The sequence below is a fragment of the Amycolatopsis sp. NPDC026612 genome, assembly GCF_040638285.1.
Lineage (GTDB): Bacteria > Actinomycetota > Actinomycetes > Mycobacteriales > Pseudonocardiaceae > Amycolatopsis.
The window spans coordinates 1-49,005 of the sequence record NZ_JBEZYB010000063.1 but is presented as its reverse complement, the minus strand read 5'-3'; the positions used below and the strand labels follow the sequence as shown (position 1 = coordinate 49,005).

Below are 49,005 nucleotides of genomic sequence, written 5' to 3'. Positions count from 1 at the left end.
GCCGCCCCCCGGCCGCCGCCGCGGGGGCCCCACCGGCCACCCCCCCCGGAACAGGTGGGCCGGCCCCCCGCGCCCGCCGGGGGCCCCCGGGGCCCGGGTCACTTCGCGGGAGGCGAAGCCAGTGCGGCCGTCTGGCGGCGTGGGGTGCGGCGCCGCTGCTGGGCCGGGATCTGCACCGTGCCCAGCGCGGAATGGACCGCCGCCTCGGCGAGGACGGCCAGTTCGCGACGGGTTTCCGCGCGGCCCGGGGCGATCTCCGGGCAGACGTGGATCTCGAGCACCAGCCCGCGCAGGGCCGCGACCCGGCGCAGGGACGCGATCAGCGACTCCGGGCCGATGAACGCCGGGCGGCTGGTCTCGCGGCCGTCGGCGAGGCGGTACCTCAACGCGATCGGGCGCACCGGGACACCGCCGTCGATGGCCGCCTGGAACGTCGCCGTCGTGAAGCGTCCCGAGGCCAGGCCGCACCACGTCGTGCCCTCCGGGGTGACACTCACCAGCGACCCCGCCCTGAGCGCGTCGGCCAACGATGTCATCGTCGCGGGCAGCGACTTCAGCCGCTCGCGGTCGAGGAAGATGCTGCCGCCGCGGCGGACCAGTCCACCGAGCACCGGCCAGCCCGCGATCTCCTTCTTGGCCAGCGCGCGCATCGGCCGCAGTGCGTTGATCGCGACGATGTCCAGCCACGAGATGTGGTTGTTGACCACCAGCGCACCACGGCCGGCGGGTGCGGTCAGGAAGTCGGCGCCGCCGTGGATGTCCAGCCGGACACCGAACGCCCGCAGCACGCCGCGGAAGATCAGCCGGAGCAGGCACTCGCGGCCCGGCGCCACCAGCAGCAGGGGCGCGGACAGCAGTGCGGCGAGGACGGCGGAGATCGCCGCCGCGAAGCGCAGGACCCTGCGCGGCAGGCCCACCACCGGGTCGTCGGCGGTGAGGCACCCGCCGCCGCACGGCGAAGACGGCATCCAGGCGTGGCTCATGCCCGGCCCCCGAGGAAGAACTTCAGGTAGCGCGCGTCGACGTTCTGCAGGTCGAGGAGGACGAAGAAGTCCGCGACGCCGAAGTCGACGTCCAGCGCGGGCGGCCCGCAGACCTTCGCCCCGAGCCGGACGTAGCCCTTGATCAGCGGCGGCAACGTGGGCCGCGCCGGGCGCCCGATGCCCGAGACGTCCCAGGGGATCAACGGCGTGACGCGCGTGGCTTCGCCGGAGTAGTGCTTGGTGCGCAGGACGTCCCACACCCCGGCGGCGAAGGAGCCGTCGTCCACCAGCGGGACGGACGCGCAGCCGGCGAGGTAGCGGTGACCGGAAAGCAGCATGTAGCGGGCGATCCCGGCCCAGACCAGGCTGACGACGGCGCCGCTGCGGTGGTCCGGGTGCACGCACGACCGGCCGGTTTCGACCAGCGACGGTCGCAGGCCCTCGATCGCGGTCAGGTCGAACTCGCTGTCGGCGTAGAGCTTCCCGGCCTGGGCGGCGCGCTCCGGCGGCAGCATGCGGTAGCAGCCGACGATCTCGCCGGTGTTGTCGTCGCGGACGACCAGGTGGTCGCAGAACTCGTCGAACTCGTCGACGTCCAGACCGGGCCGCGGGGAGTGGAGGCGCGCACCCATTTCCTCGGCGAAAACCAGGTGGCGCAGTTTCTGCGCCGCGATCACTTCGTCGTTCGCGTGCGCGACGAGAAGCGAGTACCGGGGGGCGTCGGCGGGGAGCTCGGCAGCCGCCTGATCAGTGCTGACGAGGAGCTGTGACGTCGTCATGGTCAAGGTTTACCTGCGCGGAGGCAGCCGCGGAGAGTGCCATCCGATGACCGGTCAATGCACGTTCAGTTAATGGCGGGTTCTCAGGTCCCCGGAATGCGCGAAGGGCCTTCCGGGATGTCCCGGAAGGCCCTTCGACGAGGCCGGAATTCAGCCCTTGCGCTTCTCGACCGCCTCGGTCAGCTGCGGGGCGACGTTGAACAGGTCGCCGACGATGCCGAAGTCGGCGATCTCGAAGATCGGCGCCTCCGCGTCCTTGTTGACGGCGATGATCGTCTTCGACGTCTGCATGCCGGCGCGGTGCTGGATCGCGCCGGAGATGCCGAGCGCGATGTACAGCTGCGGCGAGACCGTCTTGCCGGTCTGGCCCACCTGGAACTGCGCCGGGTAGTAGCCGGAGTCGACAGCGGCACGCGACGCGCCGACGGCGGCGCCGAGTGAGTCGGCCAGCTTCTCGACGACGTCGAACTTTTCCGCGGAGCCGACGCCGCGGCCGCCGGAGACCACGATCGAGGCCTCGGTCAGCTCCGGCCGGTCACCGCCGGTCACCGGCTCCACGCCGGTGATCTTGGTCGCCTTCGCCGCGTCGACGGCGGGGAGCTCGACGGTCTCTTCGGCTGCCGCGCCCTCGGCGGGCTCGGCCTCGACCGCACCCGGGCGGATGGAGACGACCGGCGCGCCCTTCGCGGACTTGGACTTGACCGAAAACGCGCCACCGAAGATCGACTGGTCGATGACACCGTCGCCGTTGACGCCCACGGCGTCGTAGATGAGGCCGGAGCCCAGGCGCACGGCCAGGCGGGCGGCCACCTCCTTGCCCTCACCGCTGGCGGTGACGAGCACGGCAGCCGGGGACGCCTGCTGCGCGAGCGCGGCGAGCACGTCCACCTTCGGCGTGACCAGGTAGTTCGCGGCGTCGTCGCCTTCTGCGACATACACCTTGGCGGCGCCGTGCGAAGCCAGCGCCTGCTTCGCCTTGGCGGCGGTGCCGGTCGGGCCGACGACGACGGCCGACGGCTCACCGAGCGCGCGGGCTGCGGTCAGCAGCTCGAGCGTGACCTTCTTGACCTCACCGTCGACGTGGTCGACGAGGACGAGTACTTCAGCCATGGTTCTAGTTCCTCCTCGAAGAGCCGTTGTCAGATGAGCTTCTGGCCGACCAGGTACTCGGCGACCTTGGTGCCACCGTCGCCCTCGTCTTCGACCTTCTCGCCGGCGGTGCGCGGCGGCTTCGGCGAGGACTCGGTCACCGTGGACCACGCGTTGGCCAGACCGACCTCGCCCGCGTCGACACCCAGGTCGGCGATGGTGAACGTCTCGACCGGCTTCTTCTTCGCGGCCATGATGCCCTTGAACGACGGGTAGCGCGGCTCGTTGATCTTCTCGCCGACGCTCACGATCGCGGGCAGGGTCGCCTCGAGGTGGGTGAGACCGTCCTCGGTCTCGCGGGTGGCCTTGATCGTCGAGCCTTCGACGGTCAGCTCGCGGACGTAGGTGACCTGCGGCAGGCCGAGTAGCTCGGCGAGGATCGCCGGGACGGCGCCACCGCGGCCGTCGGACGACTCGTTGCCCGCGATGACGAGGTCGAAGCCCTCGACCTTGGAGATCGCGGCGGCGATCACCTTCGCGGTGGCGATCGCGTCGGAGCCGTGCAGCGCCTCGTCGGAGACGTGGATCGCCTTGTCGGCGCCCATGGACAGCGCCTTGCGGATGGCGTCGGTCGCGCGGGCCGGGCCCACCGAGACCACGGTGACCTCGCCCTCGCCGGCTTCCTTGATCTTCAGCGCTTCTTCGACAGCCTTCTCGTTGATCTCGTCGAGCACGGCGTCGGCGGATTCGCGGTCAAGGGTGTGGTCGGACCCGTTGAGCTTCCGCTCCGAGTAGGTGTCCGGTACCTGCTTGACCAGGACGACGATGTTGGTCATGGGTCTGCTTCGACCTCCCGGTTCGTGGCCCGCGGAAGACCACGGGACAGTGCTCTACTGGCCGGTAGATTAGGGCCATTCCGCCGCCAGGACCCGTCGAGGTGACGCCATTCACCTGGATGAGCAATCTAGTGGGACCATCGTCCCGATAGTCGACCGGTTACCTCACCCGAACTGCCGTTCGTCCGATTGGACCAACCGCGGCCTACTACCAGTAGGTCGACAACGATTAACCTCCTTCACCATGCCCGCGCGCATCGCCGTCGTCACCGACTCGAGCTCCTGCCTGCCCGACCCCGTCGCCGCCCGCTGGGCCATCGGGGTCGTGCAGATCCAGCTGAGCCTGGGAAGCCACTTCGACGACGAAAACCGCTTCGACCGCGACGAAGTGATCGGCGCCATGAGAGCCGGGCAGGTGATCACCACGGCGCCCCCGGACCCGGGGGCGTTCTTCTGGACCTACCAGGAAGCGGCCGCCGCCGGCGCGACCGCCATCGTCAGCATCCACCTCTCCGGCCGCATGTCCGACACCATCCGCGCGGCCCGGGAAGCCGCCCAGCAGGTGCGCATCCCGGTGCACGTCCTCGACAGCCGGACCACCGGCATGAGCCTCGGCTTCGCCGCCGTGTCCGCCGCCAGGGCGGCCGCGGCCGGCGCGGACGCCGGCCGGGTCATCGAGGCCGCCGAACGCCGGTGCACCACCAGCACCGAGTTCATCTACGTCGACACGCTCGAATACCTCCGCCGCGGTGGCCGGATCGGCACCGCGCAGGCCATGCTCGGCAGCGCCTTCTCGATCAAGCCGCTGCTCACGGTCAAGGACGGCGAGGTCGCGCCGCTGGCCCGCGTCCCCGGCACGCGGCGCGCCCTGGCCAAGATGGTGGACCTCGCGGTGAAGAAGTCCGGCGGTTTCCGCGCCGACATCGCCGTGACCCGGTTCGGGGCCAGCGACCACGAGCTGGAGATCGGACGGCAGATCGAACGCCGGGTGCCGGCGATGGTCGAAAGCATGGTCGTCGAAGCGAGCACGGTCATCGGGGCGCACTTGGGCCCCGGCGCGCTCGGCATCACGGTGTCGCCGGTGGGCTGACCCGGCGCGCCGGGACCAGCAGGAGCGCGAGCGGCAGCAGCACGCCCAGCCCGGTCGTCGCGACGATGAGCACCTGGTCGATCCGCGGGAAGTGCCCGACGTGGCCGAGGTGGTAGACGAAGTGCGGGACGCCGAAGAGCAGCGCCGAGACGGCCGCGAGCCGCGCCACGGTTGTGGTGCCGATCACGGCGGCCCCGATCAGCAGCGCCGCGAGCCCCAGGTTGAGGCCGCCGAAGTCGCGCAGGAGGTGCTCGTTGAACGGTCCGTCCATCGCCACCCAGCCGGCGCGGAAGCCGGGAAACTGCTGGTAGAAGCCGGACGGGGAGATCAGCGGCCAGAGGCCGACGGGCACTTCGGCGAGTCCGAAGACGACGAGCAGTACGCGGGTGATGGTCCGTTGCATGACCACGGAACGAGACGGCAGTGCCCGACGTGACACCCGCTAGGGTCGCGGAGGTGACCACCCCAGCCACCCGGGCCGAGGCGCTGCACCTGACCGGCGAACGGACCGTCCCCGGCATCGCCGAGGAAAATTATTGGTTCCGTCGCCACGAAGCTGCGTACGTCGCCCTGCTCCCCCACTGCGCGGACGCGACGGTGCTCGAAGCCGGCTGCGGCGAGGGCTACGGCGCCGGGCTCGTCGCCACCACGGCTCGCCGGGTGGTCGCGCTGGACTACGACGTCCCGACCACCGAGCACGTCGCTCGCCGCTACCCCGAAGTCGCCGTTGCGCGGGCGAACCTGGCGTATCTGCCGCTACGGGACGGCGCCGTCGACGTCGTGGCCAATTTCCAGGTCATCGAGCACCTGTGGGACCAAGCCGGCTTCCTCGCCGAGTGCCGGCGGGTGTTGTCGCCGAACGGCAAACTGCTGGTCACGACGCCGAACCGGCTGACCTTCACGCCGGACAGCGACACGCCGCTGAACCCGTTCCACACCCGCGAGCTGGCGCCGTCCGAACTGGCCGGGCTGCTCACCGACGCCGGGTTCGAGATCGAATCGCTGCACGGGCTGCACCACGGCGAGGCCGTGCGCGCGCTCGACGAGCGCTACGGCGGTTCGATCATCGACGCCCAGCTCGAGGTGGTCATGGGCAAGCTGCCGGGCCAGGCTGTGTGGCCGGAGGCCCTGCTCGCCGACGTTGCCGCAATCGGCGCAGGCGGGTTCGACATCCACGGCGACGACCTCGACGCAAGCCTCGACCTCATCGCCGTGGCGGTGCGCCGATGAGCGAAGGGACCTTCTGCCTCGTCGTGCACAGCCACCTGCCCTGGCTGCCGCACCACGGGAGCTGGCCGGTCGGCGAGGAATGGCTCTACCAGGCGTGGGCGCACTCCTACCTGCCGATGGTCGAGCTCTTGGAGCGCTTCGCCGACGAGGGCCGCCGCGACGTGCTGACGCTGGGCGTGACGCCGGTGCTCGCCGCCCAGCTCGACGATCCGTACAGCATCCGCGCGTTCCACGACTGGCTCGGCCACTGGCAGCTGCGCGCCCAGCACGCGGCGACGCTGTGGCGCGGCGATCCGCTGTTGCGCGAGCTCGCCGCGGCCGAGTACCGGACCGCCGTCCGCGCGGCCGAAGAACTCGGCACGCGCTGGCGGCACGGGTTCTCCCCGGTCCTGCGGTCCCTGGTCGACAATTCGACCATCGAACTGCTCGGCGGCCCGCTGGCCCACCCATTCCAGCCGTTGCTGGACCCGCGGGTGCGGGAGTTCGCGCTGAACGCCGGGCTCGCCGATACGGCGCTGCGGCTCGGGACGCGGCCCGAGGGGATTTGGGCACCCGAGTGCGGCTACGCGCCTGGTATGGAAAAGGACTACACGGCCGCGGGCGTGCGGCGGTTCATGGTCGACGGCCCGTCGCTGCGGGGCGAGACGTGGGCCGCGCGGCCGGTCGGCGACACCGACGTCCTCGCCTTCGCCCGGGACCTCGAAGTCACCTACCGCGTCTGGTCGCCGAAAGCCGGCTACCCCGGCCACGCCGCTTATCGCGACTTCCACACGTGGCAGCACGAGGTCGGCCTCAAGGCGGCGCGGGTCACCGGCAAGACGGTCGAGCCGCAGGACAAGGCGCCGTACGACCCGGCGCTCGCCGCGGATGTGCTGGGGACGCACGTCAAGGACTTCGTCGAGACCGTCGTGACGCGGCTGCGGTCGCTGAAACGGCAACACGGGCGTGAGGCGCTCGTGGTCGCCGCTTACGACACGGAGCTGTTCGGGCACTGGTGGCACGAAGGACCGGCGTGGCTGGAGGGGGTGCTGCGCGCGCTGCCCGACGCCGGCGTGCGGGTGACGACGCTGAAGGGCGCGATGGACGCCGGGCACGTCGGCGCGCCGATCGACCTGCCTTCGTCGTCGTGGGGCTCGGGCAAGGACTGGCGTGTCTGGGACGGCGAGCAGGTCAAGGACATGGTCGCCGCGAACACGGCGCTGCAGGAGCGACTGCTCGAGCTGGTCCGGGGGCAGGACCGGACGGCGCGGGACACCGTCGCCGATCAGGCCGTGGCCGAGGCGATGCTCGCGCTGGAAAGCGACTGGGCGTTCATGGTCACGAAGGACTCCGCCGCGGACTACGCGCGGCGCCGCGCCCAGGTGCACACCGAGCGCTTCGACGCGCTGACCCGGCTGCTGCGCCGCGGCGATCGCGCCCGTGCCGAGGAGCTCGCCGCCACCTACCGCGCCGACGACGGACCGTTCGGGCACCTCGACGCCCGGGCGCTGAAGCACGACTGAAAGGGACTCACCCGATGGGAATCCACGAAATTCGGCTCAAGACCCTCGATGGGCGGGACAGCTCGCTGGGCGAGTTCGCCGGCAAGGCCCTGCTCGTGGTCAACGTCGCGTCGAAGTGCGGCCTGACCCCGCAGTACTCCGGTCTCGAGCGGCTGCAGGAACGCTTCGGCGGGCAGGGGTTCTCCGTCGTCGGATTCCCGTGCAACCAGTTCGCCGGCCAGGAACCGGGCAGCGCGGACGAGATCCAGACGTTCTGCTCGACGACCTACGGCGTCACGTTCCCGCTCTTCGAGAAGATCGACGTCAACGGCGAGGGGCGGCACCCGCTCTACGCCGAACTGACCGAGACCGCCGACGCCGAGGGCGCGGCAGGCGACGTCCAGTGGAACTTCGAGAAGTTCCTGGTCGGCGCCGACGGCGAGGTCCTTGCGCGGTTCCGGCCGCGCACCGAGCCCGAGGACGAGGCGGTCGTCAAGGCCATCGAGGCAGCGCTTCCGGCTTGATGCCACGGCGGGGGAAGCGACTCCCCCGCCGTCGCCGGGATTCACCGGATCGACTGAAACCGCAGGCGTTCGGGCATCACGCACCGCGGCCGGAATCAGCGCACCGCGGCCGCATTTCCCGGCATCGGCCGTGGTCGTGGTCGTGGTCGAAATCAGGACGAGCCCGCCTCGATCACCGCTCGCACGCACTTCGCGACCACCGCCGGGTCCGCTTTGACCACGCGACGGTCGTAGGTCAGCAGCCCGTTGACCTCATTTTCGACATCGGTCGTCTGGGTGTAGACGGCCGCGGACAAGCCGCGCTCCGCGACCACCCGCTCGAGAGCGACGCTCACCTCGGTGTAGCGCTCGGTGAGCCGCTCGGGCGTCGGCGTCATCTCGTACGCGTTCGGTGGACCGGGCCAGCGGTGGTCGTCCAGAACCAGCCCGAGGCCGCCGTACTCGCCGTCGACGATCGCCCGGCCGTCGCGGACCGACGGTTCCCCGGGGCCCACATAAGTGTGGTCGTCGCAGACGTCGCCCGCGCCGCTGTCCGGCCGCGAAAAACAGCAGTTGACGCCGCTGTTCGCGATCACCAGCCGCGTCGGGTCGAGGGCTTTGACCAATTCCGCGACACGGGCCGTGTCGAACTCGCCCCACCCCTCGTTGAACGGCACCAGCCGACGATCGACGTGACCGCGCTCAGCTGGGTCACCATTTCGGTCAGTTCCGCCTCGAACCGCTCGCGCGCCCGCGGGACCGGGTCCGGTGCGACCCGGGCGGACCGACGAACGAGACGGTCAGCGACGGCATGTCCTGCCAGACGACCAGGCCCAGCGTGTCGGCCCAGAAGTACCAGCGGGCCGGCTCGACCTTGACGTGCTTGCGGACGAAGGTGAAGCCGAGCTCTTTCGTCTTCTCGAGGTCGAACCGCAGGGCGTCGTCGGTGGGCGCGGTCGAGATGCCGTCCGGCCAGTAGCCCTGGTCGAGCGGGCCGTGCAGGAAGGTGATCCGGTCGTTGAGCGCGATCCGCGGACGTCCCTGCCGGTCCGGGAGAAGGCCGATCGTCCGGAGGCCGGTGTAGCTGCCGACCTCGTCCGAAACCGCGCCGTGCCGGTCGAGCAGCCGGACGCGCAGCGAGTAGAGGTGCGGGTCGTCGGGGGTCCAGAGGCGTGGTTCGGGAACGTCCACGCGCACCGGCGTCCCCGCCGCGCCCGACGCCCGCGCCACCTCGCCGTCTTTTGCCGAAACCACGACCACGACCTCGGCACCGCCGGTGACCTGCGGGAACACCGTCACCCCGGTCAAGTCCGGGGTCAGTTCCAGCCGCTCGACGCGGGTCTCGGGGACCGGCTCCAGCCACACCGTTTGCCAGATTCCCGACGACGCCGTGTAGCAGATCCCGCCGGGACTGTTCCGCTGCTTGCCGACCGGGAAGGGCTCGATGTCGGTGCGGTCCTCGGCCCGGACGGTCAGCTCCTGCGGTCCCGAGGCGCGCAACACGTCGGTGATCTCCGCGCTGAACGCCGTGTAGCCGCCTTCGTGCGTGGCGACGAGCTGGTTGTTGACCCAGACCTTCGCCGTCTGGTCGACCGCGCCGAAGTGCAGGAGCACCCGTGAGCCGCGCCAATCGCCGGGGATCCCGAAGAGCCGCCGGTACCAGAGCACCTCGTCCCGTCGTCCGATTCCCGACAACGCCGACTCGGGCGGGAACGGGACCAGGATGCGCTCGGCGTAGCCGGACGGCCGTGGTTCATCCGGCGACGAAGGCCAGCCGGCGTACTCCCAGACGCCGTTGAGGTTGAGCCAGCGGGGCCGGGTCAGCTGGGGTCGCGGGTACTCGGGCAGTGCGTTGCCCGGACCCACCTCGGCGGTCCACGGGGTGGACAGGGGCGGTGCGAGCCGGCGCCAGCCGGTGTCCTCAGGTGCAGTCATCCCGGCCGATGGTGGCAGAGATCGCCGGGTTCACCAGTGAGCCGGCTCACATTCGGCGGCCGCGCCGGCCGGTCGGCCAACCCGGGCGCCGCCGGGCCCTTCCGACTCGCGAGTAACCTCTGCGCATGCGTGTGCTGATGCTGTCCTGGGAGTACCCGCCCGTGGCCATCGGGGGCCTGGCCCGGCACGTCCACGCACTCGCCTGCCACCTCGCCCGCCAAGGTCACGAGGTCGTGGTGCTCTGCCGGCACGCCGCGGGTACCGACGCCGGGACGCACCCGCGCACCGACCGGGTCGTCGAGGGCGTGCGGATCATCCGGGTCGCCGAGGACCCGATGCACGTGACGTTCGAACGCGACCTCGTCGCCTGGACGCTGGCCATGGGGCACGCCATGATCCGCGCCGCGCAGGACCTGCTGCGCACCTGGCAACCCGACGTCGTCCACGCGCACGACTGGCTGGTCGCGCACCCGGCCATCGCGATCGCCGAGGCCGCGCGGGTACCGCTGGTCGGCACGATCCACGCGACCGAGGCGGGGCGGCACTCCGGCTGGCTGTCGCACCCGCTGAACCAGCAGGTTCACTCGGTCGAGTGGTGGCTGGCGAACCGCGCCGACGCGCTGATCACCTGCTCGCAGGCGATGCGCCGCGAGGTCGCGCAGCTCTTCGAGGTCGAGGCGGCCGATGTCACGGTGATCCACAACGGCATCGAGGAACGCGGCTGGCAGGTGCCCGCGGACGAGATCGCGCGCGCCCGCGAGGTCTACAGCCCGGCCGGTGCGCCGCTGTTGCTCTATTTCGGACGACTCGAATGGGAGAAGGGCGTGCAGGATCTGCTGGCTGCCCTTCCCCGCATTCGGCGCCGCCACCCGGGCACGCGCGTGGTCGTTGCCGGAAAAGGACGACACCTCGACGAGCTGGTCGAGCAGTCGCGGAAGCTGCGGGTGCGGCGCGCGGTCGACTTCGTCGGGCACCTGTCCGATCGCGACCTGCGCGCCGCACTGGCCGCGGCCGACGCCGTGGTGCTGCCCAGCCGGTACGAGCCGTTCGGCATCGTCGCGCTGGAGGCGGCGGCGGCCAAGGCGCCGTTGGTCGCGTCGACGGCCGGCGGGCTCGGCGAGGTCGTCGTGCACGGGGAGACGGGCCTGGCGTTCAGCCCCGGGGACGTCCCCGCGCTGGCCGAGGCGGTGACGACGGTCCTCTCGGACGCCGAAGCCGCGGCCGAGCGGGCGCGGGCCGCGCAGTCCCGGCTCGCCGCGGACTTCGACTGGGGCCGCATCGCCGAAGCGACCGCCGAGGTCTACCGGCGGGCGAAACCCGGCGAACCGGTCGAGCTTCCCCGGCCCAAGATCGCCACCGGCAACGCCTTCGAACCGGTGCCGGCCGAGATCCCCGAACTCTAGGCTCAGAAATGGCACGGCCGGATGCAGTCCGGCCGTGGGGCGGCAGGGGTGGTCGTGGTCGCGTCGAAGGCGAAGGCGAAGGCGAAGGCGAAGGCGAGCGAGAACACGACGAACAGGGTCGCGAAGGCGGCTCTCAACCGGCTAATCATGGGGACTCCTCGGGAAACGGCGGCGCGATCGGCGCCTCGCAGCGAGCATCCGCGCCGCTTCCCCGGGAAACAATAAGCGGAACTGCACGGGCCGGTACGTATTCGCCTTCCGTGACGGTTCGTCCGGTTCACCGGGTTCCGGTCAGCACCTGAGCCCGGACGCGTTCCCGCAGCGGGCCGTGCGGGGCGACCGCCGCTCCGGGCTCATCGCCGAAAAAGGCCACCGGCCAATTCCTCGACGCTCAGCGGCGCGGAGTACTCGACGACCGTCGAGCCGACGGCGTATCCGGCGGCCGCGAGCGCCCTCGCGTACCGCTCCTGGCTCGCGTCGTCGGTGCAGCACGCCGATGTCGTCGTGTCCCGAGCACGCCCAACAGCGAGGGCCGGCCGGGAGCCGGCTCAGAAGATCGGCAGCAGGACGCCGTGCTCCGACTGCGGCCGCGGGCCGAAGATGCGGCGGTCGGCTTCGGCGATCGGGACGTCGTTGATGCTGGCTTCGCGCCGGCGCATCAGGCCTTCGTCGCTGAACTCCCAGAGCTCGTTGCCGTAGCTGCGGAACCACTGCCCTTCGGCGGTCCGGGACTCGTACTGGAACCGGACGCCGATGCGGTTGCCGCGGAAGCCCCACAGTTCCTTGCGCAGTGCGTAGTCCAGTTCGCGCGCCCATTTCTCGGTGAGGAACTCGACGATCCGCGCGCGTCCGACGACGTGCCGGTCGCGGTTGCGCCACACCGAATCCTCCGTGTAGGCGAGCGAGACGCGTTCCGGGTCGCGGGTGTTCCACGCGTCTTCGGCGGCCTGGACCTTCTGGCGGGCGGTGTCTTCGTCGAACGGCGGGAACGGTGGGCGCGGGGTCATGACGGCTCCTTCCGAACGTAGAGAACATACGTTCTCCACGGCTTCCGCTAGAGTAGAGAACGATCATTCTCAGCGCCAGGGGCAGGTGTCATGGATTCCACGGAGGCGGCCGTCCGGCTACTGGAGGCCGCCGAAGACCTCTTCTACGCCCATGGCGTGCAAGCCGTCGGAATGGACGCCGTCCGCGACCGCTCCGGTGTCTCGCTCAAGCGGCTCTACCAGTGCTTCCCGGCGAAGAACGACCTGGTCGAGGCGTACCTGCTCCGCCGCGACGAACGTTGGCGAGGATCGTTGCGCGATTTCGTCCACGCCCGCGGCGACGACCCGTTGGCCGTGTTCGCCTGGCTGAAGAACTGGTTCGCCGAGCCGGGCTTCCGCGGTTGCGCGTTCATCAACTCCTTCGGCGAGTTCGGCGAGCCCGCGCCGGGCATCGCCGTCGCGATCCGCCGGCACAAGGACGAGGTCCGCGCCTACCTGCGCGGCCTCGTCCCCGGCCGGGGCCTCGCCGATCAGCTGTTCGCCCTGGTCGAGGGTGCGACCGTGCTGGCCGCGATCACCGGTGATCCGGGCGAGGCGGACACGGCCCGCGAAGCCGCGAAAGTCCTGCTGGCCGCTCAGGGGTAGAGCGTCAGCCCGGGATCGAGCGCGACCTCCCCCAGCTGGGCGAGACCCAGCGGCGGCGACGGCATGTCCGGCTCGCCACCGTGCTTCGCGTCGCCGGCGACGTTCTGGGCCTCGACGATGACGCCCGTGCCGTCGGGCTTGGTCACGTCCACCTGGTTGACCGTCGGGCCGTGCGGGAGGGTGAACGTCAGCTCGACGACCGTCTCGCCGTGTGGTCCGGTGCGGCGGTGGCACGAACCTTCGGTCCGCTCGGGCGGCGGGCCGCACTCGGTCTGCGGGGTGGCGTTGCCGCCCAGCCGGGTGACGATGGCCCAGATGTTGCCCTTGTCCGTCTTTTCCGACGTCGAGGCCGCGGCCATGAAGTAGTCCTCACCGCCGCTGCACGCGCCGTCGTGCGGCACCATGGCGGAAAAGACGTGGTAGAAGCCCAGCGGCCCGTGCTGCGTCCCTTTCGGGTACTCCCCCTCCGGATGCGGGCCCAGCGTCGTACCCGCGGCGACCCGCTGCCGGACCGCGTCGGTGAGCACCGTCGTCAGCCGGGACGCGACAACGGCCGCCTTCTCCCGGAGCGGAGCCCCGGTCGGCTGGGGGCCCGTCCCGCACGTGTCGGCGGACGAGGGCGGCGCCCCGGCCGCTCCCGGCGCCACCACACTCCGCCCGGGGTCGCCCGGGGCGAGGACGAGCACCGCGCCGGTGGCCACCGCCGCCACGCCCGCGCCCGCGGCGGTCCACGGGTTCGCCACGCGGCGTACCCGTGCCCGGCGGCGTTCGCGGTCCAGCACCGCCTCGAAGTCCACAGTGGACGGCGGGACGGGGCCGATCGCCGCGTCGAACTGGTCCCTGCTCATTTTTCCTCCATCAGCTCTGGCTCGCGGCGACGAGCGCACGCAGGGAGTCGAGCCCGCGCGCGGTCTGGCTCTTCACGGTTCCGGGCGAGCACTCGAGGATCCCGGCGGTCTCCTCGATCGAAAGGTCGCAGTAGTAGCGCAGCACCACCGCGGCCCGGCGCCGCGGCGGCAGCGCGTCGAGCAGCTCCAGCAGACCGAGCCGTTCGACGACGTCGTCGGGGGGCAGCACCGCCGGCTCGGGCAGCGTCTCCGCCGGCTCCTCCCGCCGCCACGCCCTGGCCTTCTCGTCCAGCCACGTCCGCACGAGGATCCGGCGGACGTAGGCGTCGAGGTGCTCCATCCGCCGGGCCCGCGGCCAGTGCCGGTACAGCTTGCCGATGGTGATCGACACCAGGTCGTCGGCGAGGTGCCAGTCCCGGCACAGCAGGTACGCCGTGCGGCGCAGGACTTCCATCCGGGTCGTGACGTAGTCGCGGTACCCCGCTTCTTCCGACCGTTTCACCAGTTCCTCCTCGTCGCCCTCACACCCTGTCGAACGGGGGCCGCGGGCGCGGGGGTTGCCCGGAGATCGAAATCCGGGCAACCCGCCGCCGCGCGGAACCCGTTCTACGAACCGGGGGACCCGACAGTGAGGAACCATTCCATGAGAAAACCGATCACCGCGGTCATCGCGGTGACCTTGGCCGCGGGCGTGCTCACCGCACCCGCCGCGACGGCTGCTCCGGCGGACGGACCGGCGGTGACGCCGAGCCGGATCACCCTGATCACCGGCGACCAGGTACTGGTCGGCGGCGCGGACGTGCGGGTGCTGCCCGCCCGCCGGGACCGTCCCGTGCCGTTCCGGCAGTACACCCGGCACGGCGACAGCTACGTCTTGCCCGGCGACGCCGCCGGGCTGGTCCGGGCCGGGCGGCTCGACGAGCAGCTGTTCAACGTCACCGGCCTGCTGCGCCAGGGCTACGACGACGCCCGCACGCCCCACGTGCCGCTGCTGGTCCGGCAGGCGGGCCCGGCGGTCGCCGCGCGGACCGGCGTGGCCGCCCGGCCGTCCGCGCTCGGCTACACGGCACTCGACGAACCCAAGTCCGGCGCCGCGGCGTTCTGGAACCGGCTCGCCACGGAACCGGCCACACTCGCGGCGGGCACCGCGAAGGTGTGGCTGAACGCGAAGGTGCACGCGAGCCTCGACCAGAGCGTGCCGCAGATCGGCGCACCCGCGGCGTGGCAGGCGGGCCTCACCGGCCGCGGCGTGACCGTCGCGGTGCTCGACACCGGCATCGCCGCCGCCCACCCGGACTTCGCCGGCCGCGTGGGCCCCGGCAAGGACTTCACTGGCAAGGGCAGCGTCGAGGACGGCTACGGGCACGGCACGCACGTGGCCTCGACGATCGCCGGCTCCGGCGCGGCGTCGGGCGGGAAGTACCGCGGGGTGGCGCCCGACGCGACCCTGGCCGTCGGCAAGGTCCTCGACGACTCCGGCCACGGCACCTTCGACACCGTCCTGGCCGGCATGCAGTGGGCGGTGACCGAGGCGCACGCCCGGGTGGTGAACATGAGCCTCGGCAGCAGCCCGTCGGACGGGACCGATCCGGTGTCCGAAGCCGTGAACAGCCTGACCCACGACTACGGCGCGCTGTTCGTCGTCGCCGCGGGCAACTCGGGCCAGGATGAGACCGTCGAGAGCCCGGCGGCGGCCGACGCGGCGCTCGCCGTGGCCAGTGTGTCCAAAAAGGACGTCCTGAGCGCGTTCTCCAGCCGCGGCCCCCGGCCCGGCGACGGCGCGGCCAAGCCGGACGTCGCGGCCCCCGGCGAATCGATCACCGCGGCGCGCCCGGCCGGGGTCCCGCCGTTGGGCGACCCCGTCGGCGACGGCTACCAGACGCTGAACGGCACGTCGATGGCGACGCCGCACGTCGCGGGCTCGGCGGCGATCCTGGCCCAGCAGCACGCCGATTGGCCGGCGGAGCGGCTCAAAGCGGCGCTGACCAGCAGCGCCACTCCCATCGACGCCGGACCCGCCGCGGTCGGCACCGGCCGCGTCGACGTCGCCCGCGCGACGACCACGGCGGTCACCGCGACCGGCGCCGCTTCGGCGTACCTCCCCTGGCCCAACCACGGGACGACCAAGAAAGCGACGGTCACCTGGTACAACTCCGGCGCCACGCCGGTGACGCTGACGCTCGCCAGTGACCTCGGGAGCCTGGTCACCTTCCCGGCGGCCGTGACGGTGCCCGCAGGCGGCAGCACCCCGGTGGAACTCACCTTCACCGCCCAGGACGGCGCGCCGGGCACCCACGGCGGCATCCTCACCGCGCGCGGTGACGGCGTCAGCACCCGGACCGCGCTGTCGGTCCGGCAGGAGGGGGAGATGTACGACCTGACCATCGGCCTGGTCGACCGCGACGGCAAGCCGTGGACGCCGACCGGCTACCCGCCGGTGGCGATCATCGATCTCGACACCGGCTCGTTCACCGACGCCGGACCGGGCACCTACCGGCTGCCGCGCGGGCGGTACGCCGTGCACAGCGTCATCGAGACGCCGCGGCCCGGTCAGGAGCCGTCGTTCAGCTTCGTCAGCCTGCCGGAACTGGTGCTCGACCACGACGTCACGCAGAATTTCGACGCGCGCGACGGCAAGCCGATGTCACTGGAGCCGGACAACCCAGCGGCGCGCGGCGGCACTCACCACGTTGAGCTGCTCAGCCGGATCACGGCCTGCACCTGCGTCTTCGCGGACCTCACCGACCTCGACCCCCGCTTCCACGAGGCCTTCGCCGCGACGGTGCCGGGGACCTCGTCAGCCGCCTTCGCCTTCAGCCAGCAGCGCCGGGCCACCGAGCCGGACCTGGAGCTGACCGCGGACGACGGGAAGCCGTTCGCGGTCCGGGGCATGTGGCTGGAGTCCGCCGCGCCGGCCGGCCGCAGCACGCTGCCGATCGTGTCCGGTGGGGCCGGCACCCCGGAGGACCTGGCCGGGATCGACGCCCACGGCAAGCTCGTGGTCATCGAGTTACCCATGGGCACGCAGATCACCGAGGCGTACCAGCGGCTCGCGAACGTCGAGCACGCGGGGGCGAAGCTCGGCCTGGTCTCCATGGCCGGCGACGTGGCCGCGGCCACGGTGTTCGGCGGCAGCATCCCGGCACTGACCATGCCGACGATCTGGAGCGGGAGGGCGGTGACCGGACAGCGTCTGGCGGAACTGGCGAAGAAGGGCGGCGCGTCGGCGACGGTGGTCAGCCGTCCGTCGCCGAATTTCCGCTACGAACTCACCGACGGCGTCGAGCGGGCCGTGACGGCCGCCCGCGTGCAGCGGCCGAAGACGCGTGACCTCGCCGAGGTGCGTACCGCCTACTACGACAACGTCCCCTCGACCATCCGTTACGTCGCCGGGTACGAGTTCTTCGGCCGGATGGCCGGCTACGGCTACACCGAACCCGTGGCCGACCAGCAGGAACGTACCGAGTACTACTCCCCCGGCCGGTGGGAAACGGTGTGGACCGCCAGTTACTTCAGGGAGCTGACGGAAAAGCTCGACCTCGCCGCGGGCAGCAAGCACCAGCTCGCGTGGAACAAGGCCGTGGCCGGCCCGACGTTGCGCGGGCTGACCGTGACCCACTCCGGCGAGCAGCCGCGGCCGTGGGCGTGGCGCAAGGACGGCGTCTTCGACATGCGGCTGCCGCTCTTCGGCGACGCCGCCGGACGGCCGCGCACGCCCGAGCCGGCCGCCGGGGACACCGGTTCGGTGAGCCTCTCGAAGGACGGCGTCGCGATTCCCGTGCCCCCGGAAGGGCCGGGCTGGGCCACGATCCCGGTGCCGGCCGCCGACGGCGCCTACCGGCTCACCGCGGACGTCCACCGGCACACCGACTGGTGGCCACTGTCGACGGACGTGTCGGCGGAGTGGGGCTTCCGCTCGTCGGCCGCCGCGGACGGCCAGGCCCTGCCGCTGCTCACCGTGCGGTTCGACCCGGCGGTCGACCTCCGCAACCGCGCACCGGGCGGCCGGGTCTTCACGTTCCCGGCGTTCGTCGAGCGGCAAGGCGGCGGGGCCGGGACGAAGCCGGCCGTCGAGACGTCCACGGACGACGGACGCACCTGGCAGCCCGCGGTCACCCTGCGGACCGGGGACCACTGGACCGTCGCGGTGCGGAATCCGAAGAGCGGTTTCGTCTCGCTGCGGGCGAGCGCGTCGGACGACAACGGGAACACCGTGCGGCAGACGGTGATCCGGGCGTACGCGATCGGCTGACGCGGAAACGAACCGGTCCGGTGACGGGGAGCCGCCGTCACCGGACCGGTCCGGACCCACACCATCCCAATCAGTGTGGATCCGGCCGCCCCTCGTCAGGTAGGGGCGACCGGGGCCCCTGCTACCGGGCGTCCGTGAGGTACCGCGCGTAGGCACCCGTGGTGAGGAAGCTCGGCAGCTTCTCGCCCAGCGCGGTTTCGGTGAAGATCTCGTACGCGTCGTCGAGGCGGTTTCCGTCGCCGAGGTCCGCCCGCACCGACGCCAGCTCGTCGTCCAGGTACTCGACCGCCAGCTCGCGGGTCAGCGCCGTGCCGTCCTCGAGCTTCGTGCCGTTGCGGATCCACTGCCAGATCTGGCAGCGCGCGATCTCGGCGGTGGCGGCGTCCTCCATCAGGTGGTGGATCGCCGCCGCGCCGGTGCCGCGCAGCCACGCGTCGACGTAGCGCAGCGCGACGTTGATGTTCGCGCGCACCCCCGCCTCGGTGACCTCGCCGCCGGCGCTGGCCACGTCGAGCAGGTCCTCCGCGGTGACGTGGACGTCTTCGCGGAGCTTGCCGAGCTGGTTGGGCCAGCCGCCGAGCACGCCGTCGAAGACTTCGCGGCAGACCGGGACCAGGCCGGGGTGCGCCACCCACGAGCCGTCGAAACCGTCGCCCGCCTCGCGTTCCTTGTCGGCGCGGACCTTTTCGAGCGCCGTCGCGTTGATCTCCGGGTCCTTGCTCGGGATGAACGCGGCCATCCCGCCGATGGCGTGTGCGCGGCGCTTGTGGCAGGTCTGCACGAGCAGCTCGGTGTAGGCCCGCATGAACGGCACGGTCATCGTCACCTGCGCGCGGTCCGGCAGCACGAAGTCGGCGCCGTGCGCGGCGAAGTTCTTGATCATGCTGAAGATGTAGTCCCAGCGCCCGGCGTTGAGGCCGGCGGCGTGCTCGCGCAGTTCGTAAAGGATTTCGTCCATCTCGAACGCGGCGGTGATCGTCTCGATCAGCACGGTCGCGCGGATGGTGCCGCGCGGGATGCCCAGCTCGCGCTGCGCCAGCAGGAAGACGTCGTTCCACAGACGCGCTTCGAGGTGGTTCTCCAGCTTCGGCAGGTAGAAGTACGGGCCGACGCCGCGGGCGACCAGCTGGCGCGCGTTGTGGAAGAAGTACAGGCCGAAGTCGACCAGGCTCGCCGACACCGGGCGGCCGTCGATGCGGATGTGCTTCTCCACCAGGTGCCAGCCACGCGGGCGCGCGACGATCGTCGCCGGGTCGTCGCCGATCGTGTAGTGCTTGCCGGCCTCAGTAGTGAAGTCGATGTTGCGGCGGATGGCGTCGTGGAGGTTGAGCTGGCCGTCGATGACGTTGTGCCACGTCGGCGACGTCGCGTCCTCGAAGTCCGCCAGCCAGACCTTCGCGCCGGAGTTCAGCGCGTTGACCGTCATCTTGCGGTCGGTCGGGCCGGTGATCTCGACGCGGCGGTCCTCGAGGCCCGGCGCGGTCGGGGCGACGTGCCACGACTCGTCGTCGCGGATCGACCGGGTCTCCGGCAGGAAGCCGAGCGGCTTCTCGCCGGACTGCAGTTCCTCGCGCCGCACGCGGCGGGCGTCGAGCAGCTCGCGCCGGCGGCCGGCGAACGTGTTGTCCAGCTTGGCCAGGAAGTCGAGGGCCGCCGGGGTCAGGATCTCCGCGAACCGGCCCTCGACGGGCCCGGTGACCTCGATGCGGTAGTTCAGCCGATCAACCATGGGTGCCTCCGCGAGCTGTGGGCGAGGAAGGAAGAAGGGGGAAGGACGCGGCCTGACGGCGGAGGGGGGTGCGCCGTCAGGCCGCGGCCGGGATCAGTGGAACTGGGCTTCTTCGGTGGAGCCCTTGAGCGCGGTGGTCGAGCTCTCCGGGTTCAGCGCCGTCGCGACGTTGTCGAAGTAGCCGGTGCCGACCTCGCGCTGGTGCTTGGTGGCGGTGTAGCCGCGGCTCTCCGAAGCGAACTCGCGCTCCTGCAGGTCGACGTAGGCGGTCATGCCCTCGCGGGCGTAGCCGTGCGCCAGGTCGAACATCGAGTAGTTCAGCGCGTGGAAGCCGGCCAGCGTGATGAACTGGAACTTGTAGCCCATGTGGCCGAGCTCGCGCTGGAACTTCGCGATCGTCGCGTCGTCCAGGTGCTTCTTCCAGTTGAACGACGGCGAGCAGTTGTAGGCCAGCATCTGGTCCGGGAACTTCGCCTTGATGGCCTCGGCGTACTTGCGCGCCACCTCGAGGTCCGGCTCGGAGGTCTCCATCCAGAGCAGGTCGGCGTACTGGGCGTAGGCCAGGCCGCGCTCGATGCACGGCTGGATGCCGTTGGTGACCTCGTAGAAGCCCTCGGCGGTGCGGCCGCCGGTGAGGAACTGCCGGTCCCGCTCGTCGACGTCGCTGGTCAGCAGCGTCGCGGCCTGGGCGTCGGTGCGGGCGACGACCAGCGTCGGCACGTTCAGCACGTCGGACGCCAGACGGGCGGCGTTCAGGGTGCGCTCGTGCTGCTTGGTCGGGATCAGGACCTTGCCGCCGAGGTGACCACACTTCTTCTCGGACGCGAGCTGGTCCTCCCAGTGCACGCCCGCGGCGCCGGCGGCGATCATGCCCTTCATCAGCTCGAACGCGTTGAGCGGGCCACCGAAGCCGGCCTCGGCGTCGGCCACGATCGGGGCGTACCAGTCGATGTCGGAGTTGCCTTCCGCCCAGCTGATCTGGTCGGCGCGGCCCAGCGCGTTGTTGATGCGGCGGACCACGGCCGGCACCGAGTTGGCCGGGTAGAGGCTCTGGTCCGGGTAGGTCTGGCCGGAGAGGTTGGCGTCGGCCGCGACCTGCCAGCCGGACAGGTAGATCGCCTGCAGGCCCGCCCGGACCTGCTGGACGGCCTGGTTGCCGGTGAGCGCGCCGAGCGCGTGGACGTAGTCCTCGGTGTGCAGCAGGTCCCACAGCTTCTCCGCGCCGCGGCGGGCCAGGGTGTGCTCCTCGACCACGCTGCCGCGCAGCTTGACGACGTCCTCAGCCGAGTAGGAGCGCTGCACGCCCGCCCAGCGGGGGTCGCTCGCCCACTGTGCCGCCAGCTCCGCGGCCGCCTGCTTGGCCTGTTCCGTCATCGGACTCTCCCGGTGTTGCGAAGTTTGCGATTGCTCGCCTTGCTTGGCCTGACCCTGACACGCCAGGCAAAACGAGGTCCAGTTGGCCAATTTGCCAATTTGTGCGAAGGGTCCGTACGCTCTTTGCAAAGGTTGCGAATCGGCCGATTTGCAACAGAACGAAAATCCGCGTTCTTGACCGTTCACGTAACCGTTCAGGACCGGAAACCTTCCGGAAGGAGGGCACGAATGGAGAAGACTTTCGCCGGCGCGCGGCTGCGGCACCTCCGGGAAAGCCGCTCGATGAGCCAGGCCGACCTCGCCCGTGTGCTGGAGATCTCACCCAGCTACCTCAACCAGATCGAGCACAACTCGCGCCCGCTGACCGTGCCGGTGCTGCTGCGGATCACCCAGGCGTTCGGCGTCGACACCGAGTTCTTCGCCAACAACGACACGTCCCGGCTGGTCGCCGACGTCAAGGAAGCGCTGCTCGACGAGGCCCTCGGCATCGACGTCACCACCGGCGAGCTCAACGAGCTGGCCACGAACCTGCCGGCGATCGCCCAGGCGCTGGTCAAGCTGCACCGCAGCTACCGCAACGCCGTCGAGAACACCGCCGCGCTGACCACGGAAAACGGCCTGGGCCTGCACGGCAGCGCCGCCGCGCCGCTGCCGCACGAGGAGGTCCGCGACTTCTTCTACGAGCGCGAGAACTATGTCGCGGAACTGGACGAACGCGCCGAGAAGATGGCCGCGGACATCCCCCTGCAGCGCGGGCAGGTCCTCGGCGCGCTGAAGGAACGCCTTTCCCAGCGCTACGGCGTCGAAGTGACCAGCCAAGGCATCGACGAAGCCGCCGGCCAGCAGCACCGCTACGAGCCGATGACGCGGGTGCTGCGGCTGGCGCCGAGCCTGCGGGTCGGGCAGCAGGCGTTCCGGATGGCTTCGCAGATCGCGCTGCTCGAGTACGACGACCTCATCACCGAACTGGCCGACTCGTGGGCGTTCTCCGGCCCGGCCGCGCGGTCGCTGGCCCGGGTCGGGTTGGCGAACTACTTCGCGGGGGCGCTGATCCTCCCCTACGGACCGTTCCTCGCCTCGGCCGAGCGGTTCCGCTACGACATCGAGCGGCTGTGCGACCACTACGGCGTCGGCTTCGAGACGGCCTGCCACCGGCTGTCCACGCTGCAACGGCCCAAGCAGCGCGGGGTGCCGTTCTCCTTCGTGCGGGTCGACCGGGCCGGGAACATGTCGAAGCGGCAGTCCGCGGCCGGGTTCCACTTCTCCCGCGTCGGCGGGGCCTGTCCCCTGTGGAACATCTACGAGGCGTTCACCCAGCCGGGCAAGATCCTCACCCAGATCGCGACCCTGCCCGACGGCAAGAGCTACTTCTGGGTCGCGCGCACGGTGTCGCGCAACATCGGCGGCTACGGCAGCCCGGGCAAGACCTTCACCGTCGGCCTCGGCTGCGAACTGCGCCACGCCGGCCGGCTCGTCTACTCGACCGGCCTGGACCTGGACGAGCCGGCCGCCGCGACCCCCATCGGCATGGGCTGCAAAGTCTGCGAACGCCCGGCGTGCACGCAGCGCGCGTTCCCGACCATCGGCAAGCAGCTCACCGTGGACGAGAACACCAGCACCTTCGTCCCGTACCCGGCGGTGCCGAAGGGCTGATCACCCGACCACGTGCGTGGTCCACTTCGTCTCGTCCGGGCCGAGCACCGTGATCCTGCTCAGCAGTTCCTTGGCGGTGATGCCCGCGGCCTGGGGCTTGTCGATCGCGACGCACGCCCGCAGCCCGTTCTGCGTCGTGCACACGGGCTTGCCGAGGCCGTCCGCGCGGCCACCCGGCGGAGTGACGGTGATCGTCGCCAGCGCGCCGTTCGACGAGTACTGGAGCACCGCCCGCCACGGGACGCCGTCCTGGTCGGGGCGGCGCCACAGCTCGATGTCGGCGACGCGGAACGCCGCGGGCAAACTCGAGATGTGCAGCGGCAAGGGCACCGCGCGGTTCGCGAACGTCACCTCCCCGGCCACGCGCAGCAAGACCTGCTGCAAGTCGGGAAGGGCGAGGTAGTACGCGTTCAGCTCGGCCCAGCGGCCGTCCGCGGTCGGCCAGCGCAGGTAGCTGTTGCCGTGGTTCAGCGGGTCCCGGGCATCGGCCGTGACCCAGTAGCCGTCGCGGTCGCCGACCCGGACCGGGACGCGCACCGCCCGCCCGCCCATGTCGTGCCTGCGGTCCAAACGGCGGTTCCTGGTCGTACACGGCGAGCCAGATCATCGGCGCCCGGTCGCCGCGGCCGATGGCCAGCGCGTAGCCGCCGTGGCCGCCGGCGCCGTACTCGACGCCCTGGACGGGCTCCGGCAGCCAGCCGAAGCTCGCCTTCGCCACCAGCGGGTTGCCGGTGGGCGCCGGTGCGACGGGCGGCGGCTTGGGCAGGACGACCGCCGGCGCGATCGGAGGCGTGGGCCGCATCGCCGACACCGCCGTCAGCCCCCCGGCCGTCACCACCGCGGCACAGCCGACGAACAGCGCCGTGGTCCGCGCGCGACGACGGCGTCCCCCGAGCCGGCGCGCGCCGTCGAGGTCGATCCGGGGCGGCGGGGCGGGTGTGTCGGCCAGTTCCTTCAGCTTGGTGGCCAGCTCGTGGTCGGTCATGGTCGTCCCTCCCGGATCGGTTCGCGCAGCAGCTCGCGGAGGGCGTCCACGGCCTTCGCGGTCTGGCTCTTGACGGTGCCTTCGGAACAGCCCAGCGCCCGCGCCGTCTCCGCGACCGGCAAGTCGCAGAAGTAGCGCAGGACGACGGTCGCGCGCTGCCGGGGAGGCAGCCGTTCCAGCGGCCCGCAGGTCCAGCGCTATTTCGACGTCCGCGCCCGGCGCGGATGGGTCCTGGTCGTTTTGGCGCAAATCCACTCGCCGCCACCAGGACGTCCGCTGTTCGGCCAGGAACGTGTTGACCAGCGTGCGCCGCGCGTAGCCGTCCAGGTTGCCGGCGCGGGAGGCCCGCGGCCAAGCCGCCCGCGTGGTCACGTACTCGGTGAATCCGACGTCCATCGGCGTCCCCCCTCTTGTTCGACACCCCTTTGATGCGCCCCCGAGGCCCGAGCGGTGGCCCGGCACGCGCGAGTCGTAGATTCAGCGGGGTGCATGACATCGACACGGTGACCGCGGCGACCATCGAAAAGGCCGCCGAGCGGCTGGCCGGGGTGGTGACCCGGACGCCGCTGGAGCCGAGCGCCCGGCTCTCGTCCCGGGTGGACGCGCAGGTCTGGGTGAAGCGCGAAGATCTGCAGACCGTCCGGTCGTACAAGATCCGCGGCGCTTACAACTTCATCGTCCAGCTTGACGAGGACGTACGCGCGCGCGGTGTCGTCTGCGCCAGCGCCGGCAACCACGCCCAGGGCGTCGCGTACGCGTGCCGGCGGCTCGGCGCCGACGGCCGCGTGTTCGTCCCCGGCACCACGCCGCGGCAGAAGCGCGAACGCATCGCGGCCCTGGGCGGCGCGCACATCGAGGTCATCGTTGTCGGAGAAACGTACGAAGACGCCTTCGCCGCGGCCAACGAGGACGCCCAGCGCACCGGCGCGACCCTGGTCCCCGCGTTCGACGACGTCCGCACCGTCGCCGGCCAGGGCACGGTCGCGCGTGAGGTCGTCGAGCAGCTCGGCTTCGTCCCCGACGTCGTGGTCGTGCCGGTCGGCGGCGGCGGCCTCCTCGCCGGTGTCGGAAGCTGGTTGCGCGAACGGCACCCGGAAGTGCGGATCGTCGGCGTCGAGCCCGCGGGCGCGGCCTGCATGGCGGCGGCGCTGGCCGCCGGGCAGCCGGTGCGGCTGCCCGAGCTTGATTCGTTCGTCGACGGCGCCGCCGTGCGTGAGGCCGGCGCGGTCACCTACCCGCTGATCCGCGAGAGCGGTGCCGAGCTGACCGCGGTCGCCGAGGGCGCGGTGTGCACCGAGATGCTGGCGATGTACCAGTCCGACGGCATCATCGCCGAACCCGCCGGCGCGCTCGCCGCGGCCGCGCTCGGCACGGTCGTCGACGTCGAACCCGGCCAGACCGTCGTCGTCGTGGTCTCCGGCGGCAACAACGACGTCAGCCGCTACAGCGAGATCCTCGAACGGTCGCTGATGCACGAAGGGCTGAAGCACTACTTCCTGGTCGGATTTCCGCAAGAGCCGGGCGCGCTGCGGCGGTTCCTCGAGCAGGTCCTCGGCCCCGAGGACGACATCACCCGCTTCGAGTACGTGAAGCGCACCAACCGCGAGATGGGCCCGGCGCTGGTCGGCGTGGAAATCGCCCGGTCATCGGACCTGCCGGGACTGCTCGCCCGGATGGACGCGAGCCCGCTGCAGGTCGAGCGGATCGCGCCGGGCAGCCCCCTGTTCCACTTCCTGCTCTGAGGGCGTGGTCCACTAAGAGGATGGTGAAGGTCGACGGGGTCCGCAGTGTCGAGGCGTTGCGCGAAAAGGTCCACGAGGGTGCGGAGCCCGAGTACCTGATGTTCTACGGGCACACGCCCTCGAAGTCCGGGCGGGTGACGGCGAGCTGCCTGAGCCAGTGGTGGGTCGACCCGTTCGAGGCCGGCGGCGTGCTCTACCCGACCGCCGAGCACTACATGATGGCCGGCAAGGCCGAGCTGTTCGGCGACCACGAGAAGGCCGAGCTGATCCGGACCACGCCCGACCCGAAGGCGGCCAAGGTGCTCGGCCGCGAGGTCGCCGGCTTCGACGCCGCCACCTGGGAGCGGCACCGGTTCGACATCGTCGTCGACGGGAACCTGGCCAAGTTCGGAGCCCACCGCGACCTGCGCCGGTTCCTGCTCGGCACCGGGGACGCCGTGCTCGTCGAGGCGTCCAAGAAGGACCTCGTCTGGGGCACCGGCCTCGCGCGCGAGGAGAAGAACGCGACCAAACCGGACTACTGGCGCGGGCTGAACCTGCTCGGCTTCGCACTGATGGAGGTCCGCGAGCAGCTGCGGGCCCGCATCTGACTCACGGCGCCGACGTCGTCCGGCCCGTGTCGAAGAAAGTGACCACGGCGTCGGCGCAGCGCAGGGCAGCGACGAACCGCCGGTCGCCCCCGGATCAGCCGCCCGGGCATTCGTTGTCGCCGCCGCTGCGCTCGACGCAGTGGCGCGGCTCCGGTGGCGGCGGCGGAGCGGGGTGGGTCCGGACCCACCGGAGCGCCGCCACCGCGGCGACCAGGACGAGGCCGAGCCCGTAGAACCGAGTCCAGCCCCGGCGCCGCGTGGTCGCCGAAACGACCACGCCCACGACCGGGATGCCCGCGCCGAGCCAGCTCGCCCACGTGAACGTCGAGCTCGCCGCGGCGGGATTGCCGGGTCCCAGCCCGATGCCGAAGGCCGTCAACGCGCCTTGGGCGAACATCAGCGGGACGACGATCAGCCACACCACCGCCCCCACCGCCAGCAGTGCGGACACGGCGACCTCGCGGCACTCACCCATGCGACCACTGTGGCCGAAAAACGACCACGCGGGCCTGAGTAGTCCTACTGCTCGCCGAGAGTCTTCTGCAGGGCCTTGTTCGCCTTGCGGGCCATGTCCGCGACAGCCTCGCGCCGCGCGGTGTCGGCCGCGTAGTCGTCTTCGCGGTTGCGGACGACTCGGGCCGGCGCGCCGACCGCGATCGAGTAGTCCGGAATGTCACCACGGACCACCGCGTGCGCGCCGAGCACGCAGCCGCGGCCGATGCGGGTGCCCTTCAGGACGCTGACCTTGGTGCCGAGCCAGGTGTCCGGGCCGATCCGCACCGGGGACTTCACGATGCCCTGGTCCTTGATCGGCACGTGGATGTCCGAAATGACGTGATCGAAGTCACAGATGTACACCCAGTCGGCGACCAGCGTGGCCGCGCCGAGCTCGATGTCGAGGTAGCAGTTGATCACGTTCTGGCGGCCGAACACGGACTTGTCGCCGATGCGCAACGAGCCCTCGTGGCAGCGGATGGCGTTGCCGTCGCCGATGTGGACCCAGCGGCCGATCTCCAGCCGCCCGTACCCGGGACGGCAGTGGATCTCGACGTCCTTCCCGAGGAAGAGCATCCCCCGCAGGATGATGTGCGGGTTGGCGAGCCGGAACTTGAGCAGCCGGTAGTACCGGACCAGGTACCAGGGCGTGTACGCGCGGTTGCGCAGCACCCAGCGCAGCGAGTCGGCGGTCAGGAACTTCGCCTGCCGCGGATCGCGGCGGGCGCGGCGCCAGGCCCGCACCCGCGACAGCGCAGGCGCACCCCACATCGACGTCATGCCCGTGACCGTAACCTGTGTGCGGGACGGGTTCGCAGGCAAGGGGAGCTGGATGGGCACGAAGCTGATCATCGACACCGACCCGGGCGTCGACGACGCGCTGGCGATCGCGCTGGCGGCATTGTCCCCGGACGTCGACCTGCTGGGTGTGACGTCGGTTTTCGGCAACGTCCCGCTGGAGCGCACCACGTCGAACGCGCGGCGGCTGCTGGAGCTGTTCGGCCGCACCGACGTGCCGGTGGCTGCCGGGGCGGCGCGGCCGCTGGTCTACTCCAAGCCGCGTGACGCGAAAGAGGTCCACGGCGGCGACGGCCTGTCCGGCCACTCCTACACGCTGCCCGAGGCGAGCCGTCCGCTGGAGGAACGGGACGCCGTCCGGCTGATGCTCGACCTGCTCGAAGCGTCCGACGAACCGGTGACCATCGCCCCGATCGGGCCGCTGACGAACATCGCCGCGCTGCTCGCCGCCCACCCGGGGGCGGCGGCGAAGATCGCGCGGCTGGTGATCATGGGTGGCGGGGTGACGTTCGGCAACAGCACGACCGCCGCCGAGTTCAACATCTGGAGCGACCCCGAGGCGGCCCGCCGGGTGCTGGTCGAGGAGGACGTCCCGATCGTGCTGGTGCCGCTGGACCTCACGCACCGCTGCGCCGTCGACGCCGAGTGGCTGGCCAAGCTGGCGGCGTCGGGGGCGGTCGGCGCCACCCTCGAAGGGCTCACCTCGACCTACCGGCAGCACTACACGCGCGTGTTCGGCGAGGACCGGATGGTCATGCACGACGCCGTCGCGGTCGCCGAGGCCATTTCGCCGGGCACCCTGCGCACCGAGACCTACCGGGTCGACGTCGACTGCGGCCTCGGCCCGGCGCGCGGCCAGACGCTGGTCGACCGGCGACGGCTCGGCGAGGACGATCCGCAGTTCACGCCCGGCCGCCCGATCGAGGTCGCGCTGGACACCGACCTCGACGGCCTGCGCGGCTTCGTCCTCGACCGGCTCATCGGGGCCGCGCGGTGAGCGAGGCACCCGAGGTCGTCCCGGACGACACGCCGCAGGTCCGCCGCCGGAAGCCCGTGGTCGTGATCGCGGCGGTGGTCGTCGTCGCGGGCGCCCTGGTGAGCGGCATCCTGCTCGCGCCGAAGCAGCAGGAGACGACGAACGCCGCCGCGACGGTGACGCCGCCCTCGACGGCCAAGCCGTCGGCGCCCAAGCCGCCGACGACGGCTCCGCCCCAGACCTCGGCGCCGCCGAAGGTGCCCGAAGCGAGCGAGTTCGACGCCTGGGCGTCCAAGACCAGCCAGTGGCTCGACGTCCCGCTGCGCGCGATGGTCGGCTACGCGAAGGCGACGACGAAACTGAGCAAGGACGTCCCCGGGTGCCACCTGTCGTGGGTGACGCTGGCCGCGGTCGGAAAAGTGACCACCGACCACGGCCGGGCGCGGGGCGGGCAGCTGGGGACCACCGGCGTGCTGGACAAGCCGCTCGGCACGATCGAGGTGCGCGACTTCTACAACAAGGTCGTCTCGACGGCGAACGCTGCCGGGCCGATGCAGCTGTCCCCGGCGATCTGGGGCAGGTACCAGGCGAGCGCGTCGGGCGCGAAGCCCGATGTCCAGAATATCGACGACGCCGCCCTGACCACGGGCCGCGCCCTGTGCGCCGACGGCCACGACCTGTCGCAGGGCCAGGGGTGGTGGAACTCGGTCGGCACGCTGCAGCCGGCGCCGCTGTTCCTGCACCGGACGCTGGCCACGGTCAACGTCTACGGCACGGTCGGCCAGGGCTCAGCGCCGCCGAACCCGGCGGTGCTGAGCGCGGTGAACTTCGCGATCGACAAGATCGGCCTGCCCTACATCTGGGGCGGCAACGGCACCGGCGGCAACGACCCGGGCTTCGACTGCTCTGGCCTGACGACGGCGGCGTACGGCAGCGCCGGGATCAGGCTGATGCGCACGGCCGACACGCAGTTCCGCAGCGTGCCGCACGTGACCGACCCGCAGCTGGGCGACCTGATCTTCTACGGCGAGCCGGCGACGAAGATCCACCACGTCGGTCTCTACATCGGCAACCAGCAGATGATCGACGCACCCCAGACCGGCCAGGCGGTGCAGGTCCACTCGTACCGCAGGGACGGCGACGACTACGCCGGAGCGGGCCGCCCGACGAGCTAGTGCGCTGACCACGAACGTCGGCCGGCCCGGGTGACACACCGAGCCGGGTCCGCGGCGCGGACCCGGCTGTCGGGGTGGGACGGGCTCGAAGGTCCGGTGCGCCGGGCACCGGCGGCGTTCACCAGTTGCCGACGCCGTGGACGGAGTCTTCGTCGGTTCCCCGTCGTCAGCCGGCGGGGAAGTAGTGGCCGTTGTCCAGATCGGCGAGCAGGCCGGGCTGAGCGGGTTCCCACCCGAGGGTCCGGCGGGTGAGGTGGTTGGACGCCGGGTAGCTCTGCGTGACGATGTTCGCGAGGAAGCCGAAGTAACCCGGCACCATCAGTTCGTCCGCGGGAACGCTCACGGCGGGCAGGCCCAGACGGCTGCCGATGGCCTCGGCGATCTCGCGCAGCGGGATGGCCCCGTCCGCGACCGCGTGCCAGTACCTGCCGGCCGGCGCCTTCTCCAGCGCCAAGCGGAACAACGAGGCGATGTCGCGGACGTGCACGGCGTTCCATACGTTCGCACCGTCTCCGGGGTAGCCGGCGAAGCCCTTTTCCTTCGCGAGGGCGATCAGCTGCACGAGGAAGCCGGCACGGTCGGTCGTGCTGTGCGCGATGTTGGCGAACCGCACGACCGAAGATCGCACTCCCCGCTCGGAGAGGCCGATCACGGTGGTTTCCACGACGTTGCGCACCCGCAGGGTGCCCTTGTGCTCATCGCCGCCGGGAAGGGCCGGGTCGTCCTCGGTGGCCGGCCGGCCCAGGTTCCCCGGCGAGCCGATGCTCCCCGCCACGACCAGCGGCTTTCCGGTTCCCGCCAGCGCCTCGCCGTACGCGAGCATGATCGGGACCTCCGCGGCGGCCACGGCGGCTATCCCCCCGGAGAAAAGCAGGTCCTGCCTCTGCGCGACGTGGACGACACCGTCGGAGTCCGCGGCCGCCTCCTTGAGCCCGTCGAGGTCCTCGAGGTCGCCGCGCAGCACCTTCGCGCCGAGCGCGGACAACGCCGCCGCAGCCGTGTCCGATCGGGCCAGGCCGGTGACCTCGTGCCCGGCGGCGATCAGTTCGGGGACGATGTACGAACCGGAATGGCCGGTCCCGCCAGTGACGAAAACGCGCACGCTACTGCTCCTTGTGAATGGTGTGGCGAGAAATGGTGGTGCGGGTGCACTCAGCCGAGAACGTTGACGCCGAGAGAGAAATTGGTGTGCTTGACGGAGTGGGCGACGAGACCCAGCTGCAGCAGGGCGACGTTCTCCACCGCCCGCGCCATGGCCAGCGGCCCGGTGTCCAGCGGGCGCAGTCCCAGGCTCTCGACGAACGCCGACACACGGGCCTTGGCCTGCGCGTCGTCGCCGGCGATGAACACGTCGATCGTGCGCCCCTCGGCCGGCCCGGCCGCCAGAACGTGGGAGAACAGGGTGTTGAACGCCTTGACGACGTGCGCGCCGGCGGGGGCGGCCTTGGCGATTTCCTGCGCGCCGGAACTGCCCTCGGGGGTGACGAACCCCGTGAAGCCGGGGGTGACGGGGTTGGTGATGTCGATGACGACCTTGCCGCTCAGTGCGTCCCCGTACTCGCTGACCACCGCCGCCGCGCTGCCGTACGGCACGGCGAGGACGACGATGTCCCCGGCCGGCGCGGCGCCGGCTGTCCCCACTGTGGCGCCGCCGAGCGTGGCGGCCAATTCCTTGGCCTTGACCTGGTCGCGGCCGATGATCTCGACGGCGTTGCCGCCGGCGAGTGCCCGGCCGGCCAGAGCGGCGGCCATTTTGCCCAGGCCGATAACGCTGATGTTGCTCATGATGTTTCTGCTTTCCGAAGCGGGATAGGACGCCGTGGACGGCGCAATTCCGATACCGAATTCTCGATCCGAATTCGCTCGGTTCCCCATTGACGATGCCATCGGCCCGAGCGCGTGTCCAAGACCTCTTTCAACCGTGGTGATACCTTGGAGGCATCACCAGGCCGGGAGGCGCCATGGATCTGGACCTGCGCAAACTGCGCTACTTCGTCGCCGTGGCCGACCGGTTGCACTTCGGCCGCGCCGCCGATGAGCTGCACATCGCGCAGCCGGCGCTCAGCCGCCAGATCCGCGCGCTGGAGCAGGATCTCGGCGCCTCGCTGTTCACCAGGAATCGCCACGGCGTGACGCTGACCGACGCGGGCCGGCAACTGCTGACCGACGCCGGTCCGCTGCTGGCCTCCGCGCACGCGGTCCAGCGCCGGGTGACCGTGGCCGCGCGCGGCAGCCGGCGGCTGGTGGTCGGCTTCCGGACCGGCATTCCGGTCATCCCGGCGATGCAGGCGTTCGAGGCCCGGCACCCGGACGTGGTCGTGGACGTGCAGCGGATGGAATGGGACGACCAGGCCGCGATGCTGCTCGACGGCCGCGTCGACGTCGGCTACGTGCGGCTGCCGATCGACGAGGCCGGCCTGCGCGTGACTCCGCTCTTCGCCGAGCCGCTCATGGTGGTGCTGCCCGCAGGACACCGGTTGGCAGGCAAGGATGAGGTCACCGAGGCCGACCTGACCGGTGAGCCGCTGGTCTGGCACGCCGACCCGAGCACGCGGCCCACCCGGCGCCCGTACCCCGACTCCGGACTCCGGGTGCGCGGAGTGGAGGAGACGCTCGAGCACGTCGCGGCCGGCCGGGGCATCTCGTTCGTGGCGCGGTCGGAGACCGTGTTCCACTCGCGTCCGGACATCAGCTACGTACCCATCCCGGAACTCGCGCACGACCAGGTGTGCTTCGCGATGGCGGCATCGCGCACCTCGCCGCTGGCCGACGACTTCTTCACCGCGGCGCTGGCGACGGCCGAGATCACGGCGGAATGCGGGGTCAACGATCCGAGTGCGGCTTTCCTGGACGGCCGCTGAGCCGGGGCCGGAAAGAGCTGGACGGGCGATGCCCGGACTTGTAGGTTGCAGCGGACCGTGACACCGCCCGAGGAGGTGAGACCCATGAACGCTGTATCGACGTGGGTGCTCCCCCTTGCCGTCACGGCCGGCGACTGACGTAGGTGTCGCCGGGAGCGCCTCGACCACCAGGCACTCCCGAAAGGCACCACCGATGGACCTTCCCCAGTTCACCGCCGAGCCGTCGCCGGACGATTCCGGCGGTCTCCCCGTGTTCGACGTGATCATCGCCGGCTGCGGGCCGACCGGCGCGATGCTGGCGGCCGAACTGCGGCTGCACGACGTACGGGTGCTCGTCCTGGAAAAGGAAACCGAGCCCAAGTCGTTCGTCCGCATCGTCGGTCTGCACATCCGCAGCATCGAACTGATGGCCATGCGCGGACTGCTGGATCGCATTCTCGGACACGGAAGACAGCGTCCGGCCGGTGGTTTCTTCGCCGCCATCGGCAAACCCGCGCCCCCGGGCCTGGATTCCGCGCACGCCTACCTGCTGGGCATTCCGCAGCCGGTCATCGAGCGCCTGCTCGAAGAACGGGCGATCGAACTGGGCGCGCACGTCCGGCGCGGTGCCACGGTGACCGGCTTCGCGCAGGACGACGCCGGGGTGACCGTCGAGCTGGCCGGCGGGGAACAGCTGCGTGCGCGCTATCTGGTCGGCTGTGACGGCGCGCGCAGCACGGTGCGCAAACTGCTCGGCGTCGGCTTCCCCGGCGAGCCCTCGCGGACCGAGACGCTGATGGGCGAGATGGAAGCGGGGGCGCCGCAGGAGGAGATCACCGCCAAGGTGACCGAAGTCCAAAAAACCCACAAGCCGTTCTGGCTCAGGCCTTTCGGCGGCGGAGTCTACAGCGTCGTCGTCCCCGCCGAAGGAGTCCGCGATCGCGCGGAACCGCCTACCCTCGAGGATTTCCGACACCGGCTGCGTGCCATCGCCGGCACCGATTTCGGCGTGCACTCCCCGCGCTGGTTGTCCCGCTTCGGGGACGCCACCCGGCTGGTCGAGCACTATCGGGCCGGGCGGGTGCTGCTGGCCGGCGACGCGGCTCACATCCATCCGCCGACCGGCGGACAGGGCCTCAACCTGGGCGTGCAGGACGCGTTCAACCTCGGCTGGAAACTGGCCGCGCAGATCCGCGGCTGGGCGCCCGAACCGCTGCTGGACACCTACCACGCCGAACGTCATCCGATCGCCGAAGGCGTGCTGGACAACACCCGTGCCCAGATGGAACTGCTGTCCCCCGAACCGGGTCCGCAGGCCGTGCGCAGGCTGCTCACCGAACTGATGGACTTCGAGGAAGTGAACCGCTACCTCATCGAGAAGATCACGGCGATCGACATCCGCTACGACTTCGGCGAGGGTCCCGACCTGCTCGGCCGCCGCCTGCGCGACGTCGAGGTGAAACGGGGCCACCTCTACGATCTGCTGCACCGTGGCCGCGGTCTGCTGCTGGACCGCACCGAACGCCTGACCGCCGGCGCCTGGTCCGACCGGGTCGACCACCTCCCGGATTCCACCGCGGCGCTGGATGTTCCGTGCGTCCTGCTCCGCCCCGACGGCCACGTCGCCTGGATCGGCGACGATCAGCGGGATCTGGACGACCACCTTTCCCGCTGGTTCGGCCGGCCCACCGGCTGACGAACCGGCTGACCTTTCCGGGACCGCTAGTGCCGGGAGTCGAGGCGGGCCGCACCCGCGCTGGACTCGCCCCGTGCGCCGGGGCGACGGCGAGCACTTCCCCGTGCTCGTCGTCGCCCGCACCCGCTTCCCCGGACGCTAGCTGGGCTTCGCCCGCGTGAGCGCCGGTTCCCGCTCCCGCAGCGAGGGCGCGAGGAAGAGGATCCCGAAGGTGACCACGACCGCCGACGACAGCGCCCAGTGCAGGCCGACGCGGGCGGCCAGCGCTCCGACCAGTACCGGTTCCACCAGGAATCCCAGGTACCCGCAGGCCGCGACGGCGGCGACCGCCCGGCCCGGCGCGTCCGGCTGCTTCCGGCTCGCCACGCTCCACGCGATCGGCACGATCCCGGCCACGCCGAGCCCGACGACCGCGAAGCCGAGGACCCCCGCGACCGGCCACGGCGCGGCGAGGACCACGGCGAAGCCCCCGACCGCGATCGTGGCCGCCACGCGGACGAACCGCACCGCGCCCGTCCGCGCCACGACGCGGTCGGCCGCCAGGCGGACCGCGATCATCGTTCCGGAGAAGGCGAAGTAGCCGAGCGAGGCGAGCGCGGGCGTCGCGCCGGTGACGTCGGCGAGGTACACCGCGCTCCAGCTGTTGACCGCGCCCTCGGCGACGAACCCGCAGAAGGCGAGCACGCCCAGCGGTACCAGCACCCGGCTCGGCCACGCGAACGCGGCGCCGCCCTGGCCGCGGTCGGCGCCGGGGAGGAACCGGGTGCGCGCGGCCCACAACGCGAGTGCGAGCAGCACCGCGCCGGCGGCCGGGAAGTGCACGGATACCGGGACGTGGGTGGCCTCCATCAGCGCGACGCCCGAGCCCGCGAGGCCGCCGATGTTCCAGAACGCGTGGAACCCCGCGAAGATGGGACGCCCGAAGGCTTCCTCGACGCGGGCGGCGTGCGCGTTCATCGCGACGTCGAGCAGGCTGTTGCCGACGCCGAGCACGACGAGCGCGGCGAAGAACACCGGCGCCGAGCCGGCGAGCGCGACCAGCGGCAGCCCCGCGCACAGACGACCGCGCCCAGCACGACGGCCGCCCGGCTGCCGATCCGGGTGAGCAGCGCGCCCGCACCCAGCAGGGCCAGCACCGACCCGGCGGCGAGGCCGAACAGCCCGGCCGCCAGTTCCCCCGTGCTCAGCCCGAGCCGCTCCTGCACCGCGGGCACCCGGGCCAGCCAGGTCGCGAACGCGGCGCCGCACACCGCGAACACGACGGAAACCCCGAGACGAGCGCGTTTCAACTCCCCAGTCACGCCCGCCACCCTACGGATCATGGACGCCGGCGCGGCGGCCGTCCAGGTCCGCGGAGGCCCTATGGTGGCAGGATGAAGCCACTGAGCCACGACCGGCTGGCCGAAGCCCTCGTCACCGAAGCCGAGCTGTTCGGGACGACGATCGCAGGCGCCGGGCCGGATGTGCGCGTCCCGACGTGTCCTGAGTGGACACTGCGCGAGCTGACCTGCCACGTCGGGCTGGCCTACCACAAGTCCGCCGCGATCATCGCCGGCCGGCCGACGGGGTACGTGCCCTTCGACGCCGTCACGGTCGACGACCCGCCCGGGTTCGAGGCCCTCGGCGACTGGCTGCTCGACGGCGCGGAGCGGCTCGTCGCCGTGGTGGCCGAGGTCGGCCCCGAGACCCCGACGTCGACCTGGAGCCCCGATCGCCGCGCCGGGTTCTGGACGCGGCGGCTGACCCACGAAACGGTCGTGCACCGCGCGGACGCCGCGTTCGCGACGGGCGCACCGTACGACGTCGACGCCGACGTCGCCGCGGACGGGATTTCCGAAGGACTGGACCTGGCGGCCGTTTTCTCGCGCCTCGGGCACCCGGCGCTGGACCGGACGTCGCTGCGGGGCACCGGCGAGACGCTGCTGTTCCACGCCACCGGATCGGGGCTCCGCTGGCTCGTCCGGCGGACACCGTCGGGGGCCGAGGTGAGCCACGAAGCCGCCGAGGCCGACGTGGTCGTCGAGGGCCGCGCCGCCGATCTGCTCCTCGCGCTGACCGAGCGCCTCGCCGCGGACGACCGCCGGCTCACCGTGTCCGGGGACGCGGCCCTGTTCCGCCACTGGCGGGAGAACACGCGCTTCTAACCGTGACGGAGCGGCCTTGACACTCACCGTATAGTCGGTTCCGACTAATAGGGAGCGACTAGTGCCGTCACGCAAGATCCGCAACACCCTCGCGCTGGCCCTGCTCGGCCTGTTGCTGGAACGCCCGATGCACCCGTACGAAATGGCGTCCACGCTGCGCGAGCGCTACAAGGGCTCGACGTTCAAGATCAACCCCGGTTCGCTCTACGACACCGTGGAGTCCCTGGCGAAGCACCGCTGGATCGAGCCCGTCGAGACGGTCCGGGAAGGCAACCGGCCGGAGCGGACCGTCTACGCGCACACCGAACTCGGCCGCCAGGAGTTCGTCGCCTGGCTCGACGAACTGGTCCGCGAGCCGGTCACGGAGTACCCGAAGTTCGTCGCAGCGGTGAGCTACCTCGGTGCGCTCGGCCCGGAGCGCGCCAGAGACGCACTGGAGGAACGCGCCCGCCACCTGGCCGAGCGCATCGACGGCGCGGACGCGGCACTGGCCGAAACCGTCGGCAAGGGTGCGCCGCGGCTGTTCATGATCGAGGTCGAGTTCGTCCGGCACGCCTGGCAGGCGGAGCTCGGCTGGGCGCGTCGCACGGCCGCCGAAATCCGGTCCGGCTCCCTGCCGTGGCCCGACCACTCCTGAGGGGGAAACCCGTGCCCGATCTCGAAACCGACGTCCTCGTCGCCGGCGCCGGCCCGGCCGGCCTGCTGCTCGCCGCGGAACTCGCGCTGGCCGGCGTCCGCACCACGATCGCCGAACGCCTGCCGGAGCGTCCGCCGTATTGCCGCGGCTTCAACCTCAACGCGCGTTCGCTGGACCTGCTGGCCCGCCGCGGCCTGGCCGAAGGGCTGGTCGCCGAGGGGCACCGGGTGCCGCACGCGCCGGTCACCGGCCTGCCCGGACCGCTGCTGCTCGACGGAACGGCGACGGGGCACCCGTTCTCACTGGGCATCCCGCAAACCCGCGTCGAAGAGGTCCTGGAAGCGCGGGCGCGCGAACTCGGCGTCGAAATCCGGCGCGACCACGAGGTGCGATCGTTCACCCGGTCCGCGGACGGCGTCACCGCGCAGATCCACAATGGACAGACCATCCGGGCGCGGTACCTCGTCGGGTGCGACGGTGGGCGCAGCACCGTGCGCAAGCAGGCCGGCATCGGCTTCCCCGGGGTCGACGCGCGCTGGTACGCCCTGCTCGGCGACGTCGAATGCGAGCTGCCGTACGGACCTTCGGCCGGGCCGGACGGGCGCAGCGTGTTCGTCATCCCGCGACCCGGGTACGTCCGGATCGTCGTCCGGGAGGACGATCCGCCGTCGGACAAGAACACGCCCGTCACGCTGGAGCGGTTGCAAGCGCAGGTCGACGCGGTGCTCGGCCGCCACGTCGAGCTGCGCGCGCCCCGCTGGCTCAGCCGGTTCGGCGACGCGGCACGGCTGGCCGAGCGCTACCGCTCCGGCCGCGTCCTGCTCGCGGGCGACGCGGCCCACATCCACCCGCCGGCCGGGGCGATCGGCGTGAACGTCGCCCTCGACGACGCGTTCAACCTGGGCTGGAAGCTCGCCGCCGTGGTCCGCGGAACCGCCCCGGAGGGCCTCCTGGACACCTACCACGACGAGCGGCACGCGGCGGGGGAACGGATCCTGGCCAACACGCGGGCCCAGGTCGCGCTGGAGGAGGCCGGCGCGGAGCCGTGGGCCGACCTGATGCGCCGCGTCGCCGCGCACCCGGCCGGGAACCGGGCGCTGGCGGAGATCATCACCGGACTGGATGCCTGTTATGCGATGGGCGGGCACCCGTGGCTGGGGCGGCTGGCGCCGGACGTACCGGTGACGGTCTCCGGGCGGCCGACGCACTTGGCCGCGTTGCTGCACGCCGGGTGTCCGGTGCTGGTGGACCTGACGGGAGCGTTCGCCGCGTGGTCATCGGCGGTCGAGGTGGTCCACGCCGCCTCTCCGTCCACTTCGGACATCGAGGCGATGTTGCTGCGGCCGGACGGGCACGCGGCCTGGGTGGGCACTCCCGGCTCCGGTGATGCGGGACTGGCGGAGGCGGTGCACCGCTGGATCGGCGACGTCCCGGTCCCGGCGACCGCCTGACCGAAGCCCCCGGTGCGGGCGACCCTGCCGGGAGGGGCGGCCAGGCGAGACAGCCGGGTCAGCTCGGGCGGTCCAGGACCGCCCGCTGCTCCACCCTCCCGTCCAGGGTGACCTTGCTGTGCGGGGTGAACCCGAGCTTTTCCACCACTCGCGCCGACGCCTCGTTCACCGGGTCGTACACCGCCATCAGCCGATCCGCCCAGCCGCACTCGAAGACCTTGTCGCGGACCGCCGTCGCCGCTTCCGTCGCGTAACCGCGGCCCCAGCCGGAGGCGGCGATCCACCAGCCCATCTCCACCGCCGGCCGGCCGAGGCCCGACTCCGTGGCGTCGCGCCGGACCAGGGACACCACTCCGTCGAAGTAACCCGGGGCCGCGGACACCGCGAACCAGCCGAAGCCGTGCGCAGCCCAGTGCGCGAGCGTCGCCCGGTGCTTGCCGAGCGTGTATTCCCGGGTCCACGGCTTGCCCGTGCCGACGTACCGGACCGTCTCGGGAAGCTGGGCCATGGCGAACAGGTCGTCGAAGAACTCTTCGGACCACGCGTGCAGCGTGAGCCGTTCCGTGGTGATCAGCACCGCCACCAGTTTACTGCTGCCCGAGCAACACAGCGATCCCGTCGAGCTGGCGCCGCAACCCGAACTCGAACGCCTCGTCGAGGTCGACGTCCTCGAGGCCCGTCAGCACTTCCGTCAGCACCGGGAAGCGGCCCGAACCGAGGTACTCGGCGAGCAGCGCCATGTCGGCCGCCAGGCGCTGCTCGCCCGTGATGCCCGTGTCCTGCTCCGCCTGCACCTCGAAGGCGTTGCTCACCGCCAGCCCGCCGACCCAGCCGTTGAGCGTCATGATCACCTGCAGCTTCACCCGCCGGTTCAGGCCGCTGCCGGCCAGCGCGCGCAGCGACCAGTCGACCAGCCGCAGGCCGGCCGCCAGCACCGGCGGCCGGACCAGCGACGTGAGCAGGATCGGCGCGAGCCACGGGTGCCTCCGGTACGCCCGCCACTGCGTGCGAGCGGCGAGTTCCAGGCGCGGCCGCCACTCCGCAGGGCCGGGGTCCGGCAGTTCGGCCTCGCCGAGCGCCACGTCGGCCATCAGCCGGAGCAGCTCGTCCTTGTCCGGGACGTGCCGGTACAACGCCATCGGGCCGACCCCCAGCGCGGCCGCCAGCCGCCGCATCGACAGCGCGGCGAGGCCTTCGGCGTCGGCGAGCGCGATCGCCGCGCGCACCAGGGCGCCGCGGCCCAGCGGCGGCCGGGCCGGCGTCCGGTCAGCGACGACCGTGCCGCTGCCCGGCACCGCGCGCACCCAGCCCTGCTCGCCCAGCGCGGCCAGCGCCTTCGCCGCGGTCGCCATCGCGACCCCCCACTCGCGGACCAGCGCCCGGGTCGACGGGACGCGGTCACCGGGCCGCAGCTCGCCCGCGGCGATCCGGCGCCGCAGGTCCGCCGCGATCCGCAGGTAAGGCGCCTCGGCCACCGAACTCCGTACTAGAACACTTGACGACCGGACCTAGAACGGTTTCAGGGTACTCCCCCATTACCGAGCGCAGCGGTTGTCGAGTGCTCCGCCCGCGAAATACGGTTCCGATACACCGTACGAACCAGGGGGAACCATGACGACGACCGAACAACCGGCACCGCAGGTCCGGCGCCCGGCACCGTGGTGGCGCCGCCCGTGGGTGTTCCCGCTGGGCCTGCTCGTCACGGCCTTCCTGGTGTTCTCGCTGCCGCCCTACCTCGGGCTCGACCCCGCGCAGTCGCGGATCCCGGCGCCCACCGGCTGGTACTACCCGGCGCTGGTCACGCACATCGGCTTCGCGACCGTCGCCATGGTCACCTGCACGCTGCAGATCTGGCCGTGGCTGCGGCAGAACCACCCGTCGGTGCACCGCCGCACCGGGCGCGTCTACGTCTTCGCCGGCGCGATCCCGGCGTCGATCGCGGGGTGCACCATCGCGCTCGCGGCGCCGTTCGGGCCGGTCGGGGCCGTGTCGAACGTCCTGCTGGCGGCCCTCTGGTTCGGCTGCACCGTGCAGGGCTACCGGATGGCGCGGGCGCGCCGGTTCGGCGAGCACCGCCGCTGGATGATCCGCAGTTTCGCGCTGTGCATGTCGATCATCAGCAACCGGATCTGGGGCGTGGTCTGGTCGGTCGTGCTGGCGCCGCAGCTGGACACGACCTTCGGCGGCAGTGAACTGGCGCTGGGCCAGCAGATCGCCGGGATCACCACGTGGACCGGCTGGGTGTTCCCGCTGCTGGCCGCCGAGTGGTGGCTGGGTCGTCGTCCCCGCCGCCGCGCCGACGCACCGTCACCGGGGTAGCCCGTTCGGCCTATGGTCTACACCACGGTCACTGGTCTATACCAATGGGGACCGCAATTCCCGCCGCCGCGCTTCGAGTCGTGGAGGTTCCCCATGCGTCTCCGTTCCCTGCTGGCCGCCCTGGCCGGCGCCGCCCTGCTGAGCACCGGGGTCGCCGGCGCTGCGGCCGGCTCGCCGATCCCGGTCGGACCCTACGTCGACATGGGTGCCTGGCCGACGCCCAGCCTGTCGGCGATGTCGGCCGCGAGCGGCGTCAAGGGCTTCACGCTCGCGTTCGTCAACTCCTACGGCTGCAAGGCCAGCTGGTTCGGCGCCTACGACCCGCGCACGGCGTGGCAGAAGGAGGAGATCGCCAAGATCCGCACCGCGGGCGGCGACGTCAAGATCTCCTTCGGCGGCGCGTCCGGCATCGAACTGGCGCAGGCGTGCAGCACGTCCGCGCAGGTCGCGGCCGAGTACGACGCCGTCGTGAAGGCCTACGGCCTGAAGTACGCCGACTTCGACATCGAAGGCGCGGCCGTCGCGGACCCGGCGTCGATCGCGCGCCGCTCCCAGGCCCTGAAGACGCTGCAGAACAACAACCCGGGACTGAAGATTTCGCTGACCCTGCCGGTGTTGCCGGACGGCCTCACCGCCGACGGCCTCAACGTCGTCAAGGCGGCCAAGAACGCCGGGGTGAACCTCGATCTGGTCAACATCATGGCGATGGACTACTACCAGGGCGCCGGCGACCAGGGCGCGAAGGCGATCTCGGCGGCCAAGGCCACGCAGGCGCAGCTCAAGTCGCTGTTCGGGCTGAGCGACGCGGCGGCGTGGAAGAAGGTCGGCGTCACCCCGATGATCGGCGTCAACGACTCGCAGAACGAGATCTTCCACCAGAAGGACGCGAAGGCGCTGGTGGCCTTCGCCAAGACCGTCCACCTGGGCATGCTGTCGTTCTGGGAGCAGGGCCGCGACGCCAACGCCTGCACCGGCGCACTCTACAAGTGCACCAACGTGCCGCAGTCGAAGTACGAGTTCGCGAAGATCTTCGCCGGCTACACCGGCTGAGTCACCAAAACGGCCGAGTCACCACCGGGCGGCGTCCGCGAGCAGGGCGTCCCGCACCGCCGCGGGCCCCGCCCGGCACGGCTCGGCTCTGCTCACCACGAACAGCGTGTTGATCGGTGGCTCCGCCGGCTCCAGCAGCGCGACCAGTTCTCCCGACGCCAGCTCGGCCGCGCAGAGGTACCGCGGCAGCACACTGACGCCGAAACCCGCCCGCACGCACGCCCGCACCGCGCGCAGGTCCGGGACGACGACCGCCGGGCCCGCCGGTGGGCGTGCACCCAGGACCGTGCGCCAGTAACGGCGGATGATCGGCAGATCCTCGGCGTAGGCCACCAGCCGCGCCGTCCTGGGGTCGGCGTCGAAGCCGCGGGGGCCGACCAGGACGAACTCCTCGTCGGTCAGCGGGGTCGCCGTGAAGCCGCGGCCGCGAGGGCGGATCGTCGAGACGACCAGGTCGAACCGCCGCTGCGCGAGCCCGGCCAGGAGGTCGTCGGCCAGGCCGAACGTCACGCGCAGCTCGAGACCCGAGGCGACCAAGCCCGCCAACGCGGGCAGGACCCGGAGCGTGGTGAGCTCGGCGGGACCGGCCAGGTGCACCGGCGTCGCGAACGGATCGGGCTGCCGCGCGACGACGTCGGCCAGCGCGTCGAGGTGCGGGGCGACCCTGGCCGCCAGGTCGTCGGCGACCGACGTGGGGGTCACGCCGCGGGCGCGCCGGACGAACAGTTGCCGGCCGAGCTGCTCCTCCAGGGCCCTGACCTGGGCGGTCACCGTCGGCTGGGACAGGCCCAACGACGGTGCCGCACCGGTCAGCGAACCCGCGCGGTGCACCGCCAGGAACGTGCGCAGCAGGTCGAGGTCCAGCTCAGTCCTCGACCAGCTCGATCGAGTCCACCACGTTCGGGTAGAACGCGACGTGGTCCTTGATCGGCGCCACCGCGTCGTACGGCTTCTCGTAGGTCCAGACCGCGTTCTCGCCCTGCACCTCGCCCGCGTCGAGCGAGTAGTAGCCGGCCTCGCCCTTGTACGGGCAGTACGTCTCGTGGTCGGTCCGCTCCAGCACGCTGGAGTCGACGTCCGCCAGCGGGATGTACTGGACGGCCGGGTAGGTGGATTCCTGCAGGGTGAGCGCGTTGCGGCTGTCCGCGATCACGCGGCCACCCGCCTTGACCACCACGCGCGCCTTCGTCGGCTCGACGGTGATCGGGTGGTCCGGGCCCGGCTGCAGAACCTGCTTCGCCATGTCAGCTCCCTAAGAGTCCTGTGTACAGACAGAAGCACACCGGAAGCGGTGGTTATTCCGCGCTCAAGGCAGGTAGTACATCGGGTTCGGCAGCTTGACCGGACGCAGCGCGTAGCCGCCTTCGAGGTCGCTGAACTGGTCACCGAGGTTGAGCACGATCTTCGCGCCGGTCGCCTCGATGTGCGCCCGCGTGCCCGACTTGTACTGGACGGTGGTGCAGGCCAGGCCACACGGCAGGTAGTCCGGCGCCGTCACCTTCGGCTTGAAGAACGCGCCGGCCGGGGCGGGGTACCCCTCGCCGGCCAGGTTCTTCAGCGACTGCGGCCCCTGGAACTCGTTGCGGCCGGTCAGGAAGTAGACCTTGACGCCGCGCTGCGCGGCCCAGTTGGCCAGTTCGAGCACCGGCTTGTTCGCGACGAACGTGCCGTTGTCGATGGCCTGCTGCTGCTTGACCGGGTCGAAGCCGAAGTCGTTGTCGGCCTCCCAGCCGTAGGTGATTTCGGACGTGTCGTCGACGTCCAGCACGACCGCGGGGTTCTTCACCCGGCCCAGCTGCTGCTGCAGAAAGCGCTTCGCGTCGGAGACGATGCGGGTGGTGTCCTTCACGAACCGGCTGGTGTCGGAGTAGTGGTGCTTGCCGGCGGCGTCGAGGTAGTCGCCGTAGTAGGCCTTGACGTCCAGCTTGACCTGGCCGATGTTGGCCGGCTCCTTGGCGCGGGCGGCGGTCGATTCGTCCGAGCCCGCCAGCGCGGTGGCGCCCGAGGCGACGGTGGCGCCGATGGCCGCGGCGGCAGCGAGCTTGACGAGACCTGACCATTTTCCGGACACGGCGACCCTCCAGTGACTACTAGGCGACCCGGGGAACCTACGTCACGGTGATCGGGAGTTCCACCCCTCGAAAGTTTTGCTCACCGTTCGGCGCGGCACAGGAACGCCACGGGTGACCGTCCGATCCGCGTCAGCACCACCGAAGCTTCCGCCGCACCCCGCGGTTTCAGCCGCCGCCGCAGCGCGTCCGGGTCGACGTCGAGGCCCCGCACCAGGATTTCCAGCCGCCCGACGTCGTGTCGCTTGAGGACGGCCTTCAGCGCCTTCTCGGTGTACGGCCCGTGCTCCAGGACGCGGAAGGCCCGCACCCCCGGCGGCCGGGTGTCCCCGGTCAGGTACGCGATGCGTTCGTCCAGCTGCCACAACCCGTGCCGCGCCGCGTAGTGGCGGACCAGGCCGGCTCGCACGACGGCGCCGTCGGGGTCGACGATCCACTGCCCCGGCTCCCGCGCGGGCAGTTCGTCGGGTTCGGCGTCCGTGACCGTCCACTGTGTTCCGTCCGAACGCAGTACGGTCGCCCGGCGGGTGACGCCGGTGCCGAGGCCGCGCCACAGGCAGGATTCGCGCACCTGGCCGTCCAGGGAAACGAGTTCGACTTCGTCGGCCCACGGCGTGAGCGCGAAGTCGAGGCCGGGCGCGCACTTCACGGACAGCGCGCGCCCCGGGTACGCCTCGACCAGCCCGTCCAACGGCGGGGCGAAGTCGGCGGGCTTCCACGCCCGTCGCCCGGCGGAGTCGCGGCGCGCCGGGTCCGCGACGACGACCGCGGAACGGCTCACCGGCCGCAGAGCGTCGGCGCGCACGAGCCCGAACGCGACACCGGCGGCGGTTCCGTTGTGCCGGGCCATCGCCAGCCGCACGGGATCCAGATCGGACCCGAGCGCCCGCCGGGCCACCCGCGCGATTTCGACGAGGTCCGCGCCTGCCGAACACGTGACGTCGTGGACGTCGAGCCCGGCCAGGCGGGCGGCCCGGTGCCGGGCGACCGGCGTGGCACTCGCCTGCTGGAGCGCGTCCGCGGTGAACAGCCAGCCGTCCGAATCCACTTTGGACACGGCTTTGCGGCGCAGCAGCACGGTTTCCAGCACCGCGGCCGCGTGCTCGTCGCCGGCCAGGCGGCGCACCCGGGCCACGGACGCGATGTGGTCGGTCAGCGGCCACGCCGAAACCTCGGCGAGCGCCGCCACGCCCGCGGCCGACCGCAGGTAGGCGACGTCGCCGAGGCTGAACGGATATCCCACTCAGGACGGCCGTTTGGTCCCGGTGATCATGACGTTGTAGAACAGCTCGCGCGGCAGGATCTTGGCCAGCACCTTCTTGTCGACGGCGGACAGCCGCAGCCACAGGTGGTAGGCGAACAGCCTCCAGCGCACAGTGAGCTTTTCCGCGGGCACCGCGGCCTCGAACGTCCGGATCGGCCAGCCGGCCAGGGCCGCGGCGAACTCCTCGGTGACCGCGCGGACGTCCTGGGCGCCGGCCCCGCGGGCCCACGACTCCAGCTCCGACGGGTCGAAGGTGTGGATGTCGACCACGGCTTCCAGCGCGGCGGCGCGCGAGGACTCGTCCAGTTCGGCCTGCGGACGCCGCCAGCCGCTCAGCACCGGCAGCTTCGTCACCCGGGTCGTCAGGAACCAGGTGAACTGGCCGAGCTTGCGGGCGTAGAAGTCGCCGATCTTCGTCGGCTCGCCGGCGAAGACGAACCGGCCGCCCGGCTTGAGCACGCGCAGCACCTCGCGGAACGCCGCCTGGACGTCCGGGATGTGGTGCAGCACCGCGTGCCCGACCACCAGGTCGAAGGTGTTGTCGTCGTACGGGATGCGCTCGGCGTCGGCGACCCGGCCGTCGACGTCGAGGCCGAGCTTCTCGGCGTTGCGCAGCGCGACCTGGACCATGCCGGGCGAGAGGTCGGTGACCGAGCCCTTCTTGGCGACGCCGCCCTGCATCAGGTTCAGCAGGAAGAAGCCGGTGCCGCTGCCCAGTTCCATCGCGTGCTGGTAGGGCTGGCCGTCCTCGCCCGCGACGGCGTGGAACACGTCGGTGGCGTAGGAGATGCAGCGCTCGTCGTACGAGATCGACCACTTCTCGTCGTAGGTGCCGGCTTCCCAGTCGTGGTAGAGCACGTTCGCCAGCTTCGGGTCGGCGTAGGCCGCCTGGACCTCTTCGGCGGTGGCGTGCGGGTTCGGCGCCGGGTCGTTCACGTCGGTCAAGGCGTCATTTCCCTTCGAAAGTGGCCTTGCCGGGCCCGTTTTCGATGAACGACTTCATGCCGTTCTGCTGGTCTTCGGTCGCCCAGAGGGCGGCGAACAGGTGCGATTCGAGCTTGAGCCCGTTCGCCAGGTCGGTGTCGAGGCCGCCGTCGATGGCCGCCTTGGCCGCGCGCAACGCCACGGCGGGGCCGCTCGCGAACTGGGCGGCCCACTTGTGCGCGGCCGCGTAGACGTCGTCGGGCGCGACGACCTGGTCCACGATCCCCAGCTGCAGGGCCTCTTCGGCCTTGACGAACCGTCCGGTGTAGACGATGTCCTTGGTCTTGCTCGGGCCGATCAGCCGGGCCAGGCGCTGGGTGCCGCCCGCGCCGGGGATGACGCCGAGCTGGATCTCGGGCTGGCCGACCTTGACGTTGTCGCCGGCGATCCGGCGGTCCGCGGTCAGGGCCAGCTCGAGGCCGCCGCCGAGGGCGTACCCGGTGATGGCCGCGACGACCGGCTTCGGGATGTTCGCGATGGCCGCGAGGGTGCCGGTGAGGGTCGCGCCGAACTTGGCGATCTCCGGGTAGGTGCGGGTGGCCATCTCCTTGATGTCCGCGCCGCCCGCGAAGGTCTTCTCGCCGCCGTAGAGGATCACCGCGCGGACGTCGTCACGCTCGGCCGCCTCCTTCGCCAGCTCCGCGAGCTCGGCGGTGACCTGGGCGTTCAGGGCATTGACCGGCGGCCGGTCGAGCCGGATCGTGCCGACCCCGTCCTTGACCTCCAGGCTTACGAACTCTCCCACGCCACTCCTCCTCGTTGACGAACGGCCAACGACGGCACTTTCACGTGAAAGTGCCGCTCTTGACACCCTACCGGTCGGTAAGGACAGCCTAGCGACGGCGGGCGAAGAAGCGATCCCCGGAACGCTCGAGCACGAGGTCCTGGTCGAACGTCTTCGAGAGGTTTTCGCTGGTGATGACGTCGTCGACGAGGCCGGAGACGACGGCGTGGCCGTCCCGCAGCAGCAGCGCGTGGGTGAACCCCGGCGGGATCTCCTCGACGTGGTGGGTGACCAGCACGATGGCCGGCGCGTCCGGGTCCATCGCCAGGTCGGACAGCCGCGCGACCAGGTCCTCGCGGCCGCCCAGGTCGAGGCCGGCGGCCGGCTCGTCGAGCAGCAGCAGCTCCGGATCGGTCATCAGCGACCGGGCGATCAGCGCCCGCTTGCGCTCGCCCTCGGACAGGGTGCCGAAGGTGCGGTCCGCCAGGTTCCCGATGCCCATCGCGTCCAGCAGCTCGGTCGCGCGGCTGGTGTCGAGGGTGTCGTACTCCTCACGCCAGCGGCCGAGCACCGCGTAGCCGGCACTGACCACGACGTCCTTGACCAGCTCGTCGCCCGGCACACGCTGGGCGATGGCGGCCGAGGTGAAGCCGATGCGGGGGCGCAGGTCGAAGATGTTGACGCGGCCGATCCGCTCTCCGAGCAGGTCGACCTCGCCGGTGGTCGGGTGCAGTTCGGCCGCGGCGAGGCGGAGCAGGGTGGTCTTGCCCGCGCCGTTCGGCCCGAGCACCACCCAGCGCTCGTCCAGTTCCACGGTCCAGTCGAGGCCGGCGAGGAGGTCGTTGGTCCCCCGGCGGACGCCGACACCGGCCATCCGGACCACGAGGTCGTCAAGTTCGCTGGGCTGGATCGGCTCGCTCACGAAGCCCATTCTGTCTGCCGACGCGCGCGCGTGCGCACCCGCCCGGGCGAGAGGGCGAACGAGCAGGTCGGCGCCTGTCCACGACGTGGAACGGCGCACGGCGGAAGTGTCACCCGCGACAGCGCTGTGGCAGCATTGCGGGCATGTCAGCCGACGCGCCCGCCACCTCGGTCACCCGGGGCTCGTTCTGGCGCCGTCGCACCATCGACCTGCTCCTCGTCGCTTCGGCCGGGTGTACGCGGGCGCGGCTCCACTGATCTCTCGCGTCCGCTGACGCGTGCGGTGCCGCGCTGCCCCGGCGTCCCGATCACTTCGCGTCCGAGGAGCACCCCCGTTGACCACGTCCCTGGTTCGTCCGCCCGTCGAGATCCATCCCCAGCTGACCGACCCGCTGCTGCCCGAGCTGCTGCACCCTGCGCGGCTGCTCTGGACGCCGCGTGAGCTGGCCGACCTGACCACCACCGTCACCACCGAGCTGACCGCGGGCCTGCGCGGCATCCTGCGGTTCGACGAAGACCGCCGCTGGTGGGCCCGGCTGGCGCTGACCGACGGCGTCGAGCTGTGGTTGCTGTCATGGCTGCCCGGCCAGCACACGAAGCCGCACGACCACGGCGGCGCGTCCGGCTCGTTCACCGTCCTGCAGGGCGAACTCGGCGAGGAGTACCGGTACGCCGGCGGCCCGATCCGGCGCCGGACGCACGTCGCCGGCGAGGGCCTCGGCTTCGGCGCCGGCCGTGCGCACCAGGTCACCGGCCTCGGCGACCGGCCCGCGGCGAGCGTCCACGCGTACTCGCCGCCGCTGGTGGCGACCCGCGAGTACGCCTCGCTCGCCGACGTCCCGCCGGAAATCCCGCCCCTGCCCGCTATCGTCCGGTCATGAGCGCGATCGATTCGTTCCTGGAGAAGGCCCGGGCCGGCCTGGACCGGGTGACGCCCGTCCGGGCCCGCGAACTGCAGGAGGCGGGGGCGCTGGTGGTCGACATCCGGCCGCTGGCGAACCGCCTCGCCGAGGGCGAGATCCCCGGCGCGGTGATCGTCGAGCGGATCCACCTGGAGTGGCGGCTGGCGCCGGACAGCGAGTGGCGGCTGCCGTCGGTGAGCGCGGGCTCGACGGTGATCGTGGTGTGCAACGAGGGCTATTCGTCGAGCCTCGCGGCGGCCGACCTGCAGCGGCTGGGCCTGCCCGGCGCCACCGACCTCGACGGCGGGTTCCGCGCCTGGGCTGCCGCCGGCCTGCCCGGGGCGGGCCGCGGGCGCGCCCCCCGGGGCTTTCAGGCCCCCGGGTTGACGCGCGCCGAGGGGGGCCGCAGGGTTTTTGGGCCGCCCCG

Annotated in this window: 48 protein-coding genes and 2 pseudogenes; 21 read left to right on the top strand and 29 right to left on the bottom strand. The window is 71.6% G+C overall.

Annotated features, from left to right (window positions below; all coding sequences use genetic code 11):
* Positions 1 to 98: 98 nt before the first annotated feature.
* From AB0F15_RS35260 to AB0F15_RS35245, 4 genes are all read right to left on the bottom strand, one after another.
* On the bottom strand, positions 99 to 983 hold the full coding sequence (locus AB0F15_RS35260; RefSeq protein ID WP_360280158.1) for a lysophospholipid acyltransferase family protein: 885 nt from the start codon (positions 981 to 983) through the stop codon (positions 99 to 101).
* Positions 980 to 1,762, bottom strand: coding sequence for a GNAT family N-acyltransferase (locus AB0F15_RS35255; protein WP_360280155.1), 783 nt, complete (start codon positions 1,760 to 1,762; stop codon positions 980 to 982). Before AB0F15_RS35255 ends, AB0F15_RS35260 begins: the two co-directional genes overlap by 4 nt.
* A 150-nt stretch (positions 1,763 to 1,912) precedes the next feature.
* Entirely contained in the window at positions 1,913 to 2,872 is a 960-nt protein-coding gene (locus AB0F15_RS35250) for an electron transfer flavoprotein subunit alpha/FixB family protein (RefSeq protein ID WP_013223551.1), read from the bottom strand.
* Positions 2,873 to 2,901: 29 nt separating this feature from the next.
* Positions 2,902 to 3,687, bottom strand: coding sequence for an electron transfer flavoprotein subunit beta/FixA family protein (locus AB0F15_RS35245; protein ID WP_360280152.1), 786 nt, complete (start codon positions 3,685 to 3,687; stop codon positions 2,902 to 2,904).
* A 244-nt stretch (positions 3,688 to 3,931) separates the two neighbouring features.
* On the opposite strand from AB0F15_RS35245, the gene AB0F15_RS35240 reads away from it, so the two are divergent.
* Positions 3,932 to 4,777: a DegV family protein gene (locus AB0F15_RS35240; RefSeq protein WP_360280149.1), complete on the top strand. Its 846-nt coding sequence runs from the start codon at positions 3,932 to 3,934 to the stop codon at positions 4,775 to 4,777.
* Here the strand turns inward: AB0F15_RS35240 and AB0F15_RS35235 are convergent.
* Complete coding sequence (locus tag AB0F15_RS35235) at positions 4,755 to 5,180, bottom strand: hypothetical protein (protein WP_360280146.1); 426 nt, start codon at positions 5,178 to 5,180, stop codon at positions 4,755 to 4,757. The genes AB0F15_RS35240 and AB0F15_RS35235 overlap by 23 nt on opposite strands.
* 53 nt (positions 5,181 to 5,233) lie before the next feature.
* On the opposite strand from AB0F15_RS35235, the gene AB0F15_RS35230 reads away from it, so the two are divergent.
* The 3 genes from AB0F15_RS35230 to AB0F15_RS35220 are packed head-to-tail and all read left to right on the top strand — an operon-like array spanning position 5,234 to position 8,012.
* A complete protein-coding gene (locus tag AB0F15_RS35230) occupies positions 5,234 to 6,007 on the top strand; it encodes a methyltransferase domain-containing protein (RefSeq protein ID WP_360280143.1) in 774 nt (257 codons plus the stop codon).
* Positions 6,004 to 7,509: a glycoside hydrolase family 57 protein gene (locus tag AB0F15_RS35225; protein ID WP_360280140.1), complete on the top strand. Its 1,506-nt coding sequence runs from the start codon at positions 6,004 to 6,006 to the stop codon at positions 7,507 to 7,509. Before AB0F15_RS35230 ends, AB0F15_RS35225 begins: the two co-directional genes overlap by 4 nt.
* A 14-nt stretch (positions 7,510 to 7,523) precedes the next feature.
* On the top strand, positions 7,524 to 8,012 hold the full coding sequence (locus tag AB0F15_RS35220; RefSeq protein WP_360280137.1) for a glutathione peroxidase: 489 nt from the start codon (positions 7,524 to 7,526) through the stop codon (positions 8,010 to 8,012).
* A 152-nt stretch (positions 8,013 to 8,164) separates the two neighbouring features.
* Here the strand turns inward: AB0F15_RS35220 and AB0F15_RS35215 are convergent.
* A pseudogene (locus AB0F15_RS35215) lies at positions 8,165 to 9,926 on the bottom strand (sugar-binding domain-containing protein).
* Positions 9,927 to 10,051: 125 nt separating this feature from the next.
* Here AB0F15_RS35215 and AB0F15_RS35210 point away from each other — a divergent pair.
* Positions 10,052 to 11,329, top strand: coding sequence for a glycosyltransferase family 4 protein (locus AB0F15_RS35210; protein WP_360280134.1), 1,278 nt, complete (start codon positions 10,052 to 10,054; stop codon positions 11,327 to 11,329).
* Between the two features lie 2 nt (positions 11,330 to 11,331).
* Here AB0F15_RS35210 and AB0F15_RS35205 read toward each other — a convergent pair whose 3' ends face one another.
* Together AB0F15_RS35205 and AB0F15_RS35200 are read right to left on the bottom strand one after the other, a co-directional pair.
* Positions 11,332 to 11,478: a hypothetical protein gene (locus AB0F15_RS35205; protein WP_360280131.1), complete on the bottom strand. Its 147-nt coding sequence runs from the start codon at positions 11,476 to 11,478 to the stop codon at positions 11,332 to 11,334.
* Between the two features lie 399 nt (positions 11,479 to 11,877).
* Entirely contained in the window at positions 11,878 to 12,336 is a 459-nt protein-coding gene (locus tag AB0F15_RS35200; protein WP_360280128.1) for a nuclear transport factor 2 family protein, read from the bottom strand.
* 90 nt (positions 12,337 to 12,426) lie between these two features.
* Between AB0F15_RS35200 and AB0F15_RS35195 the strand changes: the two genes are divergently transcribed.
* Positions 12,427 to 12,960 (top strand): helix-turn-helix domain-containing protein, encoded by a 534-nt coding sequence (locus AB0F15_RS35195; RefSeq protein ID WP_360280125.1) that lies wholly within the window; start codon positions 12,427 to 12,429, stop codon positions 12,958 to 12,960.
* On the opposite strand, the gene AB0F15_RS35190 is transcribed toward AB0F15_RS35195, so the two are convergent.
* Complete coding sequence (locus tag AB0F15_RS35190) at positions 12,951 to 13,808, bottom strand: hypothetical protein (RefSeq protein WP_360280123.1); 858 nt, start codon at positions 13,806 to 13,808, stop codon at positions 12,951 to 12,953. The two genes, AB0F15_RS35195 and AB0F15_RS35190, sit on opposite strands and share 10 nt — an antisense overlap.
* Positions 13,809 to 13,818: 10 nt before the next feature.
* Positions 13,819 to 14,310 carry a SigE family RNA polymerase sigma factor gene (locus AB0F15_RS35185; protein ID WP_360280120.1) on the bottom strand — a complete coding sequence of 164 codons (492 nt, stop codon included), beginning with the start codon at positions 14,308 to 14,310 and terminating at the stop codon, positions 13,819 to 13,821.
* Positions 14,311 to 14,451: 141 nt separating this feature from the next.
* On the opposite strand from AB0F15_RS35185, the gene AB0F15_RS35180 reads away from it, so the two are divergent.
* On the top strand, positions 14,452 to 18,060 hold the full coding sequence (locus tag AB0F15_RS35180; RefSeq protein ID WP_360280117.1) for a S8 family serine peptidase: 3,609 nt from the start codon (positions 14,452 to 14,454) through the stop codon (positions 18,058 to 18,060).
* A gap of 121 nt (positions 18,061 to 18,181) precedes the next feature.
* Here the strand turns inward: AB0F15_RS35180 and aceB are convergent, their stop codons facing one another.
* Both aceB and aceA read right to left on the bottom strand, forming a co-directional pair.
* Positions 18,182 to 19,789, bottom strand: coding sequence for a malate synthase A (aceB, locus tag AB0F15_RS35175; RefSeq protein ID WP_360280114.1), 1,608 nt, complete (start codon positions 19,787 to 19,789; stop codon positions 18,182 to 18,184).
* 93 nt (positions 19,790 to 19,882) lie between these two features.
* Positions 19,883 to 21,163, bottom strand: a complete 1,281-nt coding sequence (aceA, locus tag AB0F15_RS35170) for an isocitrate lyase (protein WP_360280112.1) — start codon at positions 21,161 to 21,163, stop codon at positions 19,883 to 19,885.
* Between the two features lie 228 nt (positions 21,164 to 21,391).
* Between aceA and AB0F15_RS35165 the strand changes: the two genes are divergently transcribed.
* Positions 21,392 to 22,816, top strand: coding sequence for a short-chain fatty acyl-CoA regulator family protein (locus AB0F15_RS35165; protein WP_360280109.1), 1,425 nt, complete (start codon positions 21,392 to 21,394; stop codon positions 22,814 to 22,816).
* On the opposite strand, the gene AB0F15_RS35160 is transcribed toward AB0F15_RS35165, so the two are convergent.
* Positions 22,817 to 23,386, bottom strand: coding sequence for a hypothetical protein (locus tag AB0F15_RS35160; RefSeq protein WP_360280107.1), 570 nt, complete (start codon positions 23,384 to 23,386; stop codon positions 22,817 to 22,819).
* A gap of 411 nt (positions 23,387 to 23,797) precedes the next feature.
* The gene (locus tag AB0F15_RS35155; RefSeq protein ID WP_360280104.1) at positions 23,798 to 23,923 is read right to left on the bottom strand and encodes a sigma factor-like helix-turn-helix DNA-binding protein; all 126 of its coding nucleotides are present in this window, start codon (positions 23,921 to 23,923) and stop codon (positions 23,798 to 23,800) included.
* Positions 23,924 to 24,286: 363 nt separating this feature from the next.
* Between AB0F15_RS35155 and ilvA the strand changes: the two genes are divergently transcribed.
* Together ilvA and AB0F15_RS35145 are read left to right on the top strand one after the other, a co-directional pair.
* Positions 24,287 to 25,543 carry a threonine ammonia-lyase IlvA gene (gene ilvA, locus AB0F15_RS35150; protein WP_360280101.1) on the top strand — a complete coding sequence of 419 codons (1,257 nt, stop codon included), beginning with the start codon at positions 24,287 to 24,289 and terminating at the stop codon, positions 25,541 to 25,543.
* Positions 25,544 to 25,563: 20 nt separating this feature from the next.
* The gene (locus AB0F15_RS35145) at positions 25,564 to 26,133 is read left to right on the top strand and encodes an NADAR family protein (protein ID WP_360280098.1); all 570 of its coding nucleotides are present in this window, start codon (positions 25,564 to 25,566) and stop codon (positions 26,131 to 26,133) included.
* Between the two features lie 94 nt (positions 26,134 to 26,227).
* Here the strand turns inward: AB0F15_RS35145 and AB0F15_RS35140 are convergent, their stop codons facing one another.
* Together AB0F15_RS35140 and AB0F15_RS35135 are read right to left on the bottom strand one after the other, a co-directional pair.
* The gene (locus AB0F15_RS35140) at positions 26,228 to 26,608 is read right to left on the bottom strand and encodes a hypothetical protein (protein ID WP_360280096.1); all 381 of its coding nucleotides are present in this window, start codon (positions 26,606 to 26,608) and stop codon (positions 26,228 to 26,230) included.
* A 44-nt stretch (positions 26,609 to 26,652) separates the two neighbouring features.
* The gene (locus tag AB0F15_RS35135) at positions 26,653 to 27,408 is read right to left on the bottom strand and encodes an acyltransferase (RefSeq protein ID WP_360280093.1); all 756 of its coding nucleotides are present in this window, start codon (positions 27,406 to 27,408) and stop codon (positions 26,653 to 26,655) included.
* A 52-nt stretch (positions 27,409 to 27,460) separates the two neighbouring features.
* Between AB0F15_RS35135 and AB0F15_RS35130 the strand changes: the two genes are divergently transcribed.
* Together AB0F15_RS35130 and AB0F15_RS35125 are read left to right on the top strand one after the other, a co-directional pair.
* Positions 27,461 to 28,423: a nucleoside hydrolase gene (locus AB0F15_RS35130; protein ID WP_360280090.1), complete on the top strand. Its 963-nt coding sequence runs from the start codon at positions 27,461 to 27,463 to the stop codon at positions 28,421 to 28,423.
* Between the two features lie 56 nt (positions 28,424 to 28,479).
* The gene (locus AB0F15_RS35125) at positions 28,480 to 29,577 is read left to right on the top strand and encodes a C40 family peptidase (RefSeq protein WP_360280163.1); all 1,098 of its coding nucleotides are present in this window, start codon (positions 28,480 to 28,482) and stop codon (positions 29,575 to 29,577) included.
* Between the two features lie 166 nt (positions 29,578 to 29,743).
* Here AB0F15_RS35125 and AB0F15_RS35120 read toward each other — a convergent pair whose 3' ends face one another.
* Both AB0F15_RS35120 and AB0F15_RS35115 read right to left on the bottom strand, forming a co-directional pair.
* Entirely contained in the window at positions 29,744 to 30,679 is a 936-nt protein-coding gene (locus AB0F15_RS35120; protein ID WP_360280088.1) for an SDR family oxidoreductase, read from the bottom strand.
* Positions 30,680 to 30,729: 50 nt separating this feature from the next.
* Positions 30,730 to 31,362 carry an NAD(P)-binding domain-containing protein gene (locus tag AB0F15_RS35115; protein ID WP_360280085.1) on the bottom strand — a complete coding sequence of 211 codons (633 nt, stop codon included), beginning with the start codon at positions 31,360 to 31,362 and terminating at the stop codon, positions 30,730 to 30,732.
* 176 nt (positions 31,363 to 31,538) lie between these two features.
* Here AB0F15_RS35115 and AB0F15_RS35110 point away from each other — a divergent pair, with 176 nt between their 5' ends.
* Together AB0F15_RS35110 and rox are read left to right on the top strand one after the other, a co-directional pair.
* A complete protein-coding gene (locus tag AB0F15_RS35110) occupies positions 31,539 to 32,438 on the top strand; it encodes a LysR substrate-binding domain-containing protein (protein ID WP_360280082.1) in 900 nt (299 codons plus the stop codon).
* 193 nt (positions 32,439 to 32,631) lie between these two features.
* Positions 32,632 to 34,113: a rifampin monooxygenase gene (rox, locus tag AB0F15_RS35105; RefSeq protein ID WP_360280079.1), complete on the top strand. Its 1,482-nt coding sequence runs from the start codon at positions 32,632 to 32,634 to the stop codon at positions 34,111 to 34,113.
* Between the two features lie 138 nt (positions 34,114 to 34,251).
* On the opposite strand, the gene AB0F15_RS35100 is transcribed toward rox, so the two are convergent.
* Both AB0F15_RS35100 and AB0F15_RS35095 read right to left on the bottom strand, forming a co-directional pair.
* The gene (locus tag AB0F15_RS35100; RefSeq protein WP_360280076.1) at positions 34,252 to 35,127 is read right to left on the bottom strand and encodes an MFS transporter; all 876 of its coding nucleotides are present in this window, start codon (positions 35,125 to 35,127) and stop codon (positions 34,252 to 34,254) included.
* Entirely contained in the window at positions 35,067 to 35,414 is a 348-nt protein-coding gene (locus AB0F15_RS35095; protein ID WP_360280073.1) for a hypothetical protein, read from the bottom strand. The genes AB0F15_RS35100 and AB0F15_RS35095 overlap by 61 nt, the downstream gene beginning before the upstream one ends.
* A gap of 72 nt (positions 35,415 to 35,486) precedes the next feature.
* Between AB0F15_RS35095 and AB0F15_RS35090 the strand changes: the two genes are divergently transcribed.
* The 3 genes from AB0F15_RS35090 (at position 35,487) to AB0F15_RS35080 (ending at position 38,345) form a co-directional block, all read left to right on the top strand.
* Entirely contained in the window at positions 35,487 to 36,257 is a 771-nt protein-coding gene (locus tag AB0F15_RS35090) for a maleylpyruvate isomerase family mycothiol-dependent enzyme (protein WP_360280070.1), read from the top strand.
* 61 nt (positions 36,258 to 36,318) lie between these two features.
* Complete coding sequence (locus tag AB0F15_RS35085) at positions 36,319 to 36,894, top strand: PadR family transcriptional regulator (protein ID WP_360280067.1); 576 nt, start codon at positions 36,319 to 36,321, stop codon at positions 36,892 to 36,894.
* Positions 36,895 to 36,905: 11 nt separating this feature from the next.
* Positions 36,906 to 38,345, top strand: coding sequence for an FAD-dependent monooxygenase (locus AB0F15_RS35080; protein ID WP_360280064.1), 1,440 nt, complete (start codon positions 36,906 to 36,908; stop codon positions 38,343 to 38,345).
* Between the two features lie 58 nt (positions 38,346 to 38,403).
* Here AB0F15_RS35080 and AB0F15_RS35075 read toward each other — a convergent pair whose 3' ends face one another.
* Complete coding sequence (locus AB0F15_RS35075) at positions 38,404 to 38,922, bottom strand: GNAT family N-acetyltransferase (protein ID WP_360280061.1); 519 nt, start codon at positions 38,920 to 38,922, stop codon at positions 38,404 to 38,406.
* Positions 38,923 to 38,932: 10 nt separating this feature from the next.
* Positions 38,933 to 39,820: a TetR/AcrR family transcriptional regulator C-terminal domain-containing protein gene (locus AB0F15_RS35070; RefSeq protein WP_360280058.1), complete on the bottom strand. Its 888-nt coding sequence runs from the start codon at positions 39,818 to 39,820 to the stop codon at positions 38,933 to 38,935.
* Positions 39,821 to 39,956: 136 nt separating this feature from the next.
* On the opposite strand from AB0F15_RS35070, the gene AB0F15_RS35065 reads away from it, so the two are divergent.
* Together AB0F15_RS35065 and AB0F15_RS35060 are read left to right on the top strand one after the other, a co-directional pair.
* Positions 39,957 to 40,664 carry a DUF2306 domain-containing protein gene (locus AB0F15_RS35065; protein ID WP_360280055.1) on the top strand — a complete coding sequence of 236 codons (708 nt, stop codon included), beginning with the start codon at positions 39,957 to 39,959 and terminating at the stop codon, positions 40,662 to 40,664.
* 93 nt (positions 40,665 to 40,757) lie between these two features.
* Positions 40,758 to 41,714 carry a chitinase gene (locus tag AB0F15_RS35060; protein ID WP_360280053.1) on the top strand — a complete coding sequence of 319 codons (957 nt, stop codon included), beginning with the start codon at positions 40,758 to 40,760 and terminating at the stop codon, positions 41,712 to 41,714.
* 18 nt (positions 41,715 to 41,732) lie between these two features.
* On the opposite strand, the gene AB0F15_RS35055 is transcribed toward AB0F15_RS35060, so the two are convergent.
* The 7 genes from AB0F15_RS35055 to AB0F15_RS35025 all read right to left on the bottom strand — a co-directional run bounded on the left by AB0F15_RS35055 (position 41,733) and on the right by AB0F15_RS35025 (position 47,686).
* Positions 41,733 to 42,563, bottom strand: a complete 831-nt coding sequence (locus tag AB0F15_RS35055; RefSeq protein WP_360280160.1) for a LysR family transcriptional regulator — start codon at positions 42,561 to 42,563, stop codon at positions 41,733 to 41,735.
* Positions 42,564 to 42,579: 16 nt separating this feature from the next.
* The gene (locus AB0F15_RS35050; protein WP_360280050.1) at positions 42,580 to 42,957 is read right to left on the bottom strand and encodes a DUF427 domain-containing protein; all 378 of its coding nucleotides are present in this window, start codon (positions 42,955 to 42,957) and stop codon (positions 42,580 to 42,582) included.
* A gap of 63 nt (positions 42,958 to 43,020) precedes the next feature.
* Complete coding sequence (locus AB0F15_RS35045) at positions 43,021 to 43,785, bottom strand: HAD family acid phosphatase (protein ID WP_360280047.1); 765 nt, start codon at positions 43,783 to 43,785, stop codon at positions 43,021 to 43,023.
* Between the two features lie 80 nt (positions 43,786 to 43,865).
* Positions 43,866 to 45,026: a class I SAM-dependent methyltransferase gene (locus AB0F15_RS35040; RefSeq protein WP_360280044.1), complete on the bottom strand. Its 1,161-nt coding sequence runs from the start codon at positions 45,024 to 45,026 to the stop codon at positions 43,866 to 43,868.
* Positions 45,027 to 45,992, bottom strand: a complete 966-nt coding sequence (locus AB0F15_RS35035) for a class I SAM-dependent methyltransferase (protein WP_360280041.1) — start codon at positions 45,990 to 45,992, stop codon at positions 45,027 to 45,029. It abuts the gene before it with no gap.
* Positions 45,993 to 45,996: 4 nt separating this feature from the next.
* Positions 45,997 to 46,776, bottom strand: coding sequence for an enoyl-CoA hydratase/isomerase family protein (locus AB0F15_RS35030; RefSeq protein ID WP_360280038.1), 780 nt, complete (start codon positions 46,774 to 46,776; stop codon positions 45,997 to 45,999).
* A gap of 88 nt (positions 46,777 to 46,864) precedes the next feature.
* Positions 46,865 to 47,686 (bottom strand): ABC transporter ATP-binding protein, encoded by an 822-nt coding sequence (locus tag AB0F15_RS35025; protein ID WP_360280036.1) that lies wholly within the window; start codon positions 47,684 to 47,686, stop codon positions 46,865 to 46,867.
* A gap of 325 nt (positions 47,687 to 48,011) precedes the next feature.
* On the opposite strand from AB0F15_RS35025, the gene AB0F15_RS35020 reads away from it, so the two are divergent.
* Together AB0F15_RS35020 and AB0F15_RS35015 are read left to right on the top strand one after the other, a co-directional pair.
* Entirely contained in the window at positions 48,012 to 48,557 is a 546-nt protein-coding gene (locus AB0F15_RS35020) for a cysteine dioxygenase family protein (protein ID WP_360280034.1), read from the top strand.
* A pseudogene (locus AB0F15_RS35015) lies at positions 48,554 to 48,916 on the top strand (rhodanese-like domain-containing protein); the annotation flags it as partial. The gene AB0F15_RS35020 and the pseudogene AB0F15_RS35015, both read left to right, overlap by 4 nt.
* Positions 48,917 to 49,005 lie beyond the last annotated feature (89 nt).

Excerpts from the sequence above, each read along its gene's own strand:
- AB0F15_RS35145 (WP_360280098.1), top strand. The coding sequence starts at position 25,564 with ATGGTGAAGGTCGACGGGGTCCGCAGTGTCGAGGCGTTGCGCGAAAAG.
- AB0F15_RS35110 (WP_360280082.1), top strand. The coding sequence starts at position 31,539 with ATGGATCTGGACCTGCGCAAACTGCGCTACTTCGTCGCCGTGGCCGAC.
- AB0F15_RS35050 (WP_360280050.1), bottom strand. The coding sequence starts at position 42,957 with ATGGCGAAGCAGGTTCTGCAGCCGGGCCCGGACCACCCGATCACCGTC.
- AB0F15_RS35225 (WP_360280140.1), top strand. The coding sequence starts at position 6,004 with ATGAGCGAAGGGACCTTCTGCCTCGTCGTGCACAGCCACCTGCCCTGG.
- AB0F15_RS35220 (WP_360280137.1), top strand. The coding sequence starts at position 7,524 with ATGGGAATCCACGAAATTCGGCTCAAGACCCTCGATGGGCGGGACAGC.
- rox (WP_360280079.1), top strand. The coding sequence starts at position 32,632 with ATGGACCTTCCCCAGTTCACCGCCGAGCCGTCGCCGGACGATTCCGGC.
- AB0F15_RS35250 (WP_013223551.1), bottom strand. The coding sequence starts at position 2,872 with ATGGCTGAAGTACTCGTCCTCGTCGACCACGTCGACGGTGAGGTCAAG.
- AB0F15_RS35240 (WP_360280149.1), top strand. The coding sequence starts at position 3,932 with ATGCCCGCGCGCATCGCCGTCGTCACCGACTCGAGCTCCTGCCTGCCC.
- AB0F15_RS35180 (WP_360280117.1), top strand. The coding sequence starts at position 14,452 with ATGAGAAAACCGATCACCGCGGTCATCGCGGTGACCTTGGCCGCGGGC.
- AB0F15_RS35025 (WP_360280036.1), bottom strand. The coding sequence starts at position 47,686 with ATGGGCTTCGTGAGCGAGCCGATCCAGCCCAGCGAACTTGACGACCTC.
- AB0F15_RS35195 (WP_360280125.1), top strand. The coding sequence starts at position 12,427 with ATGGATTCCACGGAGGCGGCCGTCCGGCTACTGGAGGCCGCCGAAGAC.
- AB0F15_RS35065 (WP_360280055.1), top strand. The coding sequence starts at position 39,957 with ATGACGACGACCGAACAACCGGCACCGCAGGTCCGGCGCCCGGCACCG.
- AB0F15_RS35245 (WP_360280152.1), bottom strand. The coding sequence starts at position 3,687 with ATGACCAACATCGTCGTCCTGGTCAAGCAGGTACCGGACACCTACTCG.
- AB0F15_RS35130 (WP_360280090.1), top strand. The coding sequence starts at position 27,461 with ATGGGCACGAAGCTGATCATCGACACCGACCCGGGCGTCGACGACGCG.
- AB0F15_RS35200 (WP_360280128.1), bottom strand. The coding sequence starts at position 12,336 with ATGACCCCGCGCCCACCGTTCCCGCCGTTCGACGAAGACACCGCCCGC.
- AB0F15_RS35205 (WP_360280131.1), bottom strand. The coding sequence starts at position 11,478 with ATGATTAGCCGGTTGAGAGCCGCCTTCGCGACCCTGTTCGTCGTGTTC.
- AB0F15_RS35255 (WP_360280155.1), bottom strand. The coding sequence starts at position 1,762 with ATGACGACGTCACAGCTCCTCGTCAGCACTGATCAGGCGGCTGCCGAG.
- AB0F15_RS35190 (WP_360280123.1), bottom strand. The coding sequence starts at position 13,808 with ATGAGCAGGGACCAGTTCGACGCGGCGATCGGCCCCGTCCCGCCGTCC.
- AB0F15_RS35115 (WP_360280085.1), bottom strand. The coding sequence starts at position 31,362 with ATGAGCAACATCAGCGTTATCGGCCTGGGCAAAATGGCCGCCGCTCTG.
- aceB (WP_360280114.1), bottom strand. The coding sequence starts at position 19,789 with ATGGTTGATCGGCTGAACTACCGCATCGAGGTCACCGGGCCCGTCGAG.
- AB0F15_RS35210 (WP_360280134.1), top strand. The coding sequence starts at position 10,052 with ATGCGTGTGCTGATGCTGTCCTGGGAGTACCCGCCCGTGGCCATCGGG.
- AB0F15_RS35140 (WP_360280096.1), bottom strand. The coding sequence starts at position 26,608 with ATGGGTGAGTGCCGCGAGGTCGCCGTGTCCGCACTGCTGGCGGTGGGG.
- AB0F15_RS35260 (WP_360280158.1), bottom strand. The coding sequence starts at position 983 with ATGAGCCACGCCTGGATGCCGTCTTCGCCGTGCGGCGGCGGGTGCCTC.
- AB0F15_RS35060 (WP_360280053.1), top strand. The coding sequence starts at position 40,758 with ATGCGTCTCCGTTCCCTGCTGGCCGCCCTGGCCGGCGCCGCCCTGCTG.
- AB0F15_RS35135 (WP_360280093.1), bottom strand. The coding sequence starts at position 27,408 with ATGACGTCGATGTGGGGTGCGCCTGCGCTGTCGCGGGTGCGGGCCTGG.
- AB0F15_RS35235 (WP_360280146.1), bottom strand. The coding sequence starts at position 5,180 with ATGCAACGGACCATCACCCGCGTACTGCTCGTCGTCTTCGGACTCGCC.
- AB0F15_RS35090 (WP_360280070.1), top strand. The coding sequence starts at position 35,487 with ATGAAGCCACTGAGCCACGACCGGCTGGCCGAAGCCCTCGTCACCGAA.
- aceA (WP_360280112.1), bottom strand. The coding sequence starts at position 21,163 with ATGACGGAACAGGCCAAGCAGGCGGCCGCGGAGCTGGCGGCACAGTGG.
- AB0F15_RS35165 (WP_360280109.1), top strand. The coding sequence starts at position 21,392 with ATGGAGAAGACTTTCGCCGGCGCGCGGCTGCGGCACCTCCGGGAAAGC.